General features: G+C 58.0%; 53 protein-coding genes and 1 tRNA gene (2 of these 54 only partly in view). 29 read left to right on the top strand and 25 right to left on the bottom strand.

Annotation, left to right across the window (positions count from 1 at the left end):
* On the top strand, positions 1 to 2100 hold the 3' portion of the coding sequence (locus tag BQ7114_RS06340) for a DEAD/DEAH box helicase (protein ID WP_083431838.1). 363 nt of this gene lie to the left of the window's left edge; only the last 2100 of its 2463 coding nucleotides appear in the window; its start codon lies off the left edge, out of view; its stop codon occupies positions 2098 to 2100.
* Positions 2101 to 2196: 96 nt separating this feature from the next.
* Here the strand turns inward: BQ7114_RS06340 and BQ7114_RS06345 are convergent, their stop codons facing one another.
* The 4 genes from BQ7114_RS06345 to BQ7114_RS06360 form a co-directional block, all read right to left on the bottom strand.
* Positions 2197 to 2673 (bottom strand): Rv3654c family TadE-like protein, encoded by a 477-nt coding sequence (locus BQ7114_RS06345; protein WP_072343369.1) that lies wholly within the window; start codon positions 2671 to 2673, stop codon positions 2197 to 2199.
* A 19-nt stretch (positions 2674 to 2692) separates the two neighbouring features.
* On the bottom strand, positions 2693 to 3007 hold the full coding sequence (locus BQ7114_RS06350; protein WP_195906728.1) for a TadE family type IV pilus minor pilin: 315 nt from the start codon (positions 3005 to 3007) through the stop codon (positions 2693 to 2695).
* Positions 3008 to 3029: 22 nt separating this feature from the next.
* Positions 3030 to 3209, bottom strand: a complete 180-nt coding sequence (locus tag BQ7114_RS06355; protein WP_034510621.1) for a DUF4244 domain-containing protein — start codon at positions 3207 to 3209, stop codon at positions 3030 to 3032.
* A 242-nt stretch (positions 3210 to 3451) separates the two neighbouring features.
* A complete protein-coding gene (locus BQ7114_RS06360) occupies positions 3452 to 4315 on the bottom strand; it encodes a Cof-type HAD-IIB family hydrolase (RefSeq protein WP_072343381.1) in 864 nt (287 codons plus the stop codon).
* Between the two features lie 155 nt (positions 4316 to 4470).
* Between BQ7114_RS06360 and BQ7114_RS06365 the strand changes: the two genes are divergently transcribed.
* Genes BQ7114_RS06365 through BQ7114_RS06385 form a run of 5 tightly spaced genes read left to right on the top strand, consistent with a single transcriptional unit; the run spans position 4471 to position 9426 of the window.
* Positions 4471 to 5949: an FGGY-family carbohydrate kinase gene (locus BQ7114_RS06365; protein WP_072343386.1), complete on the top strand. Its 1479-nt coding sequence runs from the start codon at positions 4471 to 4473 to the stop codon at positions 5947 to 5949.
* A gap of 13 nt (positions 5950 to 5962) precedes the next feature.
* Positions 5963 to 6757, top strand: a complete 795-nt coding sequence (locus BQ7114_RS06370) for an aldo/keto reductase (protein WP_072343390.1) — start codon at positions 5963 to 5965, stop codon at positions 6755 to 6757.
* An 8-nt stretch (positions 6758 to 6765) separates the two neighbouring features.
* The gene (locus BQ7114_RS06375) at positions 6766 to 7557 is read left to right on the top strand and encodes a class I fructose-bisphosphate aldolase (RefSeq protein WP_034510547.1); all 792 of its coding nucleotides are present in this window, start codon (positions 6766 to 6768) and stop codon (positions 7555 to 7557) included.
* Positions 7554 to 8600, top strand: coding sequence for a zinc-binding dehydrogenase (locus BQ7114_RS06380; RefSeq protein ID WP_072343396.1), 1047 nt, complete (start codon positions 7554 to 7556; stop codon positions 8598 to 8600). Before BQ7114_RS06375 ends, BQ7114_RS06380 begins: the two co-directional genes overlap by 4 nt.
* A gap of 10 nt (positions 8601 to 8610) precedes the next feature.
* Complete coding sequence (locus BQ7114_RS06385; protein ID WP_072343402.1) at positions 8611 to 9426, top strand: DeoR/GlpR family DNA-binding transcription regulator; 816 nt, start codon at positions 8611 to 8613, stop codon at positions 9424 to 9426.
* An 11-nt stretch (positions 9427 to 9437) separates the two neighbouring features.
* On the opposite strand, the gene BQ7114_RS06390 is transcribed toward BQ7114_RS06385, so the two are convergent.
* The 4 genes from BQ7114_RS06390 to BQ7114_RS06405 all read right to left on the bottom strand — a co-directional run bounded on the left by BQ7114_RS06390 (position 9438) and on the right by BQ7114_RS06405 (position 13293).
* The gene (locus BQ7114_RS06390) at positions 9438 to 10484 is read right to left on the bottom strand and encodes a type II secretion system F family protein (RefSeq protein WP_072343406.1); all 1047 of its coding nucleotides are present in this window, start codon (positions 10482 to 10484) and stop codon (positions 9438 to 9440) included.
* Positions 10485 to 11651, bottom strand: a complete 1167-nt coding sequence (locus tag BQ7114_RS06395) for a TadA family conjugal transfer-associated ATPase (RefSeq protein ID WP_072343411.1) — start codon at positions 11649 to 11651, stop codon at positions 10485 to 10487. It abuts the gene before it with no gap.
* Positions 11641 to 12414 carry a hypothetical protein gene (locus tag BQ7114_RS06400; protein WP_072343416.1) on the bottom strand — a complete coding sequence of 258 codons (774 nt, stop codon included), beginning with the start codon at positions 12412 to 12414 and terminating at the stop codon, positions 11641 to 11643. Before BQ7114_RS06400 ends, BQ7114_RS06395 begins: the two co-directional genes overlap by 11 nt.
* Before the next feature lie 87 nt (positions 12415 to 12501).
* Positions 12502 to 13293: a hypothetical protein gene (locus BQ7114_RS06405; RefSeq protein ID WP_143236813.1), complete on the bottom strand. Its 792-nt coding sequence runs from the start codon at positions 13291 to 13293 to the stop codon at positions 12502 to 12504.
* Between the two features lie 30 nt (positions 13294 to 13323).
* On the opposite strand from BQ7114_RS06405, the gene BQ7114_RS06410 reads away from it, so the two are divergent.
* From BQ7114_RS06410 to BQ7114_RS06420, 3 genes are all read left to right on the top strand, one after another.
* The gene (locus BQ7114_RS06410) at positions 13324 to 14220 is read left to right on the top strand and encodes a hypothetical protein (RefSeq protein ID WP_072343425.1); all 897 of its coding nucleotides are present in this window, start codon (positions 13324 to 13326) and stop codon (positions 14218 to 14220) included.
* Positions 14221 to 14374: 154 nt separating this feature from the next.
* Complete coding sequence (locus BQ7114_RS06415; RefSeq protein WP_072343428.1) at positions 14375 to 15820, top strand: hypothetical protein; 1446 nt, start codon at positions 14375 to 14377, stop codon at positions 15818 to 15820.
* Positions 15821 to 15874: 54 nt separating this feature from the next.
* Entirely contained in the window at positions 15875 to 16804 is a 930-nt protein-coding gene (locus BQ7114_RS06420) for an alpha/beta fold hydrolase (protein ID WP_072343432.1), read from the top strand.
* Positions 16805 to 16869: 65 nt separating this feature from the next.
* Here the strand turns inward: BQ7114_RS06420 and nth are convergent, their stop codons facing one another.
* Positions 16870 to 17511, bottom strand: a complete 642-nt coding sequence (gene nth, locus BQ7114_RS06425) for an endonuclease III (protein WP_072344886.1) — start codon at positions 17509 to 17511, stop codon at positions 16870 to 16872.
* Positions 17512 to 17697: 186 nt separating this feature from the next.
* Between nth and BQ7114_RS06430 the strand changes: the two genes are divergently transcribed.
* Positions 17698 to 18387 carry a Crp/Fnr family transcriptional regulator gene (locus BQ7114_RS06430; RefSeq protein WP_072343435.1) on the top strand — a complete coding sequence of 230 codons (690 nt, stop codon included), beginning with the start codon at positions 17698 to 17700 and terminating at the stop codon, positions 18385 to 18387.
* A 92-nt stretch (positions 18388 to 18479) separates the two neighbouring features.
* Here the strand turns inward: BQ7114_RS06430 and BQ7114_RS06435 are convergent, their stop codons facing one another.
* Entirely contained in the window at positions 18480 to 18638 is a 159-nt protein-coding gene (locus tag BQ7114_RS06435; RefSeq protein WP_072343438.1) for a Sp36 family protein, read from the bottom strand.
* Between the two features lie 27 nt (positions 18639 to 18665).
* Positions 18666 to 19007 (bottom strand): WhiB family transcriptional regulator, encoded by a 342-nt coding sequence (locus tag BQ7114_RS06440; protein ID WP_034510614.1) that lies wholly within the window; start codon positions 19005 to 19007, stop codon positions 18666 to 18668.
* A gap of 248 nt (positions 19008 to 19255) precedes the next feature.
* On the opposite strand from BQ7114_RS06440, the gene BQ7114_RS06445 reads away from it, so the two are divergent.
* The 5 genes from BQ7114_RS06445 (at position 19256) to BQ7114_RS06465 (ending at position 23978) form a co-directional block, all read left to right on the top strand.
* Entirely contained in the window at positions 19256 to 21391 is a 2136-nt protein-coding gene (locus BQ7114_RS06445; RefSeq protein WP_072343441.1) for a transglycosylase domain-containing protein, read from the top strand.
* A gap of 59 nt (positions 21392 to 21450) precedes the next feature.
* Positions 21451 to 22413, top strand: a complete 963-nt coding sequence (locus BQ7114_RS06450) for a metallophosphoesterase (RefSeq protein ID WP_072343444.1) — start codon at positions 21451 to 21453, stop codon at positions 22411 to 22413.
* Between the two features lie 82 nt (positions 22414 to 22495).
* Positions 22496 to 22569 (top strand) — tRNA-Pro (locus BQ7114_RS06455).
* Positions 22570 to 22600: 31 nt separating this feature from the next.
* The gene (locus BQ7114_RS06460; RefSeq protein ID WP_143236814.1) at positions 22601 to 23260 is read left to right on the top strand and encodes a hypothetical protein; all 660 of its coding nucleotides are present in this window, start codon (positions 22601 to 22603) and stop codon (positions 23258 to 23260) included.
* A 13-nt stretch (positions 23261 to 23273) separates the two neighbouring features.
* A complete protein-coding gene (locus BQ7114_RS06465; RefSeq protein ID WP_083431771.1) occupies positions 23274 to 23978 on the top strand; it encodes a hypothetical protein in 705 nt (234 codons plus the stop codon).
* A 385-nt stretch (positions 23979 to 24363) separates the two neighbouring features.
* On the opposite strand, the gene BQ7114_RS06470 is transcribed toward BQ7114_RS06465, so the two are convergent.
* Both BQ7114_RS06470 and BQ7114_RS06475 read right to left on the bottom strand, forming a co-directional pair.
* Entirely contained in the window at positions 24364 to 25374 is a 1011-nt protein-coding gene (locus BQ7114_RS06470) for a DUF5692 family protein (protein WP_072343450.1), read from the bottom strand.
* Positions 25375 to 25376: 2 nt separating this feature from the next.
* Positions 25377 to 26342 carry a hypothetical protein gene (locus BQ7114_RS06475; RefSeq protein ID WP_230206029.1) on the bottom strand — a complete coding sequence of 322 codons (966 nt, stop codon included), beginning with the start codon at positions 26340 to 26342 and terminating at the stop codon, positions 25377 to 25379.
* 320 nt (positions 26343 to 26662) lie between these two features.
* Between BQ7114_RS06475 and BQ7114_RS06480 the strand changes: the two genes are divergently transcribed.
* The 3 genes from BQ7114_RS06480 (at position 26663) to BQ7114_RS06490 (ending at position 29461) form a co-directional block, all read left to right on the top strand.
* Entirely contained in the window at positions 26663 to 28027 is a 1365-nt protein-coding gene (locus tag BQ7114_RS06480) for a DUF5692 family protein (protein WP_072343453.1), read from the top strand.
* Positions 28028 to 28207: 180 nt separating this feature from the next.
* Positions 28208 to 29017: a YwiC-like family protein gene (locus tag BQ7114_RS06485; protein ID WP_072343455.1), complete on the top strand. Its 810-nt coding sequence runs from the start codon at positions 28208 to 28210 to the stop codon at positions 29015 to 29017.
* A 54-nt stretch (positions 29018 to 29071) separates the two neighbouring features.
* Entirely contained in the window at positions 29072 to 29461 is a 390-nt protein-coding gene (locus tag BQ7114_RS06490) for a phage holin family protein (protein ID WP_072343458.1), read from the top strand.
* A gap of 22 nt (positions 29462 to 29483) precedes the next feature.
* Here the strand turns inward: BQ7114_RS06490 and BQ7114_RS06495 are convergent, their stop codons facing one another.
* Entirely contained in the window at positions 29484 to 31055 is a 1572-nt protein-coding gene (locus tag BQ7114_RS06495) for a hypothetical protein (RefSeq protein ID WP_072343460.1), read from the bottom strand.
* Positions 31052 to 31294 (bottom strand): hypothetical protein, encoded by a 243-nt coding sequence (locus BQ7114_RS06500; RefSeq protein WP_072343467.1) that lies wholly within the window; start codon positions 31292 to 31294, stop codon positions 31052 to 31054. The genes BQ7114_RS06495 and BQ7114_RS06500 overlap by 4 nt, the downstream gene beginning before the upstream one ends.
* Before the next feature lie 167 nt (positions 31295 to 31461).
* On the opposite strand from BQ7114_RS06500, the gene purB reads away from it, so the two are divergent.
* Entirely contained in the window at positions 31462 to 32883 is a 1422-nt protein-coding gene (gene purB, locus BQ7114_RS06505; RefSeq protein WP_072344894.1) for an adenylosuccinate lyase, read from the top strand.
* A gap of 97 nt (positions 32884 to 32980) precedes the next feature.
* On the opposite strand, the gene BQ7114_RS06510 is transcribed toward purB, so the two are convergent.
* Both BQ7114_RS06510 and BQ7114_RS06515 read right to left on the bottom strand, forming a co-directional pair.
* Positions 32981 to 33541 (bottom strand): hypothetical protein, encoded by a 561-nt coding sequence (locus tag BQ7114_RS06510; protein ID WP_072343473.1) that lies wholly within the window; start codon positions 33539 to 33541, stop codon positions 32981 to 32983.
* Entirely contained in the window at positions 33534 to 35093 is a 1560-nt protein-coding gene (locus BQ7114_RS06515) for an alpha/beta hydrolase family protein (protein WP_143236815.1), read from the bottom strand. The genes BQ7114_RS06510 and BQ7114_RS06515 overlap by 8 nt, the downstream gene beginning before the upstream one ends.
* Positions 35094 to 35247: 154 nt before the next feature.
* Between BQ7114_RS06515 and BQ7114_RS06520 the strand changes: the two genes are divergently transcribed.
* Together BQ7114_RS06520 and BQ7114_RS06525 are read left to right on the top strand one after the other, a co-directional pair.
* Complete coding sequence (locus BQ7114_RS06520; protein ID WP_072343480.1) at positions 35248 to 35478, top strand: heavy-metal-associated domain-containing protein; 231 nt, start codon at positions 35248 to 35250, stop codon at positions 35476 to 35478.
* A complete protein-coding gene (locus tag BQ7114_RS06525) occupies positions 35475 to 37844 on the top strand; it encodes a heavy metal translocating P-type ATPase (protein WP_072343483.1) in 2370 nt (789 codons plus the stop codon). The genes BQ7114_RS06520 and BQ7114_RS06525 overlap by 4 nt, the downstream gene beginning before the upstream one ends.
* 38 nt (positions 37845 to 37882) lie before the next feature.
* Here the strand turns inward: BQ7114_RS06525 and BQ7114_RS06530 are convergent, their stop codons facing one another.
* Positions 37883 to 39847 (bottom strand): DUF6541 family protein, encoded by a 1965-nt coding sequence (locus BQ7114_RS06530; protein ID WP_072343486.1) that lies wholly within the window; start codon positions 39845 to 39847, stop codon positions 37883 to 37885.
* A gap of 20 nt (positions 39848 to 39867) precedes the next feature.
* On the bottom strand, positions 39868 to 40608 hold the full coding sequence (locus tag BQ7114_RS06535; RefSeq protein ID WP_072344897.1) for a DedA family protein: 741 nt from the start codon (positions 40606 to 40608) through the stop codon (positions 39868 to 39870).
* Positions 40609 to 40789: 181 nt separating this feature from the next.
* Between BQ7114_RS06535 and BQ7114_RS06540 the strand changes: the two genes are divergently transcribed.
* The 4 genes from BQ7114_RS06540 (at position 40790) to BQ7114_RS06555 (ending at position 45888) form a co-directional block, all read left to right on the top strand.
* A complete protein-coding gene (locus tag BQ7114_RS06540; RefSeq protein WP_072343489.1) occupies positions 40790 to 43351 on the top strand; it encodes a lysylphosphatidylglycerol synthase transmembrane domain-containing protein in 2562 nt (853 codons plus the stop codon).
* A 97-nt stretch (positions 43352 to 43448) separates the two neighbouring features.
* Positions 43449 to 44234, top strand: coding sequence for a DsbA family protein (locus tag BQ7114_RS06545; protein ID WP_072343492.1), 786 nt, complete (start codon positions 43449 to 43451; stop codon positions 44232 to 44234).
* A gap of 3 nt (positions 44235 to 44237) precedes the next feature.
* Entirely contained in the window at positions 44238 to 45092 is an 855-nt protein-coding gene (locus BQ7114_RS06550) for a cytochrome c biogenesis CcdA family protein (protein WP_072343495.1), read from the top strand.
* Positions 45082 to 45888, top strand: a complete 807-nt coding sequence (locus tag BQ7114_RS06555) for a hypothetical protein (protein ID WP_072343498.1) — start codon at positions 45082 to 45084, stop codon at positions 45886 to 45888. The genes BQ7114_RS06550 and BQ7114_RS06555 overlap by 11 nt, the downstream gene beginning before the upstream one ends.
* Here the strand turns inward: BQ7114_RS06555 and BQ7114_RS06560 are convergent, their stop codons facing one another.
* The 4 genes from BQ7114_RS06560 to BQ7114_RS06575 form a co-directional block, all read right to left on the bottom strand.
* Positions 45889 to 47112: a CapA family protein gene (locus BQ7114_RS06560; protein WP_143236817.1), complete on the bottom strand. Its 1224-nt coding sequence runs from the start codon at positions 47110 to 47112 to the stop codon at positions 45889 to 45891.
* Positions 47113 to 47136: 24 nt separating this feature from the next.
* Positions 47137 to 48936, bottom strand: coding sequence for an alpha/beta hydrolase (locus tag BQ7114_RS06565; protein ID WP_083431773.1), 1800 nt, complete (start codon positions 48934 to 48936; stop codon positions 47137 to 47139).
* Between the two features lie 28 nt (positions 48937 to 48964).
* Entirely contained in the window at positions 48965 to 50317 is a 1353-nt protein-coding gene (brnQ, locus tag BQ7114_RS06570) for a branched-chain amino acid transport system II carrier protein (RefSeq protein ID WP_072344903.1), read from the bottom strand.
* Between the two features lie 110 nt (positions 50318 to 50427).
* Entirely contained in the window at positions 50428 to 51213 is a 786-nt protein-coding gene (locus BQ7114_RS06575) for a class I SAM-dependent methyltransferase (RefSeq protein ID WP_072343501.1), read from the bottom strand.
* 218 nt (positions 51214 to 51431) lie between these two features.
* Here BQ7114_RS06575 and BQ7114_RS06580 point away from each other — a divergent pair, with 218 nt between their 5' ends.
* From BQ7114_RS06580 to BQ7114_RS06595, 4 genes are all read left to right on the top strand, one after another.
* The gene (locus BQ7114_RS06580) at positions 51432 to 52982 is read left to right on the top strand and encodes a Re/Si-specific NAD(P)(+) transhydrogenase subunit alpha (RefSeq protein ID WP_072343507.1); all 1551 of its coding nucleotides are present in this window, start codon (positions 51432 to 51434) and stop codon (positions 52980 to 52982) included.
* 5 nt (positions 52983 to 52987) lie between these two features.
* Positions 52988 to 54466, top strand: a complete 1479-nt coding sequence (gene pntB, locus BQ7114_RS06585; RefSeq protein WP_143236818.1) for a Re/Si-specific NAD(P)(+) transhydrogenase subunit beta — start codon at positions 52988 to 52990, stop codon at positions 54464 to 54466.
* Positions 54467 to 54787: 321 nt separating this feature from the next.
* Positions 54788 to 56248 carry an NAD(P)/FAD-dependent oxidoreductase gene (locus BQ7114_RS06590; protein ID WP_072343513.1) on the top strand — a complete coding sequence of 487 codons (1461 nt, stop codon included), beginning with the start codon at positions 54788 to 54790 and terminating at the stop codon, positions 56246 to 56248.
* A gap of 5 nt (positions 56249 to 56253) precedes the next feature.
* The gene (locus tag BQ7114_RS06595) at positions 56254 to 56442 is read left to right on the top strand and encodes a hypothetical protein (protein WP_143236819.1); all 189 of its coding nucleotides are present in this window, start codon (positions 56254 to 56256) and stop codon (positions 56440 to 56442) included.
* A gap of 288 nt (positions 56443 to 56730) precedes the next feature.
* Here BQ7114_RS06595 and BQ7114_RS06600 read toward each other — a convergent pair whose 3' ends face one another.
* Positions 56731 to 57642: a dihydrodipicolinate synthase family protein gene (locus BQ7114_RS06600; RefSeq protein ID WP_072343519.1), complete on the bottom strand. Its 912-nt coding sequence runs from the start codon at positions 57640 to 57642 to the stop codon at positions 56731 to 56733.
* A gap of 8 nt (positions 57643 to 57650) precedes the next feature.
* Positions 57651 to 57671, bottom strand: the 3' portion of a protein-coding gene (locus BQ7114_RS06605; RefSeq protein WP_083431774.1) for an ABC transporter ATP-binding protein. The gene runs 831 nt beyond the window's last position; the window shows 21 of its 852 coding nt (coding positions 832-852); its start codon lies off the right edge, out of view; the stop codon is at positions 57651 to 57653.

The following is a 57671-nucleotide window of genomic DNA, read 5'->3' on the forward strand; positions in this document are numbered from 1 at the left end:
GCGGACCAGTTGCAACATTTGCAGACCGTGATTGCAGGTGGCAAGGAGCCTCTTTCGGTGCGCATCGGCACGGCTGACGGGGACACACCTCGCGAAGCGAAGGATTGGGCCCGCGGGTTTGCCGACGTAATCCTCACAAACCCGGACTATTTGCACCACGTCCTCCTGCCCGGGCATGAGCGTTGGACGCGCCTGCTGTCTGGCCTGCGGTTCATAGTGATCGACGAAATGCACTATTGGCGCGGCGTTACCGGCGCCCACATCGCCCTCGTTCTGCGCCGCCTGCTGCGCATTGCCCGCCACCTTGGCGCGGATCCAACTGTCATCATGCTCTCGGCAACCGTTTCTGAGGCCGAACGCACTGCCGCGAATCTGATTGGCGTTCACGAGGGCGAGGTTGTGTGGGTGACGGAAGACGGTTCGCCGTCCGGCCCGCAAGACCTGGTGCTCTGGCAGCCGGCATTCATGGCGCCAAAAGACGTGCCGATTGAAGACTTCCTGGCTGCCGTCGAGGCCGAGGGGGAGGAAACCCGCGTGCTCTTAGCGGGCATGCAGCGCCGGTCCGCAACCTCGGAGGCCGCTATCTTGATGGCCGAAATGGTGCAACGCGGTGCGAAACTGCTGACGTTTGTGCGCTCGCGGGCGGCGGCAGAATCGGTTGCGGTGAAGGCGCGGGACGTGCTGTCAACGCGGGCACCGCAACTGATGTCTAAAGTGGCGTCTTATCGCGGCGGATATTTGCCGGAGGAGCGTCGCGCTTTAGAAACCTCGCTTCGCACGGGCGCGGTGGCCGGGCTGGCAACCACTAACGCGCTGGAGCTCGGCGTTGATGTTTCTGGCCTGGACGCGACGATCACGGCCGGTTGGCCAGGTACGCGCGCATCGCTGTGGCAGCAGGTGGGGCGTGCGGGCAGAGCCGGCGCACACGGAGTTTCAGTGCTGATTGCCTCGGATAATCCGCTTGATTCTTTCATAATCCACAATCCCAACCTGATTTTGGAGGCAGCCGAGGCCACCACGTTTGACCCGGCAAATCCGTACGTTTTGACACCGCACCTGTGCGCGGCGGCCAGTGAACTTCCGCTAACTGAGGCGGATTTGGAACTGTTTGGGCTGAAGTCGACAACGGTTTTTGACGCGTTGGCGCAGCAGGGTTACCTGCGCAGGCGCCCAAGCGGATGGTATTGGAACGTGGCGCTACCGATGCGCGCTCACGACCTGACGGAGCTGCGCGGTAGTGCAATGGAGGTGCAGGTAGTGGAGGAAGCTACGGGAACCGTGATTGGCACCGTGGCGTCAGACCAAGCTAGCGCGCAGGTGCATCCGGGTGCGATTTACGTACATCAAGGCCGCACCTTCCAAGTCACGGAGCTGACTTCGCAGCCCACAGTTGCGGGTGGTGCTTTGCGCGGCACTGGTTCGGGTGCAACCAGCGCGGGCACGGGTGGCACTCGCGTGGCTTTGGTACGCCCAGTGGTGACCGACTTGCGCACTCGTCCAACGGTGCAGTCTCGCGTGCAGATCCTGAATGCCGCGGACACTTGGACCGATGGCGCGGTTACGTGGAGTTTTGGCGAAGTGGAAGTGTCTTCCCAAGTCACCGACTTTGACACGCTGCGCCTGCCCGGCCTGCAATTCATCTCGAACACCAAGTTGGACATGCCGGTCCAAAAGCTGCTGACCATGTCCGTGTGGTGGCAGATAGATGAGGCCGTGGCTGCAAAACTCGGTGTGCCAGCTGCGGACCTGCCCGGCGCCCTGCACGCAGCTGAGCACGCCTCTATCGGCATTTTGCCGTTGCTAGCAACGTGTGACCGCTGGGATTTAGGCGGCCTATCCGCGGCCGACCACGAGCAGACGGGAACGCCCACGGTTTTTGTACACGACGCCTACCCCGGGGGCGCCGGTTTTGCCGAGCACGCTTGGAAGAATGCTTACGAGTGGGTGCGGGCAACCCTCAACGTGATCGAGGCTTGCCCATGCGAAGACGGCTGCCCTTCCTGCGTGCAATCACCCAAGTGCGGCAACCGCAACGAGCCACTGTCTAAATCGGGAGCCCGCACCCTCTTGCGCCATCTGATCGAGCACTGCCCCGCCTAGCCGGCCCCACGTTGCCCCTAATGCCGTGCGAAGCTCGGCGTGCGCTGAGTGCCTCCATGTAACTAGATTTGCGAGGACGCAGCCCGGGCATCCTCCTCAATGGTCAAACTGAACCTGGCTGATGACCTGAGGGTTCTTGGGGCCGGCCCGCGAGCGCACATGTACGTCATATGAGGACACCCGCACTCTCGCTGCGGTAACAACGTCGAGCCCGTCAGCGACGCAACTGGTCAGCGCGATGCCATTGCTTGCACACACTTGGCTCACCACCGCGCACGGATCAGTCCCGTAGGTGGCGCCAACTGAATCGATCAATGCGGACGCGCCAGCTAGCGTGGCTAGGTCTAGAGCCGCCTGCGCCCTAGTTTTTGCGGCCAAAACTCCAAGTGCAAGTGCCGCCACGGCCGCAATCATTACCAGAGCTGTCGCAACCGCAATCGCCCTCACGGTGGCGTTTCCAGCCTCGCTGTGTGCACTCCTCTTAGAAGCCCAATGTTGCGCCGCAGCGGATAATCCGCGGGCCACACGCTGGCTACCGCCCCGAGTGAGCACCGCCGTGTTTGCCGCTTTCATAGCCGCCCCTCCCTCCTCATCACGGCGCGAAGCTGGACTCTTTTTGCACGGAAACCTCACACCGAATCGGCAGTGGTAGGACGCCCGGAGACATCGCCGCGGTTACCGTGGCGCCTGCTCCCGCGTGCGCGATCGACACGCTTGCTTCGCGTGATACCGACTGGACTGCCAAGCTAGACGCCTGCGCGTCACTCATGCCAACGGACACTGCCCGAGCAGCTGTTCGCGCCGCGTGGCATGCCTGGCCCTGGCTAGTTGCGGCTGACACTCCTGCAATCATCAGAGCAAAAACTGCGAGAAGTGCGGGGATGGTAACCGCGGTTTCAGCTGTCACCATCCCCGCCTCGCCCTCGAACCTAGACACTGAGCGCCGACTGGATGATTGACGTGAGCATTGACTTGATCGCCCCGGATTTGAGCACCGCCAGCAAAACTCCAGCGAACGCGACCGCCGCCAAAATACCCACCGCGTATTCCGCGGTAACAAAACCACCCTCATCAAAATCACGCCGCGCGCCATCTATATCTCCGCGCATACAGCGACCCTGCCAATAGGGCGCAAACATTCGCATGGAAATTCTTTTTTGTGGTGACATATTTTCCCTCCTTCTTGATATGTCACCGGAACTTTCTCGCACCCGTAATCCGCATTCGAGGTCACCTTGCGGACGCTGTGGACAGGCGCCGGCGCGGCGCGCTTGTGGGTAGCCTTCCACCTGGAGATACGGCAAGGCCGCCCCGGCGGATGCCCTGGGCGGCCTCAAAAATCAAACTACGTTTAGCCGTGCACGTGCAGGTAAGCGTCAATGAAGTTTTCAACGCCCCCGTGGTTGTGGTGGCCAATGACGCCGCGAGCGATCTCCTTCACCTCATCGCGCGCGTTCTCCATCGCAATGGGCCAGCCGGTTTCAGGCATCCAATGCACGTCATTGCCGCCGTCACCAAATCCCGCAACACGCTCCAGGTCCCAACCCAGCTTGTCGGCCACAATGTGTAGCGCCTTCTTCTTGCCTTCACCGGGCGAAACGATCTCAAAGTAGTTATCCAAAGATCGTTGCAAATCCGGGAAACGCTCAAGAAGCTCCGGAGTCAGCTGGTCAAGCACCTGCGGATCGGGATGGGCGTACATGATTTTCAAAATGAGGTCCGGATCAATCTGATCGATGTCCTCAATCCGCACGGCTAGCCCCTCATTCGCGTCCTTCAAGAACCGGGCAGAAAAGTCGTCACGATCAGAAACCATTGAGTCGAACAGGAAAAGAGTGATCGACAGGTCGTGCTTACGGCCAAGATCGATGAGGCCGCGCGAAAACTCCGGATCCATAGGGCGCTGGTACAAGATTTCGTCTGTTTCACAGTCTCCCACTACCGCTCCGTTTGAGGCTACGACAATGCCCGGGCAGTGCGCGTCATGGAGAATCTTCGAGGCAGCCGGGTAAACACGTCCAGTTATGATTACTGGCTGAACTCCAGCATTTGCGAGGCGAGCCAGCGCGCTGATTGTGCTTTTTGGAACGTACGAGCTTGCATCTGCAAGCGTGCCATCCACGTCAAATGCCATCGCGTCCACGCGCCCCATGGCGCGGGCCAGACGAATCAGAGAGTCTCGGTCAGATCCAACGAATGAGGTATCAGGCTTCATAGCGCCGAGTATAGGCGAACTTTGGCAACGAATTGGAAAGTTCTAAAGCTTTTTCTCAAACGTAGTATCGCATATATCATTTTCTTGATAACTTGGTGGCGTTGAATGCAACAAGCGATCAACGATGGCTGGCAAGGTCAAAGGAGATTAAAGCCATGGCAGATCTAGTTATAGGCATTGATATTGGCACCGGTTCCACTAAAGGCGTGCTTTCAGACACCAAGGGCAACGTGCTCTACTCGGAAGTAGTTAGGCACGAAACCTCATTCCCCAAGCCGGGATGGGCAGAACACGATGCGGACGCAGTGTGGTGGTCCGACGTTGTTAAGATTTGCCGCGAACTCGCAACCCGCGCAAAGGGCGACGTAGCAGGTCTTTGTATTTCGGGCATTGGCCCCGTATTTCTCGCCGCTGACGAGCGCGGCACGCCGCTGCGCAATGCAATCCTCTATGGCGTTGACACCCGCTCTTCTAAGGAAATCGACGAGCTCACCGAACGTTACGGCGAAGAGGCCGTGCTGAAGAAGTGTGGCAACGGCATGACGTCCCAGTCCGTGGGCCCGAAGATCGAATGGGTTAAGCGCAACGAGCCCGAGGTTTGGGCCAAGACTCGCCGCTTCCTGATGGCACACACCTACTGTGTGTTCCACCTGACGGGCGAATACGTACTAGACCACCTGGCCGCATCCATGTGTGAGCCTCTCTACTCGCCATTTACCAACGACTGGGTAGACGAGTGGGTAGAAGACATTTGCGACGATCTTCCAATGCCGCGCCTGATGTGGTCCAACGAGATTGCTGGTCACATTACCGATAACGCTGCTCGCATCACCGGCCTGCGCCCCGGAACTCCCGTGGCCGTTGGCTCCGTTGACGCATTCGTTGAAGCGCTATCGGTAGGCGTGCGCCAGCCGGGTCAAGTCATGCTGATGTACGGCTCCACCATGGTGGCAGTGCAGATCTCAGACCGCGCTCTCGAGGGCCCGTCGCTGTGGTCTTGCGCAGGCCTGCTCGAAGGCACCTCGAACCTATCGGGCGGCATGTCAACCACCGGCTCTCTCACCACGTGGATCAGCGAACTCACCGGCCTCGGATATGACGAGCTCTCTGAGCTCGCTGCACAGTCCAAACCCGGATCGAACGGCCTGATCATGTTGCCTTACTTCTCGGGCGAACGCACACCTATTGCAGACCCGGATGCGCGCGGCCTGCTGGCCGGCCTGAACCTGACGCACAAGCAGGGCGACATTTACCGCTCCGCGCTTGAAGCTACTGGTTTTGGCTCTCGCCACCTGCTGGAAACGATCCGGGGCTGCGGCGGCCAAGCAAGCGAATACTGGGCTGTTGGCGGCGGAACCACCGGCGGGCTCTGGCCCCAAATCATGTCCGACATTATCGGCATTAAGCAGTACATCCCCGAGGTAACCATCGGCGCCTCCTACGGTGACGCACTACTCGCTGCAATGGCCGCCGGGTGCGCAGATGAGACCACCGTTTGGAACCGAGCTGAGCGCGAAATCGTGCCAAATAAGGACAACCTCGAGCTCTACTCAGAAATGTTCCAAACCTACCTCGACCTGTATCCGGCAACGGCTCCGATGAGCCACAAGCTTGCCGATATTCAGCGTCGATAAGGAGAAAACCCATATGAAAATTCCAGCCGTTGCGTATGGCACATGGAAGCTAGATGACGCGCACGCAGCCACTTGCGTAGCACGTGCAATTGGCGACGGCTACCGTATGGTCGACACCGCGCAGCGCTACCACAACGAATACGGAGTAGGGCAAGGCGTCCTAAACTCCGGCGTGGAGCGAGAAGAGGTACTTGTTGCCTCAAAACTGCGCGGTGGCGACCAAGGGTTAGACCAGGCTAGACGCGCATTTTTTGCCACGCTAAGAAACCTTGGGCTGGACTACATCGACCTGTACCACATTCACTGGCCCCTACCGCGCCTAGGGCTCTACCTAGAGTCTTACGAGGCGCTCATGCAGCTACGTGAAGAAGGTTTCATCAAGAACATTGGCGTGTGCAACTTCCCCATCGCGTACCTGCAAAAAATCCGCGAGGAGTTCGGCGAATACCCGGCAGTGAACCAGTTCGAGGTACACCCTGGGTTTGCGCAAATAGACCTCGTGAATTTCTGCCTTGAAAACGACATTGCACCGCAAGGTTGGGGAGTTATTGGACGAGGCAAAGGCCTTCTTGAACACCCTGAAGTCAAGAAGATTGCCGCTGAGCACTCTTGCTCGCCCGCGGCAGCGTGCATCGCGTGGGCTTGTGCCCGCGGAATCTCATCGGTAGCTAAGTCCGCAAACCCAGACAGATGGAAAGACAATCTTTCGGCCCCGCGCATCAAACTAAGCGAAAACAATATGCGCACGCTCGATCAGATCAGCGTTGGCCGACTCGGGAAAGACCCCGAAGTAGACGAAGAATATTAGGAGGAAACATGACCGGCAAGAACATTCGACTATCACGAATTTTTGACAGTAAGACCAACAGGTCGTTCATTGTGGCATTCGACCACGGCCAGTCTCTACCAATCCCCGACGGGCTGGGCAATCCCGTAGATTTGCTTGAAAGAATCGTTGAGGGCAACCCCGAGGGCATCCTCCTAAACCGCGGAATGCTGGAGCAGGGAGCACACCTCTTTGGCCGGCGCGGCGGCCCCGAACCGATCCTGCGCGTGGACTGGACCACCCTGGACCCGAACATGAAGAAGGAGATGGGAGAGGCGTACCGGGTTCTCACCACTCCTCAAGAGGCCCTTGAACTTGGCGCCACCGCCGTATGCATGTACCTGATCGGACGCCCCGTTGCAGACGGTATGTTCTACGACAACGTCCAGGAAGTCGCTCATTTTATTGCGGAAGCTCATCAGATTGGCCTTCCCGTGATTGTTGAGGCAACCCTGTGGGGCCTGCGAAACGAAGACCAAAAGGACCCCAAGCTTCTGCGCCAGATGTGCCGCATTGCCGCTGAGATCGGTGCTGACGCTATCAAGACCGAATACGTGGGCGATGTTGAAGCTGAACGCACCTTGATTGAAGAGGTCGGTAACATTCCAGTGCTAACCCTGGGCGGCTCCGCAGCTGACCGCAGCGAAGTTAGCCGCCTAGCTGGCGAGGCCATCGAGTCGGGCGCTCGCGGCCTGATCTACGGCCGCAACGTCTGGCAGGTAGAAGATATGGCCGGCGTCATGAAGGAACTCTCTGCGATTGTTCACGGTGATGCCAAGTGAAAGCCGCGGTTTTTGCAGGACCTGGACAGCTCGAACTAAGAGAAATTGAGAAGCCTAGCGCAGGTGCCGACGGCCTTGTTCTTCGCGTGGGCGCGAACACCGTGTGCGGCACGGATGGGCGCATTCTCCGCGGTGAAAAGACCGCGGGCATCGACCTTGGGATAGTCCTCGGACATGAAATCTCGGGGTACGTTGAAGAGGTTGGCTCCGAAGTTGAAGGTTTCGAAGTTGGAGACCTGGTAGGCGTCCTCCCAACCGTGCCGTGCGGACAGTGCACCTACTGCCGCCGCGGGATGGAACACCTGTGCATCGACTCCAAGATTTTCGGATACGCAATCAACGGCGGCCTGGCCGAGTACATTCGTATCCCCGCCGAAGCGTTGCAACGAGGTGGCGTGTTTAAAGCACCGTCACATCTAAGTGCCGTTGAGGTTGCTTTGGCCGAACCGCTTGGCTGCGTGATTAATGGCGCGCACAACTACCAGCCCGGCATTGGAGACACCGTTCTCATCGCGGGTGCGGGACCAATCGGTTTGCTACACATCCAGGTGTGCCGCCTGGCGGGAGCCAGCAACATCATTGTTTCTGACCCGTCAGAGTCGAGGCGTGAGTTCGCCAAGAAGATGGGTGCCACGCACACGGTAGACCCCACACAGACCGACATTGCCGAGTTTTGCAAGAATCTAACCGACGGGGAAGGCGCAGACGTTGGCGTGATCTGTATTGGCAGGCCTGAACTTGTTGAGGACGTACTTTTGTGCATGCGCAAGGGCGGTCACGTGAACGCTTTCGCGGGCTTCTCTAAGGTCGCAAAAGCGCAGATCGATCCGAACCTCATTCACTATCGCGAACTCGTTATCACCGGTGCGTCCAACGCGGGCCGTGCAGCGCACGAAAAAGCGCTACGCCTTATCGGTGAGGGTAAAATAGATGTGAAGTCTTTGCACACTCACACGTTTGAGCTTGCAGACGTTCATGAAGCTATTACCGTGGCGGCTAATGGCACCGGAATCAAGGTGGCGGTAGTCCCACACAAGAAGTAATGAGGGCTGTTTGAAAAAGCTAAGTGCACAAGAGCGCCGGAAAGCTCGGCTTGTAGGCGCCGTGCTCGAAGCTGGCGGCCTAGACGTCGAGGAGCTTGCAGAGCTCCTCGACGTCTCCGTTGTCACCGTCTACCGCGACGTCTCCCAGCTGGTCAGCGAAGGGCTGGTTAGTCTGGGCCGCGGGTACGTAGAGCCGGCGGAATCAACAGTTGTAGACCTTTCCTCCATGCTCCGATCCGGCATTTTGACCGAGGTTAAGGAATCGTTTGCCCCGGTGATTAGCGAACTGATTCCGCGTGCTTCATCCCTATTGATTGACGACTCCTCCTCGTGCCTGCCTGCGCTTCACGAACTGACGGGGCGCTCTCCTCTCACAGTCATTACAAACTCACTGGCCGTGGTGCAGGCGGTGGGGCGAGCCCCCATGGTAGAGCTACATTGCTTAGGCGGGCGCTATTCGCCGTGGTCAAACTCGTTTTATGGGGCGCGCACAGTTGCCGAGGTGGAACGTTTTCGCGCCGACTTCTGCCTGATGTCGGACACGGCTATCACCGACGGAGCGGTTTACAACCCGTACGACTACGTAGCGGAAACGAAGCAGGCGATGCTACGGGCCGCGCAGGTTCGGATTCTGGTGGCTGATCATACGAAGTTCACTCGCCGCGCACTGTGCAAGACGGCTGAACTTGGCGACTTTGACTACCTGATTACCGACGTTGAACCATCACGTTCCGTACTGGAAATCTGCCGAGAATCGGGCACCGAACTGATCGTCGTGTCCCAAACTGCGACGCAAAGCGACGAGGACGATCCGGCCGACGCGTAGGTGTAGCCTCTCTAAAACCCGGGCAGGGAGATTGACGCCACTATCGGCACCACGCTGATTGCCACGAAAGCAGGAAGCAGACACAAACCCAGCGGGAGGACCAGGCGCACAGCTAGCCTCTGCGCTTCACCGCGCGCCTTGGCCGCCCTCGTTGCCCGAATCCGCCCACCAAACACCCGCAACATTGGAATCGGAGACGCCCCCAAAGTCCACGCTGGCCGCAACGCAGCAACGATTGGTAGCGCATCCTCGCTAACCTGCTCCTGCAACGCATCAAAAGGCGCACCAATACGAAGCAAAGCTGCGCAACGCTCAAACTGAGACTCCCCGCAAGCCACCCCCAGCGCATCCAACGAATGCGGAATGGACGCTCCCGAACTCAAACTGGCAACCAGTAGATCCACCAGCACCACCAGGTCGATGCGCTCCCCTTCCAGTGACGCGGCCGCAATCAACCGCTTCGCCCACACCACGCCCGCCACCCAAAACAAGGCTCCCACAACAAGTCCAACCGTTGCCACGCCTCCCGCAAACCAAAGCCCCACCACATCCACTCCCACCGCAAACCCCGCCACCACGCCCAAAAGAGGCAGTGCGGTCAGCAACTTCGCCGTGGTTTCCGGGCCAGCCCGCGCCACCTCACGATCCCTATTCGCCGCATCGACCTCATCAATCGTCTCCAAAATCGACTCCAGAATCTGCGCCAGCGGCGCCCCAATCTGATGCGTCAACCGGCACGCCGCCTCCACCGACGAAGCCGACCCGCGCAACTGCTTTGGCAACTGTGGGACGCCCCGACTATCCATCCCGCCCCACGGCAAATCCGCGTCTAGAATCGCGCCGCGCCAAGCCGCCTCCACGCCCGCTCCCGAACGCAAACGCGCCACCACGTCCGCAAGTAGCATCGCAGCCGACACCTGCTCCGCGGGCTTTCGTTCCACCTCGCGCGCGCCCTTCCAAGCGGTGAGCGCCCGCTGCTCCCTGCGCCTGCGGCCCACCAACAATGAAGCAAAAAGCACGAACAATAGCGTCCACGCCAACGCGGCCAACGCGCTCATCTAAACGACTCCGCCGGGCGTCGCCATGTCTCTCGCATTGGGGGCTAATCCGAGAGTAGATACTCCCCCAGCCTGAAGACGCGCCTGCAAAGCCGCGAACCCGGGGCCCCTGCCCGCAAGGGTTAAAGCCGGCAGTACCCGCAGTGGCGTGCCAGGCTCCACCACCGCTATCTGAGTGACCTCGCGCCTGCCATCGCCGCGGCGCTCCACGTGAATAATCGCATCTAGCGCGGCGGCCGCCTGGGCGTGCACGGTTGAATCAGCCATCCCCGCGAGCGCTCCAAGCGCCACCAAGCGCGCCGGCACATCCGCAGCGGTGTTTGCATGGATCGTTGCCCACCCGCCCTCGTGGCCCGTATTGAAAGCCGTGAGGACGTCACGCACCTCCGCCCCGCGACATTCGCCAAGCACCAGCCGGTCCGGCCTCATTCGCATCGCGGCGCGCACCAAATCCGCCAAACTCACCTCGCCCTCACCCTGCACATTCGCCCCGCGCTGGCACATCGTTACCGCGTGCGGGTGAGTGGGAGAAAGCTCTGGCACCTCCTCAATACAAATGATGCGCTGGCCCGCATCCACCTTCGACAAAATCGCGGACAGTAGCGTTGTTTTGCCCGTGCCCGTCGCACCCGACAGCAATACGTTTGCGCGCGCCTCAACCAGCCCCACAATCGCGTCAAACATTGGCCCCGTGCAGGTTCCGTTCTGGCGTAGCTCCTCCAAGGTGAAAGACTTGCGCCGTTTGGTGCGCAAAGAAATCAGTGGCCCACCAACCGCGGGCGGGGACAAAACCGCGTGCAAACGCGTGCCATCGGGCAGGGTGCCATCCGCAATCGGCATGGCCTCATCCAAACGCGTGCCCGCAGTTGCCGCCATGCGCACGGCCAACTCCCGCACCTGCGCCGGGGAAGAAAACTCAACCTGCGCCCGCTCCATACGTCCGCGCCGATCCACCCAAACCGATGTTCCATTTACGAGGACGTCGCTAACTCCCTCCTGCGAGATCAACTCCATGAGGACAGGGCCAGGCCCCGCGATGGTTGCGTCCACGGTCCACGCGGAGCTAACCAATGCGCTAGCCCCCGCCAGCGGGGAGGCCGCCTGTCCAACCGCTTTGGCCGGCACTTCTCCGCGCGCAATCCGATTTTGTAAATCCCTAGCGCGCACAAGCTGCCTCCAAATCCTTTAGCTTCGTGTTTTTTGGAAGCCAAACCGCACGGTCTGCAAGACCAAAATCAACCAGGCGCTGCCGCGCAGCCTCCACCTGAATGCGAGTGGATCGGGCCTTACCTAGTAGCACCGGGCGTGCGTCCTCACGCGCACAAAACTGGGCTACCTGACGAGTCCATTTGCCCGCATCAATCAGAACCGGGCCCACGCGGCGCAAAGCGCGTACAAGCAGCGCCACCTCCTCTATCTGGGGAGGAGTACAATCATTAGCCCCCACCACCGCGAGGATTCCACGGGGCAAGCGTGATAGCACCACGTCGTCGCAAATGCTCACCTCATCCCAAGTCAGCAGCGTCACGCGCGTATCTGCCAAAGTGACGCGCAGCGTTGGATCATCACCCAAATCCAGCACAAAAACTGACTCATGCTTCAGCCCTTTTGCAGCGCGGGCCACCGTCCTTGTTGTTCCTACCCCTCCCCGTACCCCTGCAAAAACGACCGTCGCAAACCGCCCAGAAGCAAAACCAGCGTCAATGATCCTCATCAGCTGGGCTTCTCCCCCGGGCAACACAACGTCCACACCCAAACGCACCACGTTCACACTGGGTCCCGCCCCTGCAGGTCCAGATTCGCCCTCAACAATCAATAAATCGCCTGGCTCCGGCACGCTTTCGCCAAACCACTCAAACGTATGCCCCATCAACTGCAGTACGCGGACAACCTGGTCAGTTCGGTCTTCCACTTTCAAAATCACGCGCATACAGCCATGAAAATGCGAGAACGGGGAATCCTGCAGCTCGCGTATGCAGTGTTGTGGGTAAGACGCGGCACGCCGAACCTGTGGAAACTACTGCGGCAGTTTTCCGGCCTGAACGCCCCTAATCATGTCTAGCGTGGGGTCAATCGCCGCGACCATAGCCTCACAATAGGTGTACAGCCACGGCTCTGGATCCTCATTATTGAGGGCGAGGCTCGCCTGCGCGTCCCCCACCAACTGGCGTGAAATCAACAGCGTGCCACTGGGCTCAAACCCGCTCACCACCAGATGATGGCGGGCAAGGACGCGGCCGAGCTGCTCCGAATGAGTAGCAAACAGCGGCCTATTCGCAAACAACCAAATGAGCAGACCCGCACGTAGAGGAGCCGGCAACTTGGCCTCCAACGCGGCCCGCACACCCGCGAGCGCCCGCGGATCTTTAAGGGTGGCAACGTCCTCCTCGGCAATCACGCCCGCGCTACAAAGACGCGCGGTTAGAGCCTTGTGCGCTGCCGCAAGAACCTGCGGCAACGGATGTCCCACAGTTTTCACCGGCTGCCGTGAGTTCAACGGCGGCCAATTCTGCTGAGCCAGGCGGTGCCCCTTCCAAATATCGAGCGCCGCGAGTAGCGCCGGATCCTCCGCCGGCACGCGCCCCATAGTGACCAAACGCAACTGCCCTAAATCTGTGCGCGCCCCCACCAGGGCAGCCTCATAGTGGGCAAGCCGCACGCCGGCCTCCGCCCGCGCGCTTTCCCAACCGCGACGCAGCCCCTCCGAGAAACGGATGCGCGCAACACCCTCATCAATTTGGCGCAACAAAATCCGCATTTGCGCGGACGCTGCTAGCGACGCGAACTTCGACATACCAGGTTCAGCCACGGTCTTAGCTTAACTGGGTACAGTGTAGGCATGAGTTTAACTGCCGAGAACGTTCGTGCTCCCGCCCCTCTGATACAACCCGAAGCCCTGCTGAGCCGGGGCACCATCGCAGTATTCTCATTCATTGTCTCACCAATCATCCTGACCTTGCTCTACAACTCAACGGCGCTACTGCAAGAGGGAAGCATCACGGGTATTCCCCTCGGCTCGCCCACAGGTCAGCTAGGCGTCCTCGTCGTTGCTATCTTGATCATCATCATCGCCTACTTAACGCGCTGGTCTGCGATTGGCATCGTGATTGCAACCACGTGGGCCGGCGCGTTCGCACTCTTTTTCCTTGGAAACTCAATCATCTCGTCGGCACCAACCAGCTCAACCCAAGCGATGCTGATGTGGCAACAGCTGCCTTTACAGATATTTGTAATCCTCTTCACAGCCCTCGTGGTCACGTTGGCGAAAAGACGCCAGAGTAAACACAATAACTCCAAGCCCGCGAGGGAGCTTGGGCCGGCCGTCCTTTCGGTCTACTTCATCGTCACGCTGCTTTTTGCACTCTCCCTGATCTTCCTAGTGCTCGCCAGCTCACCAGACACCATCAAACCAACGGTTTTGAACGTGCCTCAGCTTATGCCGAAACTGACCGGAAGTGACTGGCTCCTGGTGCTGTTAATCTCCCTTGTTCTCATGGCGTTCACGGCGATGGCATACAAATCGGTTGTTGCCGTTCAACTCGTAGCGTGGTTCTTGCTCCTCATCCCCGCGCTGTTCTTAGGACCACTATTCGCAATTCTGACCAACAAGCTGGTTACGCCCCAAGACCCATTCATGATCTCAATCGGATACTCAATGCCTGTACTGGGCGTATTTGGCCTCATCATCGCGACATGCACGTATTCGATCAGTATCTCGACGAATCCCGGCGCTTAGGTTCCTAGTATCATTAACTGAATCACTATCTAGAATCGTCTTTTCAACACGCCGGCCCAGCCTCGGCCTTGCAAAACACCGCGTGTAATCATGGTGTCATGGCTCATTGTGTGCGCCCGCGCGCACAGTTAGCGACAGATTATTGGAGGATTTCATGGCTGATCGTAATTTTGACGACCCGAACGAGACCGATGAGGCACAGCGCCCCACGTGGGATCTTGGCGGCCAGGTAGAGGACGACGCGCAGCATCCCGACCTCATTGATCCGGCATCAGAACCTATCCCCTCGGATCCGCTCAAATCTGATAGCACTCTCAACGCCGGTGAGGAAGATTTGACGATCGAAGAAGGCGCCGCCGTTTTTGGCGACGATCAGCCTGAAGACATCGTTGGCTCGGCTGACGACGAAGTGCTTGAAGATGTTGAAGCGAAAACCACGGTTGCCCCCCTGGCCTCCAGCGGCGCGGACACCGAAAGCGAAGCGGTCGCACCTGCACAGCCGGTTGCAACGCACCAGCCTGATCCCGCTCCCGCCCCTGAATCCGTAGCGGCACCGGAGCCGAAGCCTGTTCCTGAACCCGCACCCGCGTGGGAGGGGCAGACCGAAACCTCACTTCCCAAAGCCACGGATACGGCAAACTCGATCCCGCATGTAGCGGCGAGTGGCAACGATATTCCTCGCGACGTACTTGAGCGTCGCCAGGCTCCCGAGGACGAATACGAGCGCATGCGCGAAGTGCCCGCATTCCCGGGTGTTGAACCCGAAGCCGCTGCAGTCCCCGCGGGCGAGCCAAAGGGGGCCCCTGCTACAGAGCTAGCATCCGAGCCTGCCGCACCCATTGCACAGCCTGATTCTGAACTAGCCGCAGGGCTGGGCGCCGCCGCTGGAGTAGCCGCGGTTGCAGCCGGAGCAGACGCGGATGACGACATCGAAGCCACGAAGGTGCGCCGCAAGTCCCTACTGCGCCCCGAGGTCACCGAAACGGAAGAACCCGAGGCAACGTCCTCGTGGATTCCGCGCGAACCGGTAGAGCTAAACGACACCCAGTCGATCTTCGAAGAAGCCACGGTGGTGCCCGAAGTTCCATCGCGCGTTGGAGCCCGCGTGTGGTCATTCTTCCTCACGCTGATCGGTGTTCCCGCAGCCTGGTACCTGCTTACCGACTCGGCCGCTCGCCTAACGTTGGCACAGGATAACCCGGTTGCAACCGGCGTTATCAACCCCGCGGCTCTCATTGAGCTTGGCGCTGGCGTAATCGTTGCGATCATTGTGGTAATGCTGACCATCAGGTCTTCGCTCGGTGCACTCATCTTCGGCATCCTGGCGCTGGCCGGCGGCATCTTCTTTCTCGCTGTGCCGGCAATGACCGCCGACTTCATGGAGCCCGCCTACAACTGGCTAACCGCTTTCAACGCGTTTGGCGGCAATGTGGCCCACCACATTCAGTGGACGGGATACACGGGCGTTATGGCGGTATCTGGCCTAATCCTCTTCATCATTGGTCTAACGTCCATCTTCGCGCGTCGCGACGGACGCCGCGAGCAGGAGATCCGCACCCAGATCGAACAGCTCGCCCCTGGAACATTGAAGAAGAAGTAACCGAGCACGCTAACCGCCCTCGAAAATGAGGACGATTTTAGCTAACTTGGAGCCATGAGCTCTAACTTTTTAGACCGGCCATCCACGTCGAACACGGATGGCCGGTCACTATTGTTGCCCGAGGGCGAATGGAAGCACATCACCGTGAATGCCGGAGGTGCGAACTTCCACCTAGCGCAAATAGGGCCCGCCGACGGCGAGGCCGTGATGCTACTGCACAATTTCCCGCGCACCTGGTACTCGATGCGCCACCTGCTGGCACACCTCGCAGCCGAGGGCTACCGCGTGTGGGCTATGGATTTGCGCGGATTCGGCTCCTCAGACCTGCAGCCGTACGGTCAAGATCCGGTGCGCATGGCGGCAGACGTAACCGCGGTGCTCAGCAGTTTGAACGTGGCAAAAGCACACATCATAGGCGAGGGCATGGGCGGGATTTTCGGGTGGATTCTGGCCGCTACGAATCCCCGCGTGGTTGCTTCCCTCATGTCTATCGCGCAACCCCATCCTCTAAACCTGGAGCGCTCCACCCCCTCCCCATTCAGCGCGGCCGGCCGCACGGCAATGAAAATCCGCGCCCCGTGGTTCAACGTGCGAAACTTGCGTTCAGGCAAGATTGTTGCAGATGCCGCCGCCTCCTGGGCAGCGCCGCAAAACAGGTCCAAGCTACAGACGGACGAGCGCGTGTACCGCTACGCGTTCTCCCGCCCATTCGCAACTGAAACCGCCCTCGAGGCCGTTATCCGCGCGAACTCGTTGACCCGGCGCACCCGCGCCCGCATCGACACGGTTGTAGACATGCCCGTCTCTCGCGTCATCTGCTTGCAGGACGGCCTACGGCCTCCAAAAACCTTCCTGCGCGACCAGCAGTGGGCAAAACAGCCGATCACCACATTCCAACTGGACTGCGGACACTTCCCCACCGAAGAAGCCCCCGAGCAGTTGAACGAAGCCGTCCTTAACCACCTCAAAGCCTGCACCAGCTGAAGCTTCCGCTGGCTCCAAGAGCCGCGCTCCAACCTCTTTAATCGATCCGCTTTAGTCCGCTGGTTCTAATCGACTTGCGCAGACGGGCAAAGGGGCGCGAGGGCGCAGTTGCCGCACTGCGGAGACCGCGCGTGGCACACGCGCCGCCCATGCTCTATAAGTCGATGGCACAGCACGGTCCAGTCCTGGCCCGGTAGCACTTTCGCAATGTCCCGCTCGATTGTAAGGGGGGTCTTGGCACTGGACCAGCCGAGTCGCTTCGCTAGCCTGGCCACGTGCGTGTCCACGGTGATTGCAGGGATCCCAAACGCGTTACCCATGATGACGTGCGCGGTCTTGCGCCCCACTCCGGGTAAAGACTGAAGCTCGGATCGCGAGCTTGGAACCTCGCCGGCAAACTTTTCATCCAGCGCCTGCGCCATCTGCCGCAACTGAGTTGAGCGCCGGTTTTGAAAACCCAGGGGCCGCACTATCTGAGCAATGTCAGCCTCGGTTGCATGCGCCATGTCGCGCGGCGTCGGGTAGGCGGCAAACAGCGCGGGAGTTACAGTGTTCACCCGCTCGTCGGTGGTTTGGGCCGACAATATCGTGGCTACGAGCAACTCAAACGCGTTCTCATGCACCAGAGCGCACGCCGCGTGCGGATACAGGTCGGCCAGTACCTGCGCGACCTCTAAAGGCTGACTTTTGGTTTCTGGAACGCTCATACCTAGAGCATACAAACCGCGAAGTTTAGGGTCTGGCAAACGTGCGCCACTTGCGCCAAATCGTGAAGGCATGTGTTGTTTTCCTCATAACACACAACAAAAGCGGTTAAACTGATGTGTAGGTGCGCACATCCACGTTACGGGGGCGTACATACGCTTATAACCACTTAGCCGCTTTAGCGGAGAATGAAGGTGACCGTGGAAGGGAACTACATCAGCCAAGTCCCTCTATTTGAAGGGCTAGATGAAGCGCAGCAAAACTCGTTGCGCTCAAAAATGGGACAAACCACCCTGCGTCGCGGGGAGGTTCTATTCGAAGAGGGCGAGCCTGGCAACCGTCTTTACATCATCACGGAAGGCAAGGTTAAGCTCGGCCACACCTCTACGGATGGGCGCGAGAACCTGCTTGCAGTGCTTGGCCCCGGCGAGATCATTGGTGAGCTGACCCTGTTTGATCCGGGCCCGCGTTCCACCACCGCAACCGCGGTTTCGCCGGTAACGCTTCTACACCTCGATCACGCTGATTTGAACGCGATCTTGGATACGAACCCAACAATGGGCAAGCACATGTTGCGCGCGCTCGCTCGCCGCCTGCGTCGCACCAACGAGAGCCTTGCGGACCTCGTCTTCTCCGACGTTCCTGGCCGCGTCGCTAAGGCCCTGCTAGACCTTGCGGATCGTTTTGGAACCCCGGCCGAAGATGGCGTTCACGTGCCGCACGACCTCACGCAAGAAGAGCTCGCCCAACTGGTTGGCGCTTCTCGTGAAACCGTTAACAAGTCGCTTGCCGACTTCGTCTCCCGCGGTTGGATCCACCTGGAAGGCCGCGCCGTTACGCTTCTTGACCTCGATCGCCTGGCACGCCGCGCACGCTAGTTCGATAAACGAGGCAGCAGCCTGAACAACAAAAGTGAGGGAAGGTGAAAACCTTCCCTCACTTTTGAACCCGCGTGGGCACTACGCGTGGCCTAAGCTTTTGGCCTCTTCATGTACGCCACGAGACTGTCCGGATTATTAGGTGCCGGCACAACCTGAACGAGCTCCCAGCCGTCCTCGCCCCACTGGTCAAGGATCGCCTTCGTAGCATGAATGATTAGGGGCACGGTTGCGTATTCCCATTTAGTCATAGGTCACTCCTGGAAGAGGTATGCGGGCTAGCGACGAACGCGAGCCAAGACGCGGGGGATCTGCGGCGAGCGGAGCTCTTCCGCGAGCGGGTCATCAGACTCCATGATCCACGTACGCCAGTCAGTTACGTGAGTGTAGTAGCGTAGCATCGCGCGGCGTTCACGTTCTGTAAGACCACCCCAAACGCCGAAGTTTGCTTCGGACTGCAACGCGTCCGCTAAGCACTCAAGTCGAACTGGGCATGCAATGCAGCGGGAACGAACCTGGCGTTGCGCCGCACCCTGTACAAATAACGCGTCCGGAGTCTCAGTTGCGCAAAGCGCCTTTGCCGCCCAACTTTGATCTTTGTCCGAGTGTGCGTAGCTCATTTTCACCCCATTGTTCGCATGTGCTTCAAGCACTGAATCTGATGTGACCATACACACAATTTGGGTTCGGGAGCAAGTTGAAATCCATTAACGAGCCGCCCAGAACCAGACGTTTGCGCAAATCGCCCCTGCCTAGCAGAAAAAGTTGCCAAATCCATAAGGCTAAAGTCCGATTACAAAGTTTTTCTAATTCGCGGCGTTTAGTGCCCGGTCGTTACAAAAAAGCATTTTCAAAGTAGGCTTGAATCATGTCGAATTCAGGTTCTCGTCACGTCAGAAAACGGCAGTTCGCCACGTTGCTTACTACCTTCTTGGCGGCTTCTGCGCTTTTTGGCGTGCTCTTAGCGGGGCTCGTTGTTCCTGCCGCAGGCGGAGTTGGTCTTGTAGCTAAAGCCGGCCCGCAGGTGTTTGACGCGCTACCCGCCGAGTTTGAAATCCTCCCCCCATCCGAACAGTCCACACTACTATCCGCTGACGGCTCAGTGCTGGCAACGTTCTACGCCGAGAACCGAATCATCGTTCCCCTCGAAGATATTTCGCCCCACCTGCAAGACGCGATTATCTCCATTGAAGACAGGCGTTTTTACGAGCATAAGGGAATCGACCCGAACGGCATGGCCCGCGCCGCCATCAACAACGTTTCAGATCAGAGCACGCAGGGTGCCTCCACCATCACTCAGCAATACGTGAAGAACACCCTCCTCGAGGCCGGATTACAAGAGGGTGATCAAGACAAGATCGACGCGGCAACCGAGCAGACCATCAGCCGTAAGCTTCGCGAGGCCCGCTACGCCCTCGCACTTGAACAAAAAATGTCAAAAGATGACATTCTGACCGGGTATTTGAACATCGCCCCGTTTGGCACGAACGTTTACGGGGCGGAAGCATCCGCACGCAGATACTTCTCAAAGTCCGCAAAAGACCTCACGATTCCCGAGGCCGCGATGATGGCCGGCATGGTTAAGTCACCCATCCAGTACGATCCCCTTAACGATCCGGAAGCCGCGCAGAACAGGCGCGACACGGTACTTGCCGCGATGCTCGCCGAAGAGAAAATCACGCAGGAAGAGTACGACCAGGCAACCGCGATCCCAATCTCCGACATGCTAAAACCAAACTTCCGCTCACAGGGCTGCGCGGGCGCGGGTAACGCCGCATATTTCTGCGAATACGCACGCCAGTACTTGCTGGCCTCCGACCAGTTTGGCGCCAACGAGGCCGAGCGTAAACAAAAGCTACTTCGCGGTGGCCTCACCATCAAAACGACGCTGAACTCAAACATGCAGCAGGCCGCGTTCGAGGAAATCACGGGCCTGATTGGTGTGAATGACGCATCTGGAGCCAACACGGCGTTGGTCACGCGCGAGGTATCCACCGGACGCATTCTTGCGATGGCGCAAAACACGAACTTTGGTGTGCCCACCGAAAGTGACCCCCAGGCCACGCAGTCGAACTTCAACGTAGAGAAGGAAAAGGGCGGTGGTGACGGCTTCTCCGCAGGATCAACGCTAAAGCCCTTCACTATGCTGCAGTGGTTCCGCGAAGGGCACGGCGCGTGGGAGCGAGTGGGCGGACACTCCTCGCACTTCGCGGCCTCTGAGTTCAACATCCCATGCGGCCCCGGATACGCATCCGACTGGACGGTTGGCGACCTTGCGGGCAAGGGCGGCACATTCAACGTGATAGACGCGACTTCGCTGTCAATCAACCGTGTATTCGCGGAAATGTCAACCAAACTGAACATGTGCGAAATTTTTGACGGCATGGCTGCGCTTGGTATCGCAGAGGCAGACGGTTCGCCGCACAAGCCGTACCCGCCGCAGATAATCGGCGCTCCCGCAACCCCACTGGCCCTCGCTGGCGCATACGCCGCGCTTGCGAACGAGGGAGTGCTCTGCCAGCCGCTACCGGTTGACGAAGTACTTGACCGTGACGGTGAACAGATCGTGGCATACAAGCCATCCTGCGAGCAGGCGGTTCCCGCTAAGGAAGCGAACATGGTTTCAACCGTGCTACAAAGGGTGGGCCGCTCCGGCTCTTACGCGAATATCGCTATCGGTCACCCCTTCATCGCTAAGACCGGTACTTCTGACGACAACGCTAACCTGTGGGCAGCTGGCGCAACCAAGCAGATTTCAACGGTTGTGTGGGCGGGACACGCCCGGGCGTCGTCGCAACCAATGAACGGCATCTACGCCAACGGCGTGCAGTGGGGCTACGTATACGGCGGCACGTTCACCGGGCCCGTGTGGCGCGCATACATGAACCGCGCTACCGAGGGAATGGACTACTTGGACCTCCCGCAAGCCGAGCTTGGCGCCGCACCGCCACCACCCGCGCCGCCCACGCAGCCGGCGCAAAACCAGGACGATAACAAGGACTAGAAGATGGCTAAGACCCGTGAATCCGCGCTAAATGCGCGGATTCACGCGTACGGAGGAAAATGAGAGCAAGAAAGTTGCTTAGTTCAGCTGCGGTCGTTGCTACCGCGGCTGGCGTGGGCGTGGCCGCGTGGACGCAGATTGAGCGGCGGATGCCGACGTTGCGCCGCTACGTGGTTGACCTGCCCGATGGCCTCGAAACCCCGGCGCTGCGCATACTGCAAATCGCGGACCCTCACCTGTACCCCGGCCAGGACTTCCTCGTGGACTTCATTCGGGGACTCGCAGATGAAGATTTCGACTTCGTGGTTGCAACGGGCGACAACTTTGGATCTGGTGCAGGCGCGGACATGGTTAGGCGCGCTTTCGAGCCGCTAACAAGCCGCCCCGGAGCGTTCGTCTTTGGGTCAAACGACTACTATTCTCCGCGTAAGAAGCGCTGGTCCACGTACCTGACCGGCCCCTCAAAACACAGCAAGAAGCGAAACGTTCCGGACCTACCGTGGGAAGATCTCGCCGGTCTCTTTGAAGCGGCAGGCTGGGTGAATCTAACCAATCAGGCGGAAGTCGTTGACGTGCCCGTAAAGGGATCTATTTTTGAGGGCGACGCTGGACAAACTGATCTGGTGCGAGTTGGCTTGATTGGCGTTGATGACCCGCACATCAAACGCGACCGCATCCCGGAGCTGCCGGACGGCTGGTACGCGGCTGACACGATTCGCCTGGGCATCACGCACGCCCCTTACCAGAGGGTTTTGAACGAATACACCTTGGACGATGCGCACTTGATTCTTGCTGGACACACGCACGGAGGGCAGCTGTGCGTGCCCGGGTATGGCGCCTTGGTTACAAACTGCGACCTGCCGCGCGAGCTTGCCTCCGGCCTGGCCATTTGGAGCTTTGCCGGCAAAGAGTCGCCACTACATGTGAGTGCGGGCCTGGGGACCTCACCCTACGCGCCGGTTCGCCTCGCGTGCAGGCCAGAAGCCTCCATTGTCGAAATGAGGCCGGCGACGCGTGCATAACCGTTGGAATGTGAGGTAAACGCATTCCTTTCAATTTTGGGGTTTGGCCCCCGCTGGTTATACTTGTTGAGTCCAAGAGACACGGGGTGTGGCGCAGCTTGGTAGCGCGCTTCGTTCGGGACGAAGAGGTCGTGGGTTCAAATCCCGCCACCCCGACACACTGCAAACCGCGGAAACTCAAACCAAAATGAGTGTCCGTGGTTTTTCTAATGTTGGAGCAGTCACCGGCTTTGTTTCTATGGGTGTTTCGAACCTAATTGGCGCCAAGATGGCCCAGGCGTCCCCAGCAGCTCAAAAAGCACTACTAGCACATCGGAGCGCAGACAAGGTGCGGACGGCTGGGACAGGACTCTGGTCCCGGATGAATGGAACTTCAGCAATCCAGGAGGCAGTGAAGGAACAGGCTAAAAATAGCCTCAATATGGCCACAGATAACTTCACAAGGAAACTGCTAGGCGATATGGCTGGTGAAGTTGTTAGCTCCAATGCAGGATACGCAACAGAAACACTAATAGACGCAAACAAGAATTTCACTATGGAAGGGTTGGCAACAACTAACGCAAAGAGCCTACTCAATGCAACTACAAAAGCGCATGCAAGTGCTCTTACATTTGGCGTCAATCCTATGCCTCTAGATGCGAATGCAGCCTCCGTGGGCGAGAAGTGGGGTCGAGGCATATTCAAGGGTGCTGTTGACACCACGCAACGCTCGTTTAATGATTTTGTTGGTCACAACATTAAGGATGCTACTGCAGATAAGGTAGATGGGGCCACTATGAGCGTTGACCATTCTGTCAATCTGACTCAGGGGATCGCGTCGGGCATTAAAGACGGACTTGGAAAATAGAAGGAATTATTCAATGGTTGAGCCGATGAAGTTTGGGCCGGAACAGAATATATGGTCCCCATACAATAAGAACTTGCCGCTCTTGTTGCGGAAGATGAGCAAGTACCCCGAAGAAACACGAGTATTTAACCAGGCACCAATTCTACTGGGTGTGGGAATACCCGGAGCACTCCTAATGACCCTAACAGCACTAGGCACGACACCCGCTTACTTCCGCGGTACCAATGATGACCTCGCCTCGGTTATCGCACCAATACTAATGGCACTCTTTATGTACACCCTGACGGCTATCGGACTGTTCCGCCGCTACGGTGTAGACCAAGACAAAGTCTGGTCAAAATTCGGCAAGATTTACTATAAGGAAGTCCGCTTCGACGAAATCACTGACATCAAACTCAGTGTTACCAACCAGCGCTACAAGTTCTACAAAGGTGACAAGAAAATCAACCTGGACTACACGCGCTTCGACTACACGCTGGCTTTCATCCGCCTACTAGAAGAACTCCAACACCGCCACTTCGCACTTGAAGGAGTATCACCAGATGACCCCAGCTGGGAAGACGAAGCCCAAATGACCCGAAATGACGTAGCTTGGAAGGCCTATGACAACCACCGCAAATACTACAACTCCCACCCCGAAGAACTCGCCAAACTAAACGCGCTAGTCCAACCACCGACAACTGCTAATACTTCAACAGAGTCAGAACAGCCAACCTAGACCCGCACCGAACAGCTACTGCCTCACCAGACACTTCCATGTCACCCGACTTCGCGCATCTGATTAACTTTGATAAGCTCACGCGGTCCTGAACACTTGGAAGCAAGCGGTTTGGAAACTAGCGAAATCATTCGGGACGAAGAGGTCGTGGGTTCAAATCCCGTCACCCCGACACACTAGCTAGGAGTTTGAACCTCCTAGCTTTTTTGTTTCCCACAAAAACTCCGACGAGGTGAGGTAACTATGTCTGCACGCCTCACCTACGACCTCGAAACTAAACATCTAACAGCCTCTTCGTGGGGCCGAAAAGCAGGTCGCGTCCTAGTAACAAAAAGTTGGAGGGCGCCGTAGCTCCCTCCAACCAAATATCAGCTCTTTTCAGCTATTACCGGCTAAAACCAGCCTCTTGAACCGTCTTGCCAATGCGGTTTGCAATACGCTGCTTAACCTCATCGGTAGCCGTCTCACTAACGAGCTTCGGGTTGCCAAATGCATCCGGGTAAAGCTCAACCTTTAGCGGATTACGCTTCGTCTTCACGATCCACCAGATGTGGTAGACAAACAGACCCGCGTTGAACACGAGTGCCAAGAAGGCGATGGTGAACATTGCCGTCGGGTTTTGGCTGTGTTCGTGCGCGAACTGCGTCTCATAGGTAAACCGTGGGAACGTGAGCACAAACGCAGACCAGAACGTGAGAGTGTAAGCCCGGTACTGGATCCAAGCACCTCGACCCGTCTTCATAAACGCCGGAATAGTACATGCCGCAAGCAGAGCGACACCCGAATACCACGCGCGATCAGACAGGCAGTTGTACACGTATGCGAAGTTCCACAAGTCGTAGCCGATGATCCACCAAATCGTAAGGTCAGCCCAAATAATGTGCTTGTCCTTCTTCGAAACGTAGATCCCAACCCAGCCCGCAATCATGATCATGTTCAAAATGCCTGCAATAGCATTCATGATGTTCCACGGGCCACCCATCGTCCAGATACCGCTAACCGGGTCTGCACCATGAATGCCATAACACTGGAAGTCACGAATCACGGCCTCAAGAATGTTGACAGCCAGAATGAGCGGCGGAATCAGCAGATAGTAGTTATTACGCCGCAACTTCGGGAAGTACTGCAGCGCCACAAGAGACAGCGAACCGAGGAGGGCGGAGTATTGCTTAACAATCGCGAACCAGCCCGCACTCTGGGTGCCCTGCGTTGAGTAAGGCCACCAGAAAATGGTTAGCAGTACAGGGATGACAATAAACAAAGCTATTGCCGCCCACTTGCTACGCACCGCTATCCAAGCCAGGAACGCCAAAGCGGCGATCACAACGGCCAGCATCGCGTAATCCCACCACTCTCCTACTTCAAAAAAGAAGAGATTGGCTTGCAAAGGTAACACGGTTAATTATCCTTTCCCCATCCGGGAAGGTACGTCTTCTCCATCTTCTGGCGAATCTGCTCGTCCCAGCTGAACTCCGGCTCGGACCAGCCGTCGAAGTATTCCTTATCAACGCGGTCCGCCCACGGCGAATCCGGGCCCGTTGGAGGCCAATCCGGATTGTCGGTAACCGGGGGCCTGATCTCCGCAACCGCAGGAGCCTGCCTGCCGTAACGGAACCACTGGGTTTGCGTGTCCTCAAACAGCGGGGTGCCAGACCAGCGGCTTGCGGGAGTTCCTGACTTGAAGAACTCGCCGCCCAAAACGCCGCGCATGAACTTCGAGTGCCACTGTTCCTTCTTACGGAACTCAGCAACGCGCTTCACGTAAATATTCTGCATGTGCGCCATCACGCCGCCGATCAGCTCAATGTTGATCCAGTTGATCGCGTTGTTCCACAGGTTGTCGTCCTCAAAACCAATGCGCCAGTGGTTGATGAGGCGGGTGCGCTCACCCTCCAGCGGAACCACATAGAAGCACCAGGCCGCCGCATAATGTTTCATACCCGGGTAGCGGAACGCGTACGAGCCGGGAGCAGCCGGCGGGTTCTTAGTATCAACCCACTGCACCAGATACTTGCCTGGAACCACGTCTGCCCACTCCATTGACATGCCGTGGTAGTCAAACGCCGCAATATCGCCTGGAGCAATAGCGTCAGCGTTTTGGAACTCTTCTTGAATCTCGTACTGGTTGAAGAACGGTAGCCGCGCAAACGCTCTTTCTAGGAACTCTGAAGAGTACGAGCCTGCCTTCTGTGCGCCAATCTGCTTGAAAATGCGGTACACGGCGTAGGCCGGCGCATCAATGTCGATCGCATAAGTCGACGAGCGCCCGTTGGTGTAGTTCGCATCGATAATGTCATCAGCGGGATATACCCACTCTTGTTCCGCTTTTGTCGCCTTACCGCTGAACTGGGAGAAGTAAACCATTCCTCCCAATGTTGCGGCGCCGGCAACGCCGGCAGCTTTTAATAACTTCTTCGTCTTTGAAGAGGCCAAATTAATCACCTGCTATTTACTGTGTAAACTTCGACAAAATTTGAGTCAAAGATTTGATGGATCACATTACAAATTAGCATTGAGCTACGTCACAAAACCTCAACATCATCTGCAATTGCGTTCAGCTTCGTGCGGATCTATTGAACATATTTTGAGTCCATAATTCAGAACTGGCGTAGCGATAAACTCTGAGTGGATTACACTTATGTGATCCACATCATCTCAACGCAGTTATTAAGAAAGTCAAAAAGATGGATTCCCTATTCTTATGGGAGGTCGGACCCCTTCGCGTCTGGATCATCTGGATAGTAGTTTTTATCGCGCAAATCGCCATTGCCGAAATCAACAGGCGATGGAACTGGACAATTTTCGCGCTGTGGACGGTAGGCGGCGTCCTCATGATGCCCTACGCCGCAATCGTTGGTGAACCCGTTTTCGGCTGGTTCCCATTTGGTAAATACGTCCTCATGGTCCTCACCGCAACTATGACGGGCACGCTCCTGGTCATAGGTAAACGAAACCCTGAGCTAGCACGCAGATACGCCATTTGGTTTGGCGTGGCCCTGTGGATCGGTCTTGTTTTCAACATTATGGAAGCAAACATCCGCGACGTCGTGATCTACTTCCAAGCAGACACCTACTACCAGTGCGCAGCGGACTGGCAATGCTTGAAGGGAATTAATGACACTCACTCGGCGGACATGCTGGCCGGACTACCCGAGGCGCGCGGAGTCACCGAAGCCCTCCACTCGGACGCCTGGTATCAGGCTCTTGCCGCCAACTTCGCAGCCGGCCACGTAGGCATCGACCCCGCAACCGGTTTCCGTACCATCGGCGGATACTGGAACCTGATGAGCGCCGCCGCCGGCCTCCTTAACTGCATCACCGTAACCGGCCTGGGCAAGATCATTGTCTCTTCCAGGGGTAAGCAGAAGGTTCAAGGCCTGCTCTGGGTTGATCAGGTGTGGCCCTGGATCATCGCCTACGACCTGTGGAATCACGCCTTCTTGTACAACTCGCTGGCGGACTACACGTGGTACTGCACGCTAGCGCTACTACTGGCCTGTACGATCCCCGCATTCACATGGGCTAAGGGACAATGGATCTGGTTCCGATGCTTCACCCTGGTGTTCTGGATCAGCTTCTACAACTGGTTCCCCTACTTATCAACACCACCGGGGGCGATGCACAACTTCGCAACCATGGATCCGAGGGCAAACATTTTCAGCTCCGGCCTTGCTCTTGCTTTCAACATTGGCGTGTTCATCTACTGGCTCTACAAGGTAGTCAAGCACCGTCGCAACCCGATCACCAACGCGCTGTTCTTCGAGATGGGTGCGTTCCGTAACCTCGTTAAGGAGCACTGCGATGACAAGGACAAGTACTTCCTCACCGACATGATCCCCGAAACTCCGCGAGAGCTTGGATTTGAACCCGAATCCGACACGCCTCCGGTTGACGGCTACGTAAGCTACATGCCGTGGTGGAAGAAGGTGGACAAGCGTTGGCCGAAGCTGCGCACGCCGCTCTCTGCCGACCCGAAGCTTGTCGAGAAGGGTGTTCAGTCTGACCCACAGTGGGACGTGAAGCCAAGCGACAAACAAGCCGAGCAGTAACCTACTCAGCTAAATAGGTTTCACCACCTAAGCGGGACGCACATGACGTGCGTCCCGCTTTTATGACGTCCTGTCTGGAACTAACCGCATCACTCGTTTTCGTTCATATCTTGCGCATTAGTAGTTGCCGTAGGGCACACGCCCCGTTTACTTGCCGCACTACTCGCGTTTAATTGGGGCATGGGTAGCGTTAGCTCAGCAAGAAAAAAGAGGTCTCCCCTCCTCCTAAATGGCTGGATTCCAGACCAACACGGGTCCTGGCCCATGGCGCTAATGCCACTTGCCGCCGGCCTCATCATCGCTACGCCCAAGACGCCCTCGCTCATTTTTCTTGCGCTCGCTTGGATCAGCGGGTTCCTACTGTTTAGCGTCAGCGAAAAGTACATCAAGTCCCGCTTCCGCCCTCGCTATCGCACCGCAGCAATCACTTACGGGGTGGTATCCGCCGCATTCACTGGCGCTCTGCTTGCAACCTCACCTCACTTACTTTGGTGGAGCATCCTGTTTGCTCCTCTGGTTGGCTACTGGTTTTTCAGTGTGCGCAACCGAAAGGAACGCGAGCTCGCTTCTCGTTTCTCTACGATCGCAGCCGCGGCCCTGGTGCTCCCTGTGGCCGTCAACGTGCCACTGCTGCAGCCGTGGTTCACTCACTTCGACACGCAGGCATGGCTAATGGCGGGCCTGCTTGGTACCTATTTTGGTTTGACGGTGCCGTATGTGAAGACCCTAATTCGACAGCGAGGACGTGCAAGCTGGCTGTGGGGATCGATAATCGGACACGTAGTGGCAACCTCGATGGCACTCGCACTTGCACTATCGGGCTGGATTTCGCTTTGGCACGGCCTGGCATGGGTGGTGGTGTGCGTGCGCGCAGCGCTAATGCCCTGGCTTGCCAAAACTCGCAACAAACCGTGGAGGCCAGCCGCGGTGGGGGTCTTGGAGACAGCCATTTCGCTACTGGTTTTCGCCACATTGCCGTGGACCTTATGACCGAGCACCTACTGTCAAGGCGCGGCTGTGGCGCTACATGCCTAGACTGGAAGCATGAGCTTTTTACTTTTGCTGCTTGCAAACATGGTTGGCATTTGGTTTGCCAGCCTCATAATTCCTGGCATTACGCTACCTTCTTCTGAGGGAGCCGTGCAGGCCATTTTGATTCTGGCCGTTATTGCGCTGGTCTTTACCGCGCTTAACCTGGTTGTGCGCCCCTTGCTAAAGGTGCTCACATTCCCGATCTACATCCTCACCTTCGGCCTGTTCTCCCTGGTGGTTAACGCCCTCATCTTCATGCTGACCGGCTGGGTAACCACCCAAATTGGCTACGGTATGGAGGTCACCGGATTCTGGGCCGCCCTCTTTGGCGCGGTAGTAACAGCAATTTTTTCGTCCATTGCCGGCGCTATTTTGGGCGCCACAGTGGGGTCAAAGAAATAATCTTGCTATAGGACGGCCAGCGTTACCGCCTTGTAAACGTGTAACGCTGGCCGGTAGTTTCACTATTTGCGGTGAGCCCAAGGGCACGCTCACGCCTCTCATTCCACGCCTGCAAGTCCGCGTTCCCCTGTACCTCCGCACTCCTCGCATCTAGCGCATAATGGGTTAGCGAATGCGCCTCTCCTGCCCTCCCGGACGAATAGACCGCGATTTTCGAAGGTGAGGTCTGCTGCTTCGCCCCATCTAAAGACGCTACAAAATCATCGGCATTCTCATAGGAAAGCACGAGTGTTGAGTTTGGAATCGGCATCGTTGAAATAGGAGATCCAGCCGCCACCACACTGGCCACCTGGAAGCGACTATTGAACACCGGGTTTGCCGCCATCGCGCCTGCCACCATGCCGCCCTGCGAATGACCGGCAAGCTCCACCACATCGCCGGGCCGCGCACCCTCCAATTCCAGCGCCGCCATTATCGCCGACTGTTCATCGGCCGGAACCGCGGCCAAGAGCTGCAGATTCGCCTGCAGATCCTTGGGGTTAGGCGTGCCCGGCATCCACTGCTGCGTGCCCCGCACGATCACCGACCAAGATGGCCTTCCCTCCCCGTTGTTGTGACGCAAAATCTCAAACTCGCCGTGCGTAGAGTCATCACCCTTTGCGCCGTCAGCAGTTGGATTCATGCGCATTTCTCGCACACGTTCCACCAAATCGCTGGCCTTACGCGGGGTAGCCACCCTAGAGGGTGGGCCTGAAGTGCCGCCACCGAGCGTCCTCACCGGCAGGATCGTTGCAGTTAACGGCGGGTATAGCACCTGCTGGGCGTCGGAAGAAAGCTTTGCGTCACGGTGCAAGTTAAACCCCTCGAGGCCGTATTTGTACGAGTCGCGGCTCCACACGAGGGCCGGGGTAGCAGATTCAGATCGATGCATGACCAAATTGCCTTTGTATGTTCCCGTTAGCTTCTCGAGCACGGGGTAAACCTGCGTGAGTATCGCCGCTGAACGTTCCAGCGGAGTGTCCGCACCCCGCTGCAACCGCCCGCGCTGCGCCGCGAGCGTAGCGAACGAGACGGCCGTACTTACCCGATAATTTGTGACGTCAGAAAAGCCCCACGTAGCAGCAGTCAGGGCACGCGCATACCAATCCGCATTCGAAATGAGGGGGCTCAGGTGCTCGCCTAAAAGGCTCATACCTGCCTGCGCGCGATCGGCGATCCCCAGGTTGGTTGGCTGCAGGCCAAGCATCTGTGCAAATGTCAGGGTTGCGGCCCCCTCGGCCCCCTCATATACGTCGGCTCCGAGACTTAAACTCGCCGCTAAACAGCTCATGTTTTCGCGCGCTACCTGGAGCAAACCGGCCACGTCCGACAGCTGTGAGCTTGCGTGCAAGTAGCCGGCTCCTCCCATATCAAGCGCGCCGCTGAACCCGCCGGAAAACAATGGTTCAAACTGGAGGGCTCCCGCGCTAGCCACCACCCGGGCCTGAGCCGAATCTAACGCTCCTGCCGCAAGTCCCACCAGGCGCGCCCCATCCCGCACGCTTCCCGCGTTCACGCGCACAGGCCCCGAGTCGATAAACACCGCGCTGCTCATAGCGCCCCCAAGCACGCGGCGCTCATCTGCGCGTAGTAGTTCACCCGAGCAACAACGGCGGCCTCTCGCGCGTCAAACAGGCGGTGGCGCAACTCCACCAGTTGCCCTATCTGGTCGCTCAACGCTGCGTTTGCCGCTCTCGCGGCCTCACCGTCCCAGTCCATGCGCACGCCCGCAGCGTACGAGATCGCCAAATCTAAAGCCTGCAGGCCAGCCTCGGCCTCCAAAATCGCATCCATGATGCAAAACCTAAGAGCTTTGCCAAGCCCGTAGCACAATCAATATTTGAGGTCGTGGACAAGCTCGCACACGCAAGTGTTGTGGACGAGTAGCCAAAAGCCGGACCGGCGTCCAAAACCTGCCCGCTTTATGCCACGATGAAGACATGGCGTATGCAAACGAAACAATGCAAGACATGGCTCAAATGCAGCCTCCAATCGCACTTGGTGCACTAGATGGACGCTACCGCGGCGCGGTGGCACCACTTACCAATTACTTCTCCGAAGCCGGCCTAAACCGCGCGCGCGTATACGTAGAAGTGGAATGGCTCATCTACCTGCTGGACAACAACGTCCTACCTGGGGCGCCCAGCCTCACCGACCCCGAGCGCGACTATCTGCGCGCACTCACCCGCGATTTCAACTCAGGCACCATCGCGGAACTTGCCAAAACCGAGGCCGTCACGCGACACGACGTCAAAGCCGTTGAGTACTACATCAAGAACCGGCTCGAAGCCGCCCCTTCTGTACTTGGCGAAACCAGCCTGCCGAGCCTGCACGAGGTAGTGCACATCTTCTGCACCTCCGAAGACATCAACAACCTGGCCTACGCCCTCGTCATTCAAGCCGGCATACAAAACGTTTGGCTACCCGCCGCTCGCGCCCTCAAGGATGATCTACTTACCCGTGCCCGCGAGAATGCGGACGTACCGATGCTCTCACGCACGCACGGACAGCCGGCTACCCCCTCGACAATCGGCAAAGAACTCGCCGTATTTGCCTACCGCCTAGGCAGGCAGATCAAACGCGTAGAAAACACCGAATACCTGGGCAAAATCAACGGAGCCACCGGCACCTTTGGCGCCCACATTGTTGCCGTTCCAAGCGCCAACTGGTTTGAGATCTCGCGCGGATTCGTAGAGCACCTGGGGCTCACCTGGAACCCCGTTACCACGCAGATTGAGAGCCACGACTGGCAGGCCGAAGTATATGCCGACATTGCGCGCTACAACCGCATCGCGCACAACTTCGCAACCGATGCGTGGACCTACATTTCGCTGGACTACTTCCACCAAAACCTCGCGGCACAAGGATCCACCGGGTCCTCCACAATGCCGCACAAGGTGAACCCCATTCGCTTTGAAAACGCCGAAGCGAACCTGGAGATTTCCAGCGCCCTCCTTGACACCCTCGGTGCCACCCTGGTGACCTCGCGGATGCAGCGCGACCTCACCGACTCCACCACGCAGCGCAACATTGGCGTTGCCATCGGGCACTCTCTGCTTGCCCTCGACAACCTCCAACGAGGCCTGGCCGGCATTGACATTAACGCTGAGAAGATGGCCGCCGACCTTGACAGTAACTGGGAGGTGCTGGGTGAAGCCGTCCAGCAGGCCATGCGCGCGGCGTCCATCGCGGGAGCCAGCGGCATGGAAGATCCGTACGAACGCCTTAAAGAGCTCACTCGCGGCAATCGGGTAACCGGCGATCAAATGCGTGAGTTCATCAAGGGCCTGAACATGCCCAGCGACGTCGAGGAACGCCTGCTTGCGCTCACCCCCGCAACCTACGTTGGGCTGGCCGCAGACGTAATCAACTACGTGGACTAGCGCACTTAAACGAGGAGGCGCGGACCCTGAAAGTCCGCGCCTCTTGACAATTCTGACTACGCCGGGCTGGGCTCAGTTAACGGCTTCTAAGAAATACTCACGGCTTCCACGTAGGATCCGAGGCCGGCGCTCCAAACCGCTCATACAGCTCGTAGGGGCGCGCAACCTCATCTGGAAAATCCAAATCTTTCAAAGTCCACTGCTCACCCGGACTCGACAGCGTCACCTGCAGTGCAACCGGACTCTTGGGCGCCCCATCCCACACGTAGCGAGCCACGCGCTCCAACAAATCCGTGGGCGAAACCGGCATCTGCAAAAGCTCAACCGACGTGCGTACAAGCAGTGGTTTGCCAAACGATTGCTTTGTCTCCACACCAATATCTGCCAGTCCCGGTACGCGCTCCAACTTGGCGCGCAACAGCTTCAACAGCTGCTGATCCTGCCTCGACGCGGCCATCGGCTTCAAATACTTCACCGCTGCCCCCGCGCCTACAGCCGCCACCCCCAGGCCGCCAATGAGTACCGGATTACTAATAGTTGGCATTCTGCGCGAGCGGCGCGCACCCGCCTCAAACTTGTTCACCGGCAAGCTCTCACCCATGCTGCGCACTACCCTGCGCCACCTATCAATGCCAGACAGCGGCCGTGGATCAGTCATCGCGCCTCCCTTTACCCATTCTGCGCTCCTTCCATTGTGCCAGCGCTGGCCGCACCAAAGCGGTAACCCGGCGGTCACTAACCTCTCCACCAACCAGGGAGGGAGGATAAACGCCCTCCGGCATTGCCGCAAACACCTCAATCGCCTCCTCTAAATCAGGAGCCGAACCGCTCAGTAGCTCTTGAACCACCTCGTACACATACACGCGAGAAGACTCACCCTCACGCGGCAAAAATGGCTCAATGCGCGCTACCATTCGCCCAATCCTCGATTGCGGTGACACCTTTGCGCGGCGCTCCATCAAATGAACCGTTTCCGTATAGGTCGACGACGCATGCGCATAAAAGAGGGCGCCCGTACGGGGGCGAATCAAATGCCGGCCCACAACCACGCGATCGTCCACCCGGCGACGCGGGCGACCGTCCAGTGAGGGAACTACGTCCTGATCATGCTCCAACGTCAAAGCCGCAACATCACGAGACACGCGAAGCCTGCGGCCCGGCGTTCCCAAAGTGACCACTGCGCGCACATTCACCTTTCGCGGATGCCTATCCGCCAAAGAAAGCGCCACCATGCCGCCTTGCGAGTGGCCCATTATCGCCACCGGCTCGCGCACCATGTCGCGCTCACTCACGCCCTCCAGTGCCATCGCGTGGCGAAGCGCCGCCACCACACCCGACTGCATTGCTGAAGTGAGGCCCAAAACCTCGCGCACATTCGTCTCCGGATCCGCAGGATTCAGCGTAGACGCGGGGTCCATATGCTCCGTTCCAGGTAGCGAAATCAACCACCTGCGAAGCTGCCCCTCGCCCACACTTGTGATCTTCACCGGCTGACCCATGCCTTCAATCCAGTACATGTCGTCAATATCGGCCGCCATGTCCGTGAGCGTTCGCGGCGCCTCCAACCTGCGCGGACGCACGTTGGGGGTGCCCGTGGGTAAATCCAAGAACTCGCCATCTCGGTACCACAAATTCGCTGTTACCGTACCCCCACGGAACCAGCCCACAGCCGTACCAATGGTCAGATAGCTAACCATCAGTGCCTCAAAATCACGCTTTGGCACCAGTGGGAGCATTCTTGCCGCCCGGCCATCCCTATCCAAACCAAGCGCGATCTTCGCTCGCAGGTAACCTCTGCCAGCCTTTACCGGCACGCGCCACGCCCGCGCAAAAGCCTGCACCACCAGCGTGTCCAAGCCTGGATTATCAAAGAACCGACGCTGCGCGTGCTCCAGCAACTCCTCACCCTGTCGCGCAGAGAACTCTCTCATTACGGCCTTCGCTGCGGGAGGTAGCGGGGCGGCCTCGGCAATCATTGAGAACGCAAAATGCGCCCCCACCTGTGCAACCAGTGGCCCCAACACATCTAGAGCGTCACCCAGCCACATCGTCTCGGGAACCCTGCGCGCCCCATAATACCTGGGCGTCTGCCGGTGCCTACGCGGCGTCACATCCGCGTCTTCCGCTACTGGCGAACGCTGCCAAAAACGCCCAGAAAACAGTGCTTCACGTCGCGCGAGAAGGCGAGAAAGCCGCGATCTGCTGGCCATAACACCATCCCTCCGAGACGAAAACACCTGCTTACCAACACCACTTTAGCGCCCCACTCTACCTGTCGACACTGCAAATTTTGCGGGCTATTCTTGAATGCGGAATACGCGTTTTGGGCGAATATTCGCGCAAAATTACATCTAGGAGAAGCAAATGACGAACATTGATCTAGACGTCAAAGGCATGACCTGCGGACACTGCGTCATGTCCGTAACCGAGGAGCTATCTGAAATCGGAGCCGTCGATTCGGTAAACGTCGATCTTTCCGGTAGCGCCGATGTAGCGTCTAAGGTGCACGTCAGTACCACCGGCGATGTCAGCGATGATGAGCTACGCGACGCTATTGCCGAGGCCGGATTCGAACTGGCAGGTATCAACCGATGACCTCAAGCCCGCTGCCAGCCCGAACTCCACAAGTTGGTGAAGCAACCCGCGAGCGCGCCAAAGACCTAAAGAAGAGGCTGATCGTAGCCGCAGTTTTTGCGACTCCTGTAATGGCCCTTTCTATGGTTCCCGCACTCCAATTCCCCGGCTGGCAGTGGGCGGTGGCCGCAATGTCCGCGCCCGTCGTGGTGTGGGCAGCGTGGCCTTTCCACGTTGCGGCTGCAAGAGCTGCAAAACACGGCTCTTCCACCATGGATACCCTGGTATCCATGGGCGTGATTGCCGCTACGCTCTGGTCCCTTTGGGCCCTATTCTTTGGCGGAGCCGGCCACATAGGCATGACCATGAACATGAGTCTCATGCCCCGCCACGCCTCCACTAACCATGCCGAAATCTATTTTGAGGCCGCCACAATGGTGGTCACCTTCCTCCTTGCCGGACGTTACGCGGAAGCTCGCTCGCGCTACCGCGCAGGAGATGCCCTGCGCTCCCTCTTGGAACTTGGCGCTAAATCCGCCAACCGCGTTAAACCAGAGGGAGGAATAGAGGTTGTGCCCGTTGACGCCCTCCAAGTTGGCGACAAGATTGTGGTTAAGCCCGGCGAGAAGATTCCCGTTGACGGCACTATCGACACGGGCCACGCCGCCCTCGACACTTCTTTACTTACCGGCGAATCCATTCCCGTCCATGTTGGTCCAGGAAACCCGGTAACCGGTGCCACGATCAACACTGATGGTCAGCTGACCATTACCGCTACGCGCGTTGGGAATGAAACCACACTGGCTCGCATCGGCCAGATGGTTACCGCCGCGCAGGCCGGCAAAGCCCCCGTGCAACGCCTGGCCGACCGCGTCAGTGCAGTATTTGTACCCGTCGTTATTGCTATCTCCATCCTGACCCTAATCGGGTGGCTGGTTTTCGGCCCCGGCGTGCAACCCGCATTTACCGCGGCGGTAGCCGTACTCGTTATCGCATGCCCGTGCGCCCTTGGCCTGGCAACCCCAACCGCACTACTGGTCGGATCCGGCCGAGCCGCCCAGCTCGGCATCGTCATTAAAGGCCCCGAAATCCTCGAATCTACGCGCGAAATCGACACCATGGTTCTGGACAAGACGGGAACTGTAACCAAAGCACAAATGCACGTCGCATCCCACTTTGGGTCAGACGAAGCCCTGCGCATGGCCGCGAGCGTGGAAGCCGGTTCATCTCACCCCGTTGCCACCGCAATTACAAACGCATTCGGGACGGCCGCCGAAGCCGAAGGCTTCGTAAACCATGCCGGCTCCGGCGTTTCCGCAACGGTTGAGGGCCAGCGCGTGTTTGTTGGTAGTCCCGCATGGATCCAGGATGTTGGATTCTCCTTGGAAAAAGTCCAGGAAGCTATTTCAGACGCTCAGCGCGCCGGCGCCACGGTCTCGGTAGTTGCAACCACCGACCTCGCCAATGTGATTCTGGGTGAAGAACACCAAGTAGTAGCGGTGGACGCTAACGATTCTGCGGCCGGTAAATGGGCCGTGGATCTTAGCGTTGGAGGGATGACCTGCGCGTCATGCGTGAACCGAGTGGAACGCAAACTCGGCAAAATTCCAGGAGTTAGCGCGCAAGTAAACCTGGCCACCGAAGCAGCTCACGTCGTTCTTGACGACGCAGCAATTACCAATGAGCAACTGATTCAAACCATTGAAAAAGCTGGATACACGGCCTCTTTAACGGGCCGCACGCTAATGCGCGAAGGCGAGGCGAAACACGCTTCGGTAACCACTACAGGCTGGCAAGAAGCCCGCGTTAGTGAAGGATTTGCAACCGCTGTCATTGCTGTCGCGGACGAAGTCAAAGAAACTTCTGCACAGGCTATCTCGCAACTACGAGAGCTGAACATCGAACCCGCACTACTGACCGGCGACAACGAGCATGCCGCCAACCAGGTTGCCCAAGAAGTCGGTATCGATCAGGTTTACGCAAACGTTCTGCCAGATGAAAAACGCGACATCGTAGCCCGTCTGCAAGCTCAAGGACATAACGTCGCAATGGTTGGCGACGGCGTGAACGACGCTGCCGCTCTTGCCCAAGCTGGTGTTCAAGGCCTGGGCATGGCCATGGGTTCGGGTACCGAAGTCGCAATCGAGGCAGCCGACATCACGCTTACCGGCTCCGACCTGCGCTCGGCGGCAACCGCTATCAAGATCTCCCGCAAGACCCTCCGCATCATCAAGCAGAACCTGTTTTGGGCGTTTGCGTACAACGTTGCGGCCATTCCCCTAGCCATCGCCGGCCTCCTCAATCCCATGATCGCAGGAGCCGCCATGGCCGCCTCTTCCGTCATCGTCGTAAGTAACTCACTAAGACTGCGAAGCGCGGAAAAGTAGGCTTACAACAGCGCTAGCCGGAGGTTTACAGAATTTAACTACTTGCAGGCCGTCAGCTCGTACAGCGTTCCCCCGTCAACGCTCTTCACAACTTCAAAACCGTGAGACGTATCCACCCCGTAAAAGCCCGGACGAACCTCAGAGCGCAGCGTGCGGTAGTACGACCTATCTGTACCCTCGTAAAAGTGGGTTACGCCAATCCGGTTAAGAGTTTCACACACGGCCGGATCTGCATGTAACTGATTGAAATTCCCCTGCAAAGCGCGCACGTCCGCATCCACATCTGCGTTCGACAAACCCGGAAACACCACTCGCACACCTCCCAGCGACTGGAAATATACCGTTCCCACCGATGGATCACCCAGCACCAGCGCGTCACTAGGCAACACCGATCCGGCCTCGCGGAACAAATCGAGCTGCTCACTGGACGCCATACCCGCCGGGCCCAGATTCTGCGGGTCGTAAACCGAACGCACTGCCAACGACCTCGAATCAATAGCACCAACGCCACTCAATACGACTATCAGCAACACCGGAAGCACCCTATGCATTGATCTTCTTTGCCGCAACCACACCGAAACGCGCATCGCGCCCAGCGTGAACAAAAGCACCAGTACAACCTGCATAGCGCCCATCAGCCGGCGCGGATCTGAATACCACGGACCGGTCAAAACTTGCAGACCAAAGTCTGGCGCGTACGCCAAGAAAACAAGAACCGCGAACATCGCCCACGTGCCAATCAGCCAGCGAGATTTCGAGAGCTTTCGCGCACGCATCAAACCAAGCACTAGCAACCCGGCAAATACTGCCATCGCAAGCACAAAACCCGGCGTCAACGGGAACGGCGGAACCGGCATAAACGGGCGTACCAGCGCGTCTACAAGTGAACGCCCACGTTCGAACGTGGCCGTTGCAAGCGTCCGCGGATTAAACACCGCGAGCGCCGTCACCAGCAAGGCCCCGCCCATGGCTACACCAAGAAATGCGACCAGGCCGCGGCGACCGGCCTTACGCGCACCGCGCATCAGGCGAACCATCGCAGCCGCGAAGGGGACAAGTACAAACACCAGCGCGTTGAAGAAAGAGATCGGGTGGATCGCGACCGCGCCCAGCGCAGCGAGCAGGAACAGTGCCGTCCAAATCGCGGTGGCGCGCCACTGATTGGAAGCAAACAGGGCTCGCACCCACGCGTTTCCAACCACCCACGCCAGCGTCACCAGGCCGGGCAGTAGCGCCATTGAAACCGCGTTAGGCCACTGCGCGTACATCGACACAAAGTCAGCTGGGAAACTCAACGTAAGCGAGGCGAGCATCGGCGCAGTGAGGGTTGCCATGCGGTTATCCCACAGGTAGTGCACGAGGGCGGCCATCCCCACGATCCACCAAACCAAAAGCGCCAAGGAAGACGTATTCACCGTCTGCACAACAGTTGAAGGCGTTGCAAACAAGGCGGTGAACGCGTGCCACATAGAGGGGTAGTAAGTGTGGGCCTCGTCCATCACAGAGAACATCCGAGACAAGCCAAACAACGAACCGTCGCCCGAATGCACCATCTGCCACACGCCGTTGTAATGGAACGACGGATCCCACTGTTGCAGTGGATTACGCGGGTTAGCAAACACCAGCAGCGGTAGCGCCGCAATCGTAACTGCACCCGCGATAGCGCCAATCAGGGGCCAATCCCACCTCGCAGGCGAAGTTCGGGCAGCCACCGCGCGGCGTCCTCGACGAACAATCAAATCAACCACAAATCCAGCGGATGCAACCACCATAAGCGCGGTCACCGCAAAGCCCGCCGACCAGCGGATACCCAAACGGGGCGCTAGATTAGCTAAAACCGCAAGCAGACCAAACGCTAGGAGCGGAGCGGTGGCAAGATGCACCAGGGTACCCACTCGCCGATCCGAAAAATGGAAGCTGAACACGCGCATCCACATCCAACCTGGAAGCGCCACAACCAGCAACATTGCCACCAAAATCGGCAGCTGCAAAACCCAGTCCATCCGCTAACCTAACGCCGGTTTTACTCCGAATCAGACAAAGAGGTAGAAGCCGAATCAGATGAGGACGATTTCTCCTCGTCATCGCCAACAACAGTCTCAGCAATCTGCTCCGCCACATCGAACTCATTCTTGCTACGAATACGGTGGAGCACGTACTCGAATACCATCGGCAAGAGTGACACGAAAATGATCACGAAAATGATCACCGTCAAATTGTCATGAATAAACGCCACGCCGCCCAGCGCCGCTCCCAACAGCGTGAGGCCCGAACCCCACAGCAGTGCACCCAGCAGGTTCCACAACGTGAACCGCATGTGGTGATAACGCGCAATACCCGCCGCAATCGGCACGAACGTACGCACAAACGGCACAAAACGGCCGATCACCAACGAGCGTCCCCCGTAGCGCACAAAAAAGTTCTCCGCCTGCACCAGATACTCGGTTTTCAACACCCGCGCATCATCCTTAAACAAGCGTCTACCCCAGTGATGGCCAATGTAATAACCCACCTGCGAGCCCGCTACCGCGCACACCGTAATCGTCGCCACCAACACAAACAGGGACAAACCCAACTGCGAATGCAGCAAACCCGCGGAAAACACCAGAGAATCGCCCGGCAAAACTGGAAACAACACGCCCGACTCAATAAACACAATCAGCGCGACACCAGCCAACACCCACGGCCCCATCGCTACTAGCAGCGTCTCCGGATCCTTAAACCACTCAATCACCGTCTCCAACCAAGACGGCGCACCCGGCATCACCTGCAAAACCAAATCCGAAATCGCATCAGCAAAAGCAAAAGTAAGCGACAAGGAATCCCCCTAACAACAGTTCGACAACAGCCTAACCGCGCCCACAAACAAAGCCTCAACGCAAAACACAAGTGTTGTTAGGTTCACCAAAAACCACTATTTGGCCAACTCAACGTAAGCTGTAACCATGAGCGCAACCCCAGTCAACTACGAGCCCACGCCCGTATCGCGCCTATGCGGCCCCGTACTCGTTGCCGACCGGCGCAGCACTCGCGTGCGTCGCACCCGCGACCTCATTGACACTACTCTGGCGCTTCTTACCATCGCGCTCATCATCTTCATCGGCGCCTTCGCCCAGTCCACCACCATCGCCGTCACCGAAGACGTCCGTAGCGCTCTATCCGGAGTACTCCGCCAAATCCTGCTCCTGCCCCTCACGCTCGTCGAATCCGTCGTAGTCCTAGCCGCCCCCATATTCATCATCGTTCAACTAGCCATCCGCGGACGGTTGCGCCAAATCGTTGAAACCATCATCACCACAACCGTCGCTGCACTCCTCATGATCGCGCTGATCTCCGCCGGCCCCCACCTCCCCTCCGAAATCACCGGACCCCTAACCATCACGAGCATCACCGGCACACATCTGGCCCTCGACACCCTCATCGCCGTCCTTGCCGCATTCCTTACCAGCGCATCCGAAGCCTCCGAATCCAAAGCCGTGCGCTACACGTGGATATTCCTCTACGCCATGGCATTCATCTACGTGCTTCGCGGCACCCTCACACTTCCCTCCGCCCTTGTCACGCTCCTTATCGGACGAGCCATTGGACTACTTTCACGCTACGTCCTGGGCTACCGCGAAGAACGCGGCGGCCCCACCGACCTCGTTGACGGACTCCTCCAAATCGGCATCACGCCCACACGCATCGTTCGTGCCGACCTCGACACCGAGCAGCACCCCCTCGAAACCACCATCGTCACCGAAAAACCCGGCGACCAAAACAGCTGGAGCTCCGCCTACCTGCCCCTCATCGAAAACCCCGAAGCTGCGTCCGAACACGATCCCGGCACTCTCGAATTCAGCACCTTGAAAAGCCTTGCCGCCGAGTCCGACCGCCACTACGTCTGCTGGGATACAACCGGCACCCAATACGACCTCATCGTGCTCGACCCTGACACCGAATACACCTCCCTCATCCACGACCTGTGGAGCAACATCCGTCTCAAGAACCTCAGCCGATGGATTGCGCCATCCCTGCAAGCCACGGCTGAGCGCGGCCTGCTCGTCAAAATCTCGGCACATAACGCCGGCGTTATGACGCCCAAACCCATCGCCGTCACCTCCGCCGGCAGCTCTGTATTCACCGTCCAAGAACCCGTCTTCGACGCCACCCCCCTAACCGAACTTCCCCCCGAACGCATCACCGACCAAATCCTTGACCGCTTCTACACCGAACTGAAACGAGCTCACCGCCGCGGCATCACACACCGCTCCATCACCGCCACCTCACTAGCCGTAGATGAAGGCGACCGCACATGGATCCTCGGCTGGGACGAAGGCCAAGTTGCCACCTCCAACGTCAACCGCCACATTGACATTGCGCAAATGCTCACCGTCCTCGCCCTCATCACCACACCTGAACGCGCCCTCGCCTCCGCGAACCGCGTATTCGGCCAACGCACCCTGCAACTCACCGCGCCCGTACTTCAAAAAGTTGCGCTCCCCGCACCCACGCGCGCGGCGTTACGCCGCTCCGGCCTGCTTACCGAATTACGGCAAAACATGATTGGCGAGATTCCTCCCCAACAAGTGCCTGAAACACCGCTCACTCGTTTCTCACTCAAAACCGTCATCCTCGCCATCATTGGCGTCATCGCACTGTGGGTCATCCTCGGCTCCCTCAACTTCGAAGCCGTATACGAGGCCGTGCAAACCGCCAACCCCTGGTGGATTCTTGGCGCCTTCGCCCTCGGCCTACTCACCTACGTGGGTGCCGCCATGCCACTGTCCTGGTTCGTCCCTGAAAGACTCCACCTACGTGAAACCACGCTCGTTCAGATTGGCGCGTCCGTCGTATCGCTCGTTGCCCCCGCCGGAATTGGACCCGCTGCCCTCAACCTGCGCTACCTAAATAAACGCGGCGTCTCCACACCCGTTGGTCTAGCCACGGTTGCCCTCATTCAATTCACCCAATTCGCCACAACCGTCATCACGCTACTACTCGTCATCCTTGTAACCGGACGTTCCACAACCCTCGAAATTCCATCCGGCACCCTTGTCTACGTGATAGGCACAGTAGTCACAATCGTGGCTATCATCCTCGTCATCCCTAAGCTGCGCAACATGATCTGGGAAAAAATCCAGCCCAGCTGGAACCAAATCTGGGAACGCCTCGTGTGGGTAGCCAGCCAGCCAAAACGCCTAGCTATTGGCGTACTCGGCAACCTCATCATGACCGTCTCCTACATCGCGGCATTCGGCGCATCCCTCGCCGCATTCGGCTACAGCCTCGACGTCACCACGCTGGCCATCACGTTCCTTGCCTCCACCTCGCTCGGCTCCGTCATCCCCGCACCGGGCGGCATCGGCCCCGTCGAAGCTGCACTCACCGCTGGCCTCACCGTCGCGGGTATCCCCTCCGGTATCGCCATCTCCACCGCCCTCGTCTACCGCCTCGTAACCTTCTACGCCAGGGCCCCACTAGGCTGGATCGCCCTGCGCATCCTGCAGCGCCGCAACCTCATCTAACCTTCAAAAATCAGTGATATGGAGACACCAGACTGGGAAACAACCAATAATCCAGGCCGAAGATGACAAGCCACGCAAGTTATGTGAGTGTTTAGACATGGAAAAGACTTCAACCACCACTCTCAAGAACATCCTGATCGTCATCACGATAATCCTCGCCATGGTGATCTCGTTCTTCCTTGGCCGCGCAAGCGTTAACACGCCAGACGTACAGCCGGCACCAAACGAACAGGCGACAGCCGCGGAAAAACCCGAAGCCGCGCAAACGCAGGATGAGCGCCCCCAATACTCCGACTCGCAGGAAAAGCCCGAAATCCTGGAGCTACTTCGCGCCCAACCGCGGCGCGAAGACGGTGACCCGCGCGCAATGGGCAAAGTGGATGCGCCCGTCGTTATGGTGGCCTACGAAGACTTCTCCTGCCCCATGTGCACCGTCTTCTTTACCAACGTCTACCCGCAGCTCAAACCCCTCGTTGACGAAGGCAAACTGCGCATCGAGTTCCACGACCTCACCATCTTCCCCAACTACGGGTCCGACAAAGCCGCACACGGCGCAAGAGCCGCCGCAAACCAAGGCAAGTTCTGGGAATACACCGAAACCGCCTACGACATGGCCGGAGCTGGCAACCACCCCACCTACGACGACGCAAAAGTCCTCGAAATTGCCCAGACCATTGGTATTACCGACCTAGACAAATTCGAAGCCGACTACAAAGCACCCGAAACTGCGGCCTCCGTCAAGGAAGAAACCGACCACGCCATGATGAACATCGGCATCACCGGCACGCCATTCTTTATCATCAACGACGCGGTAATCTCAGGTGCCCAACCCGTCGACTACTTCATCAACACCATCCAGCGTCAGCTAGAACTAGCAGGCTAACCCATGGAAATCAGCTACCTAGCTGCCTTCCTTGGCGGCGCCCTCATGATCTTTGCGCCCTGCGCCGCCATGCTCCTCCCCGCGTTCTTCGCGTACGCCTTCACCTCGCGAAAAACGCTGCTCGCCCGCACCCTTGTATTCGCCCTCGGCGTCCTCATCGTGCTGGTCCCTCTCGGAGCTTTCGCAGGTAGCCTCGGAGCCCTCATCCGTAGCTACTCTCAAACAGTGACCCTGGTAGCTGGTCTGCTCATCATGGCGCTCGGCATCATCCAAATGTTCGCCATTTCTATACCCACGCCGCGCTGGGCATCCTCCCTCATGACCCCTAAATCAGCGGGCAATCAAGAGGACGGTGCGGTGGCGCCCACCAACCTTGCGGTATTCCTGCTGGGCATCGGCTATGCCATCGCCGGCGTGGGGTGCTCCGGGCCCATCCTCGGCGCCGTCCTCTCCTTCGCCACCCTCGGCGGCTCCACCCTAACCGGAGCCCTGCTCATGGCTACCTTCGCGATAGGCATGGTCCTGCCCGTTGGCCTCCTCGCCCTCCTGTGGGAACTGTTCAACCTCAGTGAAAAAAGCTGGCTCAAACCCAAACCCGCCAAACTACTTGGCCGGTGGACCACTCGCATGAACATCATTTCCGGCACCATCTTCGTCATTCTTGGCGCTCTGCTCGTATTCTTTGGCGGACAAGCCGGACTGCCCTCCATCCTCACCGCAACGCAACAAGTCGAACTAGAATCAAAGATCATAAACAGCGTTGCCGGCGTGCCCGGATGGCTCTTCTTCGCATTCGCAGCCGTCCTCATCGCCCTCATCGCCATAACCGTGAAAGAAAGGCGAAACCGTGGCAAATGAAACGCGAAGGCTCTGGATCAACCTGCTGCTCCAGTACTTCGCCGTATACGCCCTCGTTTTCGCAACCACCCTTGCCGGCCACCTTTGGGTAGTTTCCAACGGCTACGAGCCTCTTCCCGCCCTGTTGCGTCTGCGCGAACCCATGTTCGCCATTTACGAGGTTGCAATCCCTATGATCCTCGGGGCACTGCTCGTCAAATTCTTCGCGATACGCGCCCACCTCACTCACGTCATCTGGCGCGAGCCCGAATACGTTCTCCCCAAGAACGGGGGCAAGGCTCCCACGTATGCGCCGCCCCTCGACACCTCCGATGATCTTCTGCTGGGCAGCGCGCTATCGTCAGAACCCGAACCGCTCTACGAAATCAACATGCAACCACGCATTTCGCGCCTGTGGTGGCTGGCTGGAACACTCGCAACACTCGGCGCCCTGGTCGTCATCACGTTCGGCCTTGCCGACAACGAAGTCACCCCCACGGGTGCCATAACCGGCCTCTTCGCTGCATTTTGCTGGGCATTCACCCAGGAATACCTTCTGCGCGGCCTCGTGATTGCTTGGGCTCGCAAACTCGCCCGCACCGACGCAAAACCGTTGCTTGCCTCTTTACTGCTTTCAATCCTGTGGATGATTCCCATCGCCGCCACTGCACCCACCCTCACTAACGGCGTGATTCTAGTAATCCTCGGACCTGTTCTGGGCGCCGGCACTCTCGCTCTGCGTCGCATGTTCACCACGCTATGGGCAGCAATCGCAGCTCAATTCCTGTTCATCAGCGCGTTCTACGTGCTGATCTAACTAGCGGCGCTCAACCACCCTTGCGGGCACAGCCGGATTCGCAGGTGCCTGCGTGACCTCCTTTGCGTCCCCCATCACCTCTTTCAAATACCCGTAATACGCGGCATTTACCTCATTCGACAGAAGTGATTCCGGGTGATCCGCCTGATTGTAATTCGCAGCAGCATACACATGGTTCGTGTCCGTATCCAACACGAGGCCGGTATAACCCACCTCATCCACCGTTGCTGCTCCCTTAGCGGGAACCGTAATGGTTGCTTGGGCAATGTAACCGTTCTGCGTTCCCCACCCCATGTGCGGCCCCATGTTTGACACGAGGTTGCCCGTACCGAAGAACGCCCACATTCCCCGGCCCTCGACTCCGCCTTCGAACTGCTGGAGCGGTTGCGGCACGTGCACATGGTGGCCGAGGTAAAGATCAACCACGCCAGAATCTGCAAGCTTTTGCGCCCACTCCACCTGCTGCTGCGATGGTTCCGCCTGATATTCAATGCCACCGTGCGCGGAAACGATCACCACATCCGCCCCCTCGCTGCGCGCTTGCTTTGCCAACTGAATCATGCGGTCCGGGTTATCGATGTTCACCAGCCAGGGGTTTTGCTCAACCTCGGGAACGTACTCATAGTTCAACCCGTACGTATAGGCGAGGTGGGCAACCAAAATCTTGCGGCCCGCGCGTTCAAGCTCGTAATACTGGATAGGAGACTGCTCGGCAGACACCGACGTGCCCACAGCTCCCAGACCGTTCTCCTTTAGGATCTCCACCGTCTCAACCAGGCCATCCCAGCCTCGATCCCACGAATGATTCGAGGCGGTTGAACAACCGTCGTACCCCAAATCAACCGTTGACTTAGCCCACCCAGCCGGCGCGGCAAAAACCGGGTACCCGTGCGCAGAAGCCTCATCTCGCGTCAGCGGAACCTCCTGATGACAAAGCGCCAAATCCGCGCCCTTTATAAATGGCCTTATATCCGCCACCAACGGCGCGTAATCATAAGAACCATCAGCCTGAATCGAATGCTCCACCACCGGCATGTGCGAGAGCACATCACCCGTACCCACAACCGTGAAAGTCACCGGCTGGACCTCAGGCTCAGTGGGCTGCGTAGCCGCAAGCGTGGGCTGCGTTTCGACAACCGGATCGGCCTCGCGCGAAGGCGAACAAGCGGTCAACGCCAGCGTGGCAGCCAACTCCAAACCAATCAGTGGTCTAAAGGACCTCACAAAAACCACCCGCCCTCACTATCGCTAGTCGTACAAGTCACCACTAATAGCTGTAGAAATGGCAGTCTCTACCGCCTCGTCAAACCACGAAATATCCGCTCCACGATACGGATTTACCCCCGTATAGCGCGGCGACTCCCCATTATTCACGAGGCCAAGCACCTCGGCCCACGCAGGAATGAACTCGCGGTGATAAACGTGGCCGTGCCCATCCGCCGCCAAACCGGCAACGGGCAAATCCGCAGTGACTTGGATAAACGTGGCAAGGCGCGTCCACTGCATGTCCGGATTCAAATCCGAAGGCGGACGCTCCTTAAGCCAATCCGGCTCGCGCCGGATAATGTGCGTGTTCCACCACACCACCGGGTCCGTAGCATGCTGCAACACCGCAACCCGCGGATACTGCCACTGAGGCAAGTCACGCCCATAAATATCGGCCCGCAAATCCTCGGCCTTCGTAGCAAAACGAATATTATGGCCGCTACTCACCACCGGCGCGATCATCGGGCTACCCCCATTGCGTTCGCGCGTCATCTTCTCCCACAACCGCGTCACATTAGGCGTTCCCGCCCACACCGCACCATCCACATTTTCGAGCAAGCTAGCTTCGTCCTCAAAAATTGACTCCGACCCAAACGCGCCCAAAGACACGCCCTGAAGATAAACCGCGGGACGCTCATCCTCGGGAAGCTTATTCACTTCATCCATCACAGCCTCAAATAAGATTTTCGAGGCCGTAATCGGCTGGTCGAATTCGCGCAAGAACGCGATTGCAGAAGGCACGTACGAATACTGTGTTGCGACAATCGCGCAATCTCCGCCGGTCAAATACTCAAACGGCTGTACAGACCATTCTTCCACCCAACCGGTGCCCGTAGTGGTCACAATCATGAGCGCCGAACGCGACAGGGCGCCCGTGCGCTGCATCTCGGCAGCCACCACTCGGGCGCTCTCCTCCAAACTGCGATGCTCGGCCAAACCCGCATAAATGCGGATCGGCTCCATCGCCTCCCGGCCCGTCACCTGCTCGATCTGCTGCGCTCGCGGACCCTTGGACAGGAATCTTTTGCCCTGTTTGCCAATGTTGTCCCAATTCTCATACGAGTAGATCGAGCCTGACCGCTGCGGTAAAACCGGACGCGTCACGCCCGGCTCTTCCGCCTGATCCACTGCCGCAAACGCGCGATACGCGTACTCCATTCCGCGCGTGAACAACACGTCTGAGATCAAGAAAGTGGACAGCACAGCCAGAATCACGGTAGCCACAATGCCCGCACCCCACCTGGGAAGCAGGCGTGACGCCCATTTTGCAACCCAGCGCCACAGTCCAACAATCAAAATCGCGAGCCCTGCGATTACCGCGGCCGTCAATATGGCCATCGCGGTTGCAGCCAGATAGTCAATAACACTTAGAGGCGTAAAACCCATGAGTTTGGCAGCGCGATTATTTGAGATGAACGACCTCGCCAGCATCCACACAGCCCACGCACCGATGGCTAACGAGAGTATCCATTTGCCGGCCCTCACCCACTTCGGGTTAGCGCTGATCCGCACGTCAGCGCCCCGCCAAATACGATTCAGTAACCAGCCAGCCAGCGCACCAACCGCGTAACTAACCTCGATCACGATGCCCGAGACCACGCCTTGCCACCACCACATGCGTGGCAACAGAGACGGCGACATCGAGATTACGAACATTATCGCCGCAAGCGCCACCCCAGCCCTCGACGATGGCGAAAACACTGAGAGCGTGGATACGAATCGCTTGAAACGCGACGTACTTTCGCGTGCAAGCTCCACGTTTGTTTGACGAGCTGTATCCACGCTCTCGATCTTATGGGACAAGTGCGAGTCAGGCCTCCACAGACTGTTGGTTTGGACGCTTAGTCCAAATCTGGTCTCCCTTAACAGTGTCGATAATCAAGCCGACAGCGAAGCCCAGCAACGCGGGAGTAACCCACGACATGTTGACCGACCCCAGCGGGAACGAATCCAGGAACGGCAGTAGCCAGTTGAATGAATCGCCAATCGAGCGAAGCGCCTCCAACACGCCAAAGCATGCTCCAAGCCAGGTTGCTAGTCGGTACGTCCAGTAGAGTTCGCCGGGCACGAAAATATCGAACAGGGAGATGAAAACGATGCAGATGACGATCGGGTAGATCAGCTGGTTGATTGGAGCCACCACGTTAAGGATTGTTTGCAAACCGAGATTTGCGAGGGCGAACGAAACCAACACGTGGATCGAAACCATCTGGATGCGCGAGATGCGCGGGAACAGCGTCATGAAGTATTGCGAAGACGCTCCGACCAGACCAACCGCGGTAGTGAGGCAAGCGAGCACAACGATAAGGCCAAACAGCGCCTGACGTCCCGACCCGAACAGTTCCACGGAAGCGATCGCCAACGCCTCGGCACCATTGTCCGGGTTAAATGGGCTCATGCGAATACCGATCTGGCCAAGACCAAGATAGAACACGGCCAAGAGTACGCCCGCGATTAGACCTGCCGTAGCTGTGCCCGCAAAAACTTGGTTCTTTGTCTTGAACAAGCCCGAGTGTTGCAACGACGAAATGATGACAATGCCAAACACGAGCGAGGCGATCGCATCCATCGTGAAGTATCCCTTCAAGAGGCCTTCAGCAAAGGGGGTCTGAGCGTACTCTGCGGTGGGCTCGCCCATCGCTACAGGAAGTTTGACCATCGCAGCAACGATCAATACCACCAGCAAAACGAGCAGCGCCGGCGTCAGCCACGCACCAATACGATCCAAGAACCCCTTCGGATTAAGCGCCAAGAAGAATGTGATCGTGAAGAACACTGCCGTGTAAATCAGTAGCGCTCCCGAGCCCGCACGCTCAGCGCCAATCAGCGGTACCGCCGCCATCTCGTAACTAACCGTGCCAACGCGCGGAATCGCATACAGCATGCCCGTGGACAGGAAGATCACAATCGTGAACACCAAGCCCGGATACTTGCCAATACGAGACGAAATGCCCGTCACACCCTCCTGCGACGTAGCCGCCGCAACAATGCCTAGAACAGGTAGTAGCACACCGGTTCCTAGGAACCCTAGAACCGCAGGCGTGAACGAAACGCCAGCGTCCACGCCAATCATGACGGGAAAAATAAGGTTGCCCGCACCAAAAAACATTGCGAACAAAGCCAAACCGGTTACTACAAGCACGTAAGTGCGACTGTTACGCATTTTGCGCACCATCCTTCAAAGGAAAATCGGACGGTCACATTATTATCAAGATTGCTGAAATCGCCGCTAATCCGTCCATTCTCTGGAGAAATTAGCCATTTTGTGAGCTGTTAGATATCAGATACTCCACATTTCAGCGTCGATTTCCATACAAGTGTGTAATACGGGATCTCGATAACGTCCGTTTTGCCATAGCCAAGATGTTCCGCCAAATACCACTGCAAGTTCGCCTGCATCTTCTGCCTATTCGTCGGCGTGGACTTCAAGTAAGACGAGCGTGTGCGCGCCAGCGCCTTAACCCCTTCAATATCGAGACCGGATACAAAATCGGTTTTATGCAACGAGGGTACTGTCCATCGCGGGCCAAGTACTGGGGGCCGGGAGGGGGTGTGAACATCTCCCGAACGCATGATTCGCGTCAGGCGATGCACCCACGGAATCGACACATCCATCTGGTTAAACACAATCGCAACGTGCCCACCCGGACGCAACAGCCTCGCCGTTTCGACCAGTGCCGCGCCAGGCTCAACCCAATGCCAGCTCTGCGCAAACACCACCACATCAGCAAACCCTTGCGGCAAACCCGTATCCTCAGCCACTCCCTCAACAACCTGCAGATCGTCCGAGTGACTTTTCTGCGCAGTAGCCAGCTGGCGCCGCATTGCCAACGCGGGCTCCACCGCCCACACGCGCGCCCCGGCCTCCACCGCTCGGCTCGAAAACTTGCCCGTGCCCGCACCTATATCCACAACCCGCAGGCCGTGTGCATCCGCCACACCTAAGGCCACTCTCACCGACTCGGGCGGATATGAAGGACGATAATCCTGGTACTCACTTCCCGCACGCTCAAATGCGTTAGCTGGCGCGCTCTCATCCCACGGACCGCAAGTGTCCACACGTCCTCCTTCAACTCCTTCGCAAAACCTACCATGCGGCAAAACAGGGCGAGCAGTCGCGTAAATCGCTACGTTTTCAACATGGCATTTTGGATTATGGGAAATCCCAACGCGGCGTTTGCATCGGCTTGCCTTCCCGCTATTCTCGTAAGTAGTTGCGGCTTCTTGGACTAAAGGACCAGTAAAGCCGCCTTAACCTCGAACACAAAGGAGCAGTTTTGCGCATAGGGGTTCCAAGAGAAGGGAACGGGCAGCCACTTGTGGCAGCCACTCCCGATACAGTCAAAAAACTAATAGCACTGGGCTACGAAGTTGCCCTTGAAGAACGCGCCGGAGAGCTAGCCAGCTACCCCGATGCGCAGTATCAAGAAGCCGGCGCGCGCATCGCCACGTCAGAAACCGTTTGGGATTCCGACATCGTGCTAGCGCTCGATGCGCCCACCACGAGCCAGCTAGACATGATGCACGAGGGTGCCACTCTCATCGCACGACTAGCTCCCGCACGTAACCCTGAGCTCATCGAAGCGCTCGCGAACCGGGGTATCACCGCCCTCGCCATGGATACCGTTCCGCGCATTTCTCGTGCACAATCCATGGACGTGCTCTCGTCAATGGCAAACGTAGCCGGCTACCGCGCCATCATTGAGGCCGCTGCCGAATACGGCCGGCTGTTCACCGGCCAGGTTACGGCCGCTGGCAAAATGCCACCCGCACGCGTTTACGTGATTGGCGCAGGCGTTGCCGGACTGGCTGCAATCGGCACCGCAAACTCGATGGGTGCACAGGTTTACGCCACCGACGTTCGCCCCGAAGTTGGCGAGCAAGTTGAATCCATGGGTGCCAACTTTGTTGCCATTCCAGCAGCCAGCGAGGTTTCCTCCGACGGTTACGCCAAGGAAATGACCGACGCCCAGCGTGACGCCGCACTAACGCTATACACCGAGCAAGCCGCGGCCTCCGATATCGTAATCACCACGGCGAACGTGCCGGGCCGAAAGTCGCCGCTTTTGCTCACCGCCCAGGCCGTTGCCGGTATGAAGCCCGGCTCGGTCATCGTCGATATGGCCGCAGCAAATGGCGGCAACTGTGAACTCACGGTCCCCGGTGAGCGCGTAGTCACCGAAAATGGCGTGATCATTCTGGGCATTACCGACCTTGCGGGCAGGCTACCCGCTCAATCATCGCAGCTTTACGGCCAAAACATTGTGAACCTGCTAAAGCTCATGACGCCGGAAAAGGACGGGCAGATCGTTTTCGACCTCGAGGACGAGATTGTGCGCGGCATTACCATCACGCATCTGCGTGATGTGATGTGGCCACCTCCTCCGGTGAAGGTGTCGGCGGCTCCCGCCGCCGCTACCCCCAAGCCAGACCCTGCAGTCGAAGCCGCTCAAGCGGCAGAAGAGGCCCGGAAGGAGGCCGCTAAGAAGCGCAACCGGTTCATCTGGACCCTGGTAGCTGCAGTTCTTGGCCTCGCCCTGGTATGGGTTTCACCCGCGCCCGTGCTCGGTCACTATATGGTTCTTGCGCTGGCCATTATCCTCGGGTTCTACGTGATCACCTCGGTCACCCACTCGCTGCACACGCCCCTCATGTCGGTAACCAACGCGATTTCGGGCATCATCCTGGTGGGCGCAATCTTGCAGGTTGGTTCTGGCAACCTCCTCGTCTCAACCCTGTCGTTCATTGCGATTGTCGTGGCTTCCATCAACATTTTTGGTGGCTTCACGGTCACGCACCGCATGCTCGCCATGTTCAAGAAGGACTGATATAGGTGTTTACTTCTCTCATTAAAGCGAGCAATCTGCTTCCCGCAGCTCCCGTTGAAACTGCCTCGGCATCGAACGTCCAAACGTTCGTGTCGTTGGCATACATCATCGCGGCACTACTGTTTATTCGCGCCCTCGCAGGCCTCTCCAAGCACGAAACCGCACAGAAGGGCAACAATGCGGGCATCATTGGCATGACCATCGCCCTCATTGCCACGATTGCGCTGGCGCTATCTTCCAATCCTGATCGTGGTGTGGCGGTAACCGCACTGTTGATCGCGGTGGCCATGCTGATTGGCGCAATGATCGGAATTTGGAAGGCACGCAACGTCGAGATGACCGGCATGCCTGAGCTCATCGCGCTGCTCCACTCATTTGTTGGCCTTGCCGCTGTGCTGGTGGGTTACAACTCGTACCTGGCTCCAGATGCGCAGTCGGAGCTCCTCGGCGGCTTCCACCTGGGTGAGGTTTACCTGGGCGTCTTCATTGGCGCGGTCACGTTCACGGGCTCGATCATCGCCTACCTGAAGCTGTCGGCCAAGATTAAGGGCGCCCCGCTGATGCTACCTGGCCGCAACTGGATCAACCTGGCGGCCCTAGTAGTGACGCTGATAATCATGGTGGTATTCATTCGCGAGGGCGGTGTCACGCCGCTCGCAACAGCGATGCTGATTCTGATGACGCTTATCGCTTTGGCGTTTGGCCTCCACCTCGTGGCCGCTATTGGCGGCGGCGATATGCCCGTGGTTGTGTCGATGTTGAACTCCTACTCCGGTTGGGCTGCGGCCGCCGCCGGCTTCATGTTGAACAACGACCTGCTGATTATTACCGGCGCCCTCGTTGGTTCTTCCGGCGCCTTCCTCTCTTACATCATGAGTAAGGCCATGAACCGCTCGTTCATTTCGGTAATCCTGGGCGGATTCGGCTCGGATGGCGCGGTAACTTCCGGCGACGAAGAGCAAGGCACTCACCAAGAGATCCAAGCATCCGAGGTTGCCGATCTACTGAAGGACGCCAAGCGCGTGATGATCACGCCGGGATACGGCATGGCTGTGGCGCAAGCGCAGTACCCGGTTGCGGACCTGACTCGCAAGCTCCGCGAGGCAGGCGTCGAGGTCGAATTCGGCATCCACCCGGTAGCCGGGCGCCTACCCGGCCACATGAACGTTTTGCTGGCTGAAGCGAAGGTCCCTTACGACATCGTTAAGGAACTGGACGAGGTGAATGAGGATTTCGGTGACGTAGACGTCGTCCTCGTCATTGGCGCTAATGACACGGTGAATCCCGCAGCTGAGCAACCGGGCTCCCCGATTGCCGGCATGCCGGTTTTGAAGGTGTGGAACGCCCACGACGTGATCGTGTTTAAGCGCTCCATGGCTACCGGCTACGCGGGCGTACAGAATCCGCTGTTCTTCAAGGAGAACACGAAGATGCTGTTCGGAGATGCTAAAGCTTCGGTAGAAAACATCATCGCAGCGCTATAAACCAGCGCTGGGTCAGAAGGGCGCGGGCTTCGGCTCGCGCCCTTCGCCTTGTCTCACATTGGATCAAAGCGACATTAGAGGGGATCCCCTGTTCGCTTTTACGGCACAATTGATGCGGAATCACACATTTTGAAGGCGCCATATACGAAGTCGCATATTTTGAGCTGTTTTTCGGCTCAGTGACGTGGCTAACACGCGGGCATCCTGTTAGCATTGAGGATGTAGCTCAACCACACAGCGCAGTGAGTTAAGAGCACAAAGTTGTGTCAGATGAGCTTGATTGATTGTTAGCAAATTTCAATTCCGACGATTGGAAACACCGTGGCTCAAATTGTCGTTCTTGGTGCAGGCATCGCTGGTCACACGGCCTCGATGATCCTCGCAAGAGAGCTAAAGAACACAGAACATCAAGTCGTGGTCGTCTCGCCAAAACCAACCTGGAACTGGGTTCCGTCCAACATCTGGGTTGGCACGGGCTCAATGCCTCGTGAAAAGGTGGTCTTCGAACTTCGCCCACTTTACGAAAAGTACGGCATCGATTTCCGCCAGGCGGCCGCTCACAACATCTACCCGGAGGGCACGGAAGATAACCCGCGTCCGCAGGTAGAGTTCGAATACACCGATCCGGCTCACAAGGGCCAGACGGATCGCGTTGAGTTTGACTACTTGATTAACGCAACCGGCCCGAAGCTGAACTTCGCGGCAACGCCGGGTCTTGGCCCAGACGGCGGCTTCACGCAGTCGGTGTGCACCGATGCTCACGCTGAGGTTTGTGGTGAAGAGTTTCTTCGCGCGGTTAACCGCATGAAGAACGGCGAGCGCCTCCGCTTCGTTATTGGTACCGGCGCCGGTAACTGCACCTGCCAGGGCGCTGCTTTCGAGTACACCTTCAACACCGACTTCGAGCTTCGTCAGCATGGCGTGCGCGACAAGGCAGAGATCGTTTACATCACGAACGAGCCCAAGCTCGGCGACCTCGGCGTTGGCGGTATGACGTTCAAGCAGGACGGCTACTACACCACCTCGCAGCTGTGGACCGAGTCCATTTTCCGCGAGCGCGGCGTTAAGGCTATTGCGCAGGTTGCGGTCAAGAACATCGAGGCTGACAAGCTGACGTACGAGAACGCTGACGGCGAAGAGCACGTTCTCGATTACGATTTCGCCATGCTCCTGCCTCCATTCACCGGTATTCCGATGAAGGCATTCGACCGCGAGGGCAACGACATTTCTGACGTTGTCTTTAACCCGGCAGGCTTCATGAAGGTTGACGCGGACTACACGCCGAAGCCTTACGAGCAGTGGCGTGCAAAGGACTGGCCGCGCACCTACCAGAACCCCACCTACGGCAACATGTTTGCTGTTGGCATTGCGTTCGCTCCGCCGCACGCAATTTCTGAGCCAACCAAGACACCGAACGGCACTGTGATTGCTCCGGCGCCTCCGCGTACCGGCCAGCCCTCGGGCACGATGGCAGCCAAGGTTGCTGAGTCCATCCTCGATCGCCTAAACGATCCCAATGCTCCGCTTCGCGAAGCGTCCCTGGGTGACCTTGGCGCGATTTGTGACGCTTCTACCGGTCGTAACATGCTTTCCGGCTCTGCTGCCGCGATGGTCATGTACCCGGTTGTTCCGGATAACACCGTGTACCCCGAAACGGGTCGTCACCCCACCCTCACGCAGGGTGAACTCGGCCTGTTCGGCCACTGGGTCAAGATCCTGTACCACTACCTGTTCATCTACAAGGCGAAGGCCCTTCCAGGCTGGAACCTACTGCCGGAGTGATCAACATGTCAGAAAAAACTGCGGAAGCAATGAAGACTGTCGAACAGCTTGACCCGCGAACGGCTGCACGTCTTGCACGAGCACCGCTTCCAACCAAGTACACGACCTTCAAGCGTAACTTCATTCCCTACCAGCTTGTGCGCTTCGCATTGTTTAACATTCGCACGCTCGACATCGTGCGTCGAAGCATGTAACAGCGCTACATAGTTGAATACTGATTTTGGTGGGCCACGAAAGTGGTCCACCAAAACTTTTCCCAAGAGATTCTCAGGTTAGTTTTATGCCCTACCCAGAAAAGGGACATACATTTTTATTTATCGCTGAGGAAATCGGCGAGGTGCTGTTTTCAGATTTGTTTCCTCGATACTGAAAACCTTGCATTGTGTTGATGGGATGACATGGGGGTGGCCCGAGCTTTAGCTCGGGCCACCCCCATGTTTCATACTCGAGTACGAAGCGTTAACACTCTGATCTGAACCGTATTACAGCAAGCCCTCCTGCTTGAGAATCTGAGCAACTGCCACCCGGTTCTCGCCTTCCAAAGGCAGTACAGGCTCTGGCATTTGTGCAGAGTCAAAAACGCCCATCAGGTTGAGAGCGGTCTTGAATCCTCCTACACCAGCAGCGAAACCAAACTCGCCACGCGACACTGACGTGATGCGCATGAGGCGCGCAGCCTTAGTTTGGAGTTCTCGCACACGGTCCCAGTCACCGGCCTGGTATGCCTTCCACTGATCCACGTATAGATCGGGATTAACATTAGCGAGGCCAGGAACAGATCCGTCAGCGCCAGATAGGTATGCGCCGTCAACTACGACTTCATGTCCGGTAAATACCTGTAGCGGGTGACCTGCGAGCTCGTTAGCCATCGTGAGGTAGCGGAAGCTCACGTCGTCGCCCGACGAGTCTTTAACACCTGCCAGCACGCCATCAACTCCGAGACGGACCAGCATGTCTCCCTGTAGCTTGATGCGAACGCACTGGGGAAGGTCGTAGGCGAAAATGGGGAGGTCCGTGGCCTCGTGGATGAGACGGAAATGACGCTCCACTTCCTTTTGGCCCACGATTGCGTAGAACGGGGCGGTAGCGACAATAGCGTCGACTCCCATCTCTTCCGCAACGCGCACGTGTTCGAGGACGCGCGGGGTGGTGGTATCGATAGCGCCGGCCATAATGGGCACACGACCGTCTGCGACGCGCAGCGCGGTCTCAAGTATTTGTCGCCTACGCTCATCAGTGCAGAACACCACTTCGGAGGACGATCCCAGCACGAATAGACCGTCTACGCCGGCCTCGATCATGCGATTCAAGGACCGCTCGTAGGAAGCGACATCAAGTTCATGATCGTCGGTAAGCGGGGTAACAACGGGGGGAATAATTCCGTGGAATTTCATGATTGTCCTCAAGCCTTAGTGGTTCCTAG

It is taken from the genome of Actinomyces urinae, from assembly GCF_900119695.1.
Lineage (GTDB): Bacteria > Actinomycetota > Actinomycetes > Actinomycetales > Actinomycetaceae > Gleimia > Gleimia urinae.

What these genes read in the sequence shown, in the direction of transcription:
- brnQ (WP_072344903.1), bottom strand. Translation starts at nt 50,317, where the DNA reads ATGCGTAACAGTCGCACTTACGTGCTTGTAGTAACCGGTTTGGCTTTG.
- BQ7114_RS06550 (WP_072343495.1), top strand. Translation starts at nt 44,238, where the DNA reads ATGGAAATCAGCTACCTAGCTGCCTTCCTTGGCGGCGCCCTCATGATC.
- BQ7114_RS06460 (WP_143236814.1), top strand. Translation starts at nt 22,601, where the DNA reads ATGAGTGTCCGTGGTTTTTCTAATGTTGGAGCAGTCACCGGCTTTGTT.
- BQ7114_RS06420 (WP_072343432.1), top strand. Translation starts at nt 15,875, where the DNA reads ATGAGCTCTAACTTTTTAGACCGGCCATCCACGTCGAACACGGATGGC.
- BQ7114_RS06450 (WP_072343444.1), top strand. Translation starts at nt 21,451, where the DNA reads ATGAGAGCAAGAAAGTTGCTTAGTTCAGCTGCGGTCGTTGCTACCGCG.
- BQ7114_RS06540 (WP_072343489.1), top strand. Translation starts at nt 40,790, where the DNA reads ATGAGCGCAACCCCAGTCAACTACGAGCCCACGCCCGTATCGCGCCTA.
- BQ7114_RS06475 (WP_230206029.1), bottom strand. Translation starts at nt 26,342, where the DNA reads ATGGTTTACTTCTCCCAGTTCAGCGGTAAGGCGACAAAAGCGGAACAA.
- purB (WP_072344894.1), top strand. Translation starts at nt 31,462, where the DNA reads ATGCAAGACATGGCTCAAATGCAGCCTCCAATCGCACTTGGTGCACTA.
- BQ7114_RS06545 (WP_072343492.1), top strand. Translation starts at nt 43,449, where the DNA reads ATGGAAAAGACTTCAACCACCACTCTCAAGAACATCCTGATCGTCATC.
- BQ7114_RS06445 (WP_072343441.1), top strand. Translation starts at nt 19,256, where the DNA reads ATGTCGAATTCAGGTTCTCGTCACGTCAGAAAACGGCAGTTCGCCACG.
- BQ7114_RS06440 (WP_034510614.1), bottom strand. Translation starts at nt 19,007, where the DNA reads ATGAGCTACGCACACTCGGACAAAGATCAAAGTTGGGCGGCAAAGGCG.
- nth (WP_072344886.1), bottom strand. Translation starts at nt 17,511, where the DNA reads ATGAGCGTTCCAGAAACCAAAAGTCAGCCTTTAGAGGTCGCGCAGGTA.
- BQ7114_RS06435 (WP_072343438.1), bottom strand. Translation starts at nt 18,638, where the DNA reads ATGACTAAATGGGAATACGCAACCGTGCCCCTAATCATTCATGCTACG.
- BQ7114_RS06390 (WP_072343406.1), bottom strand. Translation starts at nt 10,484, where the DNA reads ATGAGCGCGTTGGCCGCGTTGGCGTGGACGCTATTGTTCGTGCTTTTT.
- BQ7114_RS06600 (WP_072343519.1), bottom strand. Translation starts at nt 57,642, where the DNA reads ATGAAATTCCACGGAATTATTCCCCCCGTTGTTACCCCGCTTACCGAC.
- BQ7114_RS06430 (WP_072343435.1), top strand. Translation starts at nt 17,698, where the DNA reads ATGAAGGTGACCGTGGAAGGGAACTACATCAGCCAAGTCCCTCTATTT.
- BQ7114_RS06535 (WP_072344897.1), bottom strand. Translation starts at nt 40,608, where the DNA reads ATGCCGGGTGCGCCGTCTTGGTTGGAGACGGTGATTGAGTGGTTTAAG.
- BQ7114_RS06415 (WP_072343428.1), top strand. Translation starts at nt 14,375, where the DNA reads ATGGCTGATCGTAATTTTGACGACCCGAACGAGACCGATGAGGCACAG.
- BQ7114_RS06530 (WP_072343486.1), bottom strand. Translation starts at nt 39,847, where the DNA reads ATGGACTGGGTTTTGCAGCTGCCGATTTTGGTGGCAATGTTGCTGGTT.
- BQ7114_RS06495 (WP_072343460.1), bottom strand. Translation starts at nt 31,055, where the DNA reads ATGAGCAGCGCGGTGTTTATCGACTCGGGGCCTGTGCGCGTGAACGCG.
- BQ7114_RS06375 (WP_034510547.1), top strand. Translation starts at nt 6,766, where the DNA reads ATGACCGGCAAGAACATTCGACTATCACGAATTTTTGACAGTAAGACC.
- BQ7114_RS06480 (WP_072343453.1), top strand. Translation starts at nt 26,663, where the DNA reads ATGGATTCCCTATTCTTATGGGAGGTCGGACCCCTTCGCGTCTGGATC.
- BQ7114_RS06365 (WP_072343386.1), top strand. Translation starts at nt 4,471, where the DNA reads ATGGCAGATCTAGTTATAGGCATTGATATTGGCACCGGTTCCACTAAA.
- BQ7114_RS06520 (WP_072343480.1), top strand. Translation starts at nt 35,248, where the DNA reads ATGACGAACATTGATCTAGACGTCAAAGGCATGACCTGCGGACACTGC.
- BQ7114_RS06465 (WP_083431771.1), top strand. Translation starts at nt 23,274, where the DNA reads ATGGTTGAGCCGATGAAGTTTGGGCCGGAACAGAATATATGGTCCCCA.
- BQ7114_RS06485 (WP_072343455.1), top strand. Translation starts at nt 28,208, where the DNA reads ATGGGTAGCGTTAGCTCAGCAAGAAAAAAGAGGTCTCCCCTCCTCCTA.
- BQ7114_RS06510 (WP_072343473.1), bottom strand. Translation starts at nt 33,541, where the DNA reads ATGACTGATCCACGGCCGCTGTCTGGCATTGATAGGTGGCGCAGGGTA.
- BQ7114_RS06515 (WP_143236815.1), bottom strand. Translation starts at nt 35,093, where the DNA reads ATGGCCAGCAGATCGCGGCTTTCTCGCCTTCTCGCGCGACGTGAAGCA.
- BQ7114_RS06370 (WP_072343390.1), top strand. Translation starts at nt 5,963, where the DNA reads ATGAAAATTCCAGCCGTTGCGTATGGCACATGGAAGCTAGATGACGCG.
- BQ7114_RS06345 (WP_072343369.1), bottom strand. Translation starts at nt 2,673, where the DNA reads ATGAAAGCGGCAAACACGGCGGTGCTCACTCGGGGCGGTAGCCAGCGT.
- BQ7114_RS06355 (WP_034510621.1), bottom strand. Translation starts at nt 3,209, where the DNA reads ATGCGCGGAGATATAGATGGCGCGCGGCGTGATTTTGATGAGGGTGGT.
- BQ7114_RS06500 (WP_072343467.1), bottom strand. Translation starts at nt 31,294, where the DNA reads ATGGATGCGATTTTGGAGGCCGAGGCTGGCCTGCAGGCTTTAGATTTG.
- BQ7114_RS06525 (WP_072343483.1), top strand. Translation starts at nt 35,475, where the DNA reads ATGACCTCAAGCCCGCTGCCAGCCCGAACTCCACAAGTTGGTGAAGCA.
- BQ7114_RS06360 (WP_072343381.1), bottom strand. Translation starts at nt 4,315, where the DNA reads ATGAAGCCTGATACCTCATTCGTTGGATCTGACCGAGACTCTCTGATT.
- BQ7114_RS06410 (WP_072343425.1), top strand. Translation starts at nt 13,324, where the DNA reads ATGAGTTTAACTGCCGAGAACGTTCGTGCTCCCGCCCCTCTGATACAA.
- BQ7114_RS06595 (WP_143236819.1), top strand. Translation starts at nt 56,254, where the DNA reads ATGTCAGAAAAAACTGCGGAAGCAATGAAGACTGTCGAACAGCTTGAC.
- BQ7114_RS06400 (WP_072343416.1), bottom strand. Translation starts at nt 12,414, where the DNA reads ATGCGCGTGATTTTGAAAGTGGAAGACCGAACTGACCAGGTTGTCCGC.
- BQ7114_RS06490 (WP_072343458.1), top strand. Translation starts at nt 29,072, where the DNA reads ATGAGCTTTTTACTTTTGCTGCTTGCAAACATGGTTGGCATTTGGTTT.